The following is a 57,671-nucleotide window of genomic DNA, read 5'->3' as shown; positions in this document are numbered from 1 at the left end:
TATTTTGTATCGTATTTTCAATAATAATATTCTTCGGAAAAAGGTCACTATTCATACTGCCATTATGGGCAATATCAATAATTTCCATGAATATAATGAATGATTATATGAAATTCCCGTATAATTATTTTTTCAATAGCGTGAATCTATGTTTCATTATGGGCTTAGCAACAAGTCGTATTGCAAAGAAATTTAAACCGAATCTACCCATGCTATGGATAGCTTGTGGCGCCATTTCATATTGTGGATATATGATTTTTGGATCGGTTTTTCACCTTTCTGAATTTTATGAGAATTGTATCCTGGGTTTATCGGTATGCGTGCTTCTTCTCGGCCTGATCGAGCAAGAGCGCAGAAAACCGATTCGCTTCCATCCAGTTTTGCTTGCATTCGGCGCCGCGTCATTCAGCATATATCTGATACATCCGGTTGCGCTGAGCGTGATGACGAATTTGGCTTCTCGCTTGCCTCGCGCGATCATGCCGCCGGTGGAGGTGGTGATAGTGCTGCTCTCCATTGCGGCAGTTATTTTGGGGATGCTTTTCGAACGATATGTGGAGATTCCCGTTTCGCGTCTGGTACGGCCCAGGCTGGAAGCAATCCTTGAATGGCCGTTCAATCTCGTCATGCCCCGCAAGGCGTCGTCCGATCGAAAGATGGTATCGACAGGGCCTGGTGACGTGGAAAGCAAAGGGCAGATGGAGCATGGCCCGGCATAGGCTGGTCGAAAGTTCGACATGGATATGCTGCGGGGTTTCGGACGAAGCACCGATGTAAGGCGATGACAACGGGCGCCGAATCGATGGAGCAGGCTTGCGCGACAGCATTCCTGACCGAAGCTACGCTGGAAATGGTGTCGCGCTTACTCTCGCTTGATGGCCGCTCTCGCACTGTGGGATTGCGGTCGGCATCGCCCATGGTGGGACGGGGCGCCGGATCTCACGGGCTGCATGCCGTCCGCGATCCGCATGCCCATCCTTTTCAGGACGCTGGCGGCGCGAATTCCACCAAGCGAGGAATCGGATCGGACCGTCCGTCGGCATGATCCGGATGTCGGCGCTGCATGTCGCCAATTAGAGCATTTTTGAAACAGATAGTGCCATCTGTTTTGAAATACTCTGGGTCACGCCTTCGCTTCTGGCAAGCGGCGTGCCTTACGCGTTAAAGCCCCATAAAGATGCAAGGCCAGTTTCTTACCGCCAACTTCCAGCACTGGATAGGCGATCGATGCCAGAGACATGATCATGAGCATGTAGATCATAAATGTGGAACAATATGCCAGTTCCATACCGATCTTCGGTATCAATATCTTCCCTATTCTCGATGCAACCGGAATACAAAGGGCATGACAAAGATAAAGGGAGTAAGAAATCTTACCGAGATAATGCACCAGCTTTGTGCCAAACATAGCACGCGCAACCGGCGTATCCTGTGTCAGTCCCATGATCAGCATGGCGATTGCCACGAACTTCAAAAGATCGCTGGCATCCAATATCCAGAGCAAAGCCCCAATAGCCAAGGCCGACAACAGCAATCCGTCCAGAATGGCGGTCAACCGATCACGACAGGCACGGTCTATCTGGAAAAGGATAAAGCCAGTCAGAAAACCGCCAAAAGCCCGTATCAAGGGCCACACGCTACGTGAATCGATAATATCCAGCGCGCCGTTCACCCCGGCTCCAGAATTACCGGCCAATATCATGACCCCGATGGCGACAAATGCCATGAACCGGACATGCCGCTGGGCCGTGAATAAAAGTATCGGGAATATGAAATAGCAAGCCATTTCAGCACTTATCGACCAGGACGGGCCGACAATCGGATGTATCCCCAGACCCCATCCGGTGGCCATGAAAGCATTCGCAACGTAATCCGAAAAATCGAACAATCTCAAAGGATTGTCTCCGGATATATTCACAATCATTTTCGACAGGTAAATCGCCGAAAATCCTATATATGCCGGATAAATTCTCGCAATTCGTCTTATTATGAAGTCTATATAATCACCCTTATCGAGAGAATTAGAAAATCTATTATTATAGTTATAGGATAGAACAAATCCACTTAATATGAAAAATGCGTCGACTGATAAATATGCCCCAGTCAGATGAAATCCTGCAAACAATGACGACCCATCGATACCGCTGCCAAAATGGTAAATGGCAATTATAATGGCAGCCACCCCCCTGACACCGGTCAGACTTTTAACTTCTTTCAGATGTTGCCGCATTGAAAGCACGCCCCCGCACATATCAGATGATAATTATTTGTCGCACCGGTAACGTCACGAGCATGTATCGGTCATGTTATTAACCGCACGTATCATCGACATAGGACCAAAATATTCCTGCTGAAGACAGCGTCCTGCTTCTGCCAATGCCGTTCTCTTTTCGGGATTGTCGGCCAGATCAATTAATGCTGTGGCAAAATCCGGCATGCTGTCGGCGATCGCGGCATGAACGCCATCCTGAACGCCCAATCCTTCCGCGCCAAGGCTGGTTGAAAGAACGGGCCGTCCAAATGCCATCGCTTCCAATATCTTGATCCGCGTGCCGCTCCCGAAAAATATTGGTGCGATCACGATGTCGCAATCGGCGTAATAGGGCGTGACGGACGGAACATTGGCGTGAAGCTCCGCATCGGCGGCGCGCAGCTTCGCATGCAGGTCCGCTGACGGATTCATGCCGACAACTTTCAGCCTTGCTCCCGGCAAGGCATCGCGCACCGTTGGCCATGCCTGTGCCAGAAAAGTCGCCAGGCCGTGCGAATTCGGTCCGAAGGACAAATTGCCGACGAAAAGGATATTATACCCCGCCCCGCTGCGTTGGGGCAGCAAGGGCTTGTCCACGACATTGGGCACTTTCCAGATCGCGGCATCGGGGAATTTCGCCGTCAACAGTGCCTTGTCATCGTCGCTGCAAATCGCGATCCCGTCCCAGCGTTCGGCAATTTCACGCTCCTTGCGCAGGATCATGCGCAGTTGCAGGCGGTTGATGAGCCATTTGTCGATTTGCCCCCGTCGTTCCTCCGCGCGAAAGGAGCGACGTTGGAATTCCGACTGTATATCGTCAAAATCGACCAGACGGCGTCGACATGCGATCTCACCAGTGGCCAGCATGTCATCGGCGATGACTGCCGTCGGCATCCGCCCCGCAAAAACCGTATCGACATGGCGAACCGGCAGTTGGTCCGCAATCCGCGACAAAGTCTTGCGGCCGAAACGCGGCGTGAAGATGGACCGCATGCGCAACAGATCGACATAGCGCCCGACCCGTTTCGGCAAGGCCCGGACGATCTGCGAAGCAGCGCTCCATTCGGGAATGGGGATCAGCGTCACGCTCTTTGCCATCGCGCGCAGCGGCGCGAAATCCATCTTCCCGATCTTTTCGTCGGCCCCCGGATATAGCAGGACGAAATGCATGTTTCCGGTTCGGGCAATGGCCTCCGCCAGGAACCAGGCACGCTGCGACCCGCCATGCCCCTGCGCGTCGGGCGGGATCTGCATGAAGCATAATATATCGCGCACCGTCCCGCTCCGTACCGGTGGCGCCGCGTCCTGTCCGCTTATGCCGGCGTCACGCATGATCGGCCTTGACCTTTCGGATCAGAACCGACGCCCAGATCAGCCAGAAAACGCCATTGGGACCAGGCTCGGTAAATTGGGATTCGGTGACAGAACGGATCATCAGGAACAGAATAAGCGCCAATATCATCAGCGCATCGATATGCTTCTGGCGAAGCGACATCGCAAAGCTGCGCCAGAATGTGGAAAGAGTGATCCCCGCGACGAGAATAAGGCCCGCCAGACCCGTCTGAAGCCACAGATCGACCCAGCTGTTGTGGGCATAGGCAAAGTGATGGCCAGCCATCAGCCACAAGGGCAAATGTTCCGGATTCTCGATATTCCAATAGGCATAGCCCATGCCGCGAACCGGATGTTCCATGATCTTGAGCATCGCCGCAGCCCAGATGTCCGTTCGTCCGGTCAATGACAGATCGCGGCCGATCAGTGACGCTGCGATGTCCGGCATGAAATAGAGGATGAACGCGATCAGCGCCGCGACCAGCAACAGCAGCACGCCGATCATCACGCGCGCGGCAGCCGGTACATGTCGCAGCGACGATATGCCAAAGGCCAGCCCCAGCGCCAGGGTCATGCTGACGGCAGGCGTCGCGGATTCGGACATCACCACCATCAGCAGACAGGCGCCCAGTGTCGGCGCCGCCAGGTCAAAGGACACGGCGCGCCGGAAATAGGCGAAAGCCGTGATGAACACCCCGACGGCATAGAGAAATCCAGCCGCATTCTTATGGACGAAGCCCCCCCGCCACGCGCTTTCATAGCCATTGCCGATATGCCCGATGCCAAGGCTGGGCACCGCGACGCTGATCAGAATGGACGCAATGGCCGACATCAGGAAAGCGATGACCATGAGGCGCAAAATATGGGGAATGCGATAATATTGGGCATAAACGACGCCCAGCGCCACCGCGGGCAGCAGTCGAAGCACGCGCTGAAATGAAAATTGCGGGTCCAGCGACCATAGGGCGCTGACAAAGGCGGCGACGATATACAGATAGCCGGGCCAGCAATGCAGGACCGCCTGTTGTTTTGCATGGCGCACATACATCATCGCCACGGTCAGCGATGTAATCACCAGCATGAATGGCGTGATGGGGTAGTTTTTGATGCCACCCAATGTCCCGAAATAGGTTTCCGGCGGCGTGAAGGTGCCATAGACCTGCGTCGCCAGCAGGAAAATCGTCCACAGGTCCAGCGCCTGAATAGGCGATGTCTGCGCCCGATGCGGGGATCGTCCATGATTTTCCGCCGCCGGGGCGGGCTGCGACAGGGTCATGATATGACCCCTTCCATTGTTCGGCGCGCAAATGATAGCGCGGCGGCGGGGCGACGCGCCACGGACAGGGCATGGGAGCCTTCAGCCATGCTGCGCATCCCCGACCGGTCGCATGATCGCCGCATAGGCATCGGCGCATCGCGCGATGCTGAAGGCTTCGCTACGCGATCTGAGTTGCGCACGATCATGGTCTTGCGCCAGCATCCGGCCCATCGCCATCGCCATCGCCTCTATATCTCCCACATCGACCAACGTCCCGAACCGGCCGTCATCGAGTATTTCCGATGGCCCGAACGGACAGTTGGTCGATACTATCGGGGTTCCGCATGACAGCGCCTCCACCAGCACATTGCCGAACCCTTCGAATTGCGAAGACAGGACGAACAGCGCGGACCGCGAAAGCCAGCCGGCCGGATGTTCGACAAAGCCGGGCATGTCCACCGCATGCGCTATCCCCAATTTCCGCGCTTCGGCCTCCAGCGCGTTTCTTTCTGGACCATCCCCCAGGATGATCAGGCGCGCCACATCTCCACCGCCCATTCTGGCGAAGGCGCGCAGCAGCGTCGTGAAGTCCTTTTGCGCCACCATGCGCCCCATGGCGATGATGACGGGCCGTTCCTCGCCCAGCCATGGGTGCGGCGGATCTTGATCGATCGATTGCTGCCCGCCAGCGACCACGCCGTTGTAAATCACGTCGACACGGTCCGCCCGCCATTTCAACATGTCGACCAGTTCGCGCCCGACGCCACCGGATACCGCCACGATCTTATGGGCAAAGGGCAGAACGCCCTTATACATCCATGGCAAAAGCCTGTATTTGATGGAAGGCCGGTCGATCTGGCGCGAAAAGGCATTATGTTGCGTGGCGATCACGCGCGTCGATCCCCCGGCAATCCGGGCCGCCACGACCGCGCTGATGTTCATATGCTCCATATTGCTGATCAGATAGTCGGGCCGCGCCGTGCGGAGGTATCGGACAAGTTTCGAAAATGCCTTTAGCTGACGACTGGCGTCGAGCGCGACGATCTTGTCCTCCGGCACCTGATTGATCAAAGCACCGGCGCGGCGATCGAGCAGAAATTTCATGTCGAATCCGCGCTCTTCCAAAGCGACGTTGAGCAGAACGTGCAACCGTTCGGCGCCACCACCACTCAGATCTGGCAGATAAACGGCGACAGTCGGCCTTTCGCTCATCGAAAAGCCATCATTTCCGCTACTGATTTCCGGACGGCAATTTTCATTCGAACCCGACCCCCTGAAGCCCGATTGAATTATCTTGCTGCATCGCAACAATCAAGCTTTCGAGTAGCCCGCTAACCTTGTACACGTCACAAAATGAGAAGTCCGATATTTGGATGCGCTAGGTTGCAGGGGGATGAATGCGCAGTCTAAACCGTCTGAGTGGCTTGCGTGCGTTGATCGTCAAGGCAAAATCGCTCTATTTTACCAGATTGTGGGGAATGGATATTCACCCCAGCGTGAATTTTTCCTTGAGCGCGCATTTCGACCGTACCCATCCAAAAGGCATCCATGTCGGCGAAGAAAGCTATGTCGCGCTGGGCGCCGCCATTCTGGCGCACGACACGACTCGCCGCATGTACCGGCATACCAGAATTGGCAGACGCTGCTTCATCGGCGCGCGCAGCCTGATCCTGCCCGGCGTGGAAATCGGCGACGGATCGATCGTGGCGGCTGGCGCCGTGGTGACCAAGAATGTGCCGCCGGGCAGCATCGTCGCGGGGAACCCCGCGCAGATCATCCGATCGGGGATAAAGGTCGGCCCCTATGGCCGCCTCGAACCGGAGCCATAGGTCCGACCGGCACCGGACCATATCGGGCGCCGGTCCTGCGCGCAGCATGTGCCAAACCGCAGGGCGATCCACATGGCGGATCGGCGTCCATGCGAACATGACGGACTATCTGAAAATGGGGGGAAGGACAGTCCATGGCAGCATCGGATCGACCATATTGGGGCTATATTGCGGCCTCTGCACTGACGGCTCTGGTGCCGTTCGTTCAGATGACGGCGCTGGGCGGCAACAGCCAGTTGCTTCAGGCGATCATGGCGCCGCTCAATTTCGGCCTTTGCCTGATCCTGTTGCCGCTGATCCGACCGGACGGGGCATTCTGGCGCAAGGCGGCGTGGGTCATCGTCCTTCTCCTTGCGGCACTGGCCTGGGCGCTGCTGCCCGAACTGGCGGGTCCGGGTCGTTTGCCCGGCGAACCGGTACATATGCTGCCCGATCTCGGTTTGTCCAATATGCTGCGCTACCTCGCCGGGACGGCCGCATTGCTGGCCGGTGCGATGGTCGGGTACAGGCGCGGCGCCATCGGCCGGACGGTGCCCTGGTTCATCCTGTTCGGTGCGCTCAATCTGGCGATCGGGCTGATGGCGCGGGCCGACGACCCGGACCGGCTATGGGGTATGGACAAGACCATTCATCATGACCGTTTCACCGGCACATTGCTGAACGGCAATGCGGCGGCCGCCGTTTTCGGCCTGCTGGCGATACTGGCCGTGGGACAGGCGCTGGTGCTGTTCGGGGGGCCACGCTCCCGATCCGGCAACGCCCGCTCGATCGGCATGGCCCTGTCGATACTGGCGGCGATTTCCTGTCTGCTCGCCTGTGTCATCACGGCATCGCGATCGGCCCTTGTCCTTACGCTGGGCGCGATTTTCATCCTGCTGATCATGGCGCGTCTTTCGGCCAGGACATTGCGGATTCGCGGGCAATGGCTGGCCGTTCTGGCGATCGTGACGGCCGCGGGCGCGTGGATCGGCGGGACCATGGGTCTGATGGTGATGGAACGCTTCGCCCAAAGCGATGGCCAGGCTATCGACCGCGTGCCGATCTGGCAGCATTATTGGGATCTGGTTCAGGCCGCACCAGCATTCGGATATGGTCTGGGATCATTTACCGATGCCAATCTGGCGCATCTGTCCACCGTCAGGCAGGCCTATCAGTTCAGCTATATCCACGCGGCGCATAATCATGCATTGCAACTGTTGCTGGCAGCGGGCTGGCCGTTCCTGCTTCTGCACATCATCGCGATTGCGCTGATCATTGCCATGATAGTGCGAACCGGACGACGGGAATTCGATCCCCACGCCAGGGCCATCTGGCTGGGGCTGCTGATCGTCCTGACCTGTTCCATGGTCGACATTGCGCTGACGGTTCCTGCGATCGTCACGCTTTGCGCGCTGCTGCTCGGCCTCCTGTGGGGCCGGGCGATACGGCGCGGGGTGAGCGCAATGCGCAGCCCAAAAACGGACGGCTCCATCTTCCGACCTGATTGAGCATTCTAAAGTCATCTGGACCAGATGACGGCTTGCACGATGCGGACGGCGGATGAGACGCTGATAACCTTAAAGCACTCTGCGCTAAATCTTGCGCAGGATGCGTGCTCCAGTCATCTGTTATAGCATCGTTATTTGCACAAAACCGGTTCCCATTTTCGCGCACGATGCTTTAGCATGATCCGGTTCAATCCACTCGGATCGTGCCCTATGTAGACAGCTGGCCGCTGCGAACCAGATAGCCCCGCCGGCCGAGATAGGGGCGCCACGCGGCAGTCCCTTCCAGCAGCAGCTTGATATGCACATACATGGCCGCCGACTTCGTCGATTGCCAGATCGCCTCGTCGATGGCCCGTTGCCGCAGGATCGCGCTCGCTGCGGGCCAGGCGGCAACGACATAGCGGATACGCCAGTCCGACGACTGGTCCAGAAACGGCGCATGGTCATAGCTGCGCTCCAGCCACGCGCTGCTTTGTGGATTGACCCCGTCTTGGGTCAGGCCGACGATATAGGCCTGCACGATGTCGGACTGCGCCCAAAGCGGACGGGCGGACTGCGCCCGTTCGACCAGCCTGCGCGCCCGCACCAGCGTCGCTTCACGCTCCCTGCCCGTCTCGCCTGCCGCCGTTCGGGCAAGGAAAGCCGCCGACAACAGCTGCTCACGCGCGGTCATATCGTCGGGCGCCATGCTATATGGCAACAGGGCATCCCCGGCATGCGTCCGGCCCGCCAGCATTTGCAGGCTCGACAGGCGCTTGATCCGCCATTCGGTCGACAGGGACATGACGGCACAGGCCGTCAATCCTGCCGCGACCAGCATCGACATGCCCGTCAGCCACCAACCGCCCCGCGCCGATCGTCCGATCGGGACCAGCGATGATGAACGCAGCGCAGACATCCTAATTCTGGTAATATTTACTATAGGCGCGGGAGTAATACATCGCGCCAATGGCTTCCGACTTGGGGTCCACCATCGTGAATATCGCGCCGGACACCGGTGTGCGGTCCTGCTCCAGCGCCGCCAGCGCCGCCTTGACCGAAGCGGTCGGCGTGCTGCTCCAACGGATCAGCATCAATACCGAATCCGCCAGCGACGCCAGCAATCGCGCATCGGCAACACCCAATATGGGTGGCGTATCGATCAGCACGACATCATATTTGCCGTTCACCTGGGCCAGCAGATCGGCCATATTGTTACCGATCAGGTCTTCGGCCGAAAAGGTCGGCTGGGACACCGGTACAATATCCAGTCCCGGAACGGCATCGGCCCGAATGACGTCTTCGAACGTCGCGGTCCCGGACAGCAACTCCACCATGCCGGTATCGGTGCTGACTTTCAGCACCTGGCTCAGGCCCGCCTTGCGAATATCGCAATCGAGCAGCAGCACATGGTCTCCGCTCATCGCCATCATGCGCGCCATCGACAGCACCGATGCGGTCTTGCCTTCATTGGGCAAGGCGGACACCAGCGCGATGACGTGGGGCTTCTTGTTCCGCGCGGCGATCTTCATCGTGTTGCGCGCCACGCGGAAGGATTCGCCAAAGGGCGTGACAGGCTTCTCGATCAGCAGGTCTGCGGGACTGATCTGCTGCCCGTCCAGCTCCAGCGACGCCTTGTCCACGCGCGGGATCGACACGATGAAGGGTATCTTCAACTTGTTTTCGATTTCGTCGCGCGACCGGAATCCTCGCGCCATGATTTCCAGTATCGTCACCAGCGTGGCGGATGCCGTCAGGCCCAGCAGCAGGCCGAACGCCATGTAGAGCCGCTTGTTGGGCGAACTCGGAAATGCCGGGGGGAGCGCCAGTTCCACGATCTGGGCCTGCGTCTGGGTATTGCGGGACAATTGCCGCGACTGCTGCACATCGCGCGACAGGCGGTTATATTCTTCACGCTTGGCATCGGCCTGCTGCTGGATATTCTGCGCTACCACGCCCGCGCGGGTGTTGGTGGACTGCTGCCCTTTCAGCTGCCCCATCTGCGCCTGCAGCGTGGACGCCTTTGCCGCTTCGGCCGCTGCTTCGCTGGCCAGACCGCCCATTACGCGCCGCGCTTCCTGATCGATCTGATCGTCGACCTGTTTCAGCTGCTGGGTGACCTTGATCGTTTCGGGGTGCCGCGGTCCGTAACGGGCCTGAATTTCACCCATTTCACGCACCACTTCCGCGCGCTGCCGCCGCAGGTCGGTGACCACCCTGGAATCCAGAACAGCCGATACCGCGTCCAGCCCGCCCCGTTCCATCTGCTGGCGCGCGACGTCCAGCTTGGCCTGCGCCGCGGATGCGGACGACAGGGCCGTGGCCAGCTGGCCCGACAGCGATCCAACCTGCTGATCGATCACGGTGCTGGAATAGCTGCCGCCGGTGCCGCCACCGATAATCCCTGCCTCGGCCTTATACTGGGCCGCCTGAGCCTCCATCGCGGCCAGTTCCTTGCCGACCGTCGCCAGACGCCCTTCCAGAAATTCCGCCTGTTTGGATGCCGTTCCGCTGCGCGCGCCGACACTGAAGGACATATAGGCGGTCGCCAGACTATTGGCGATTTCCGCTGCCTTGTTCGCATTGGCCGATTTGAAATTGATGTCGACCACATAGGTCGATTTTTCGCGCGCAACACTGATGCCGCCCAGCAATTTCAGTGCCGTCCCCTCGATACGCTCTTCCATGGACAGCCCGTTGGCTGCGGGCACGCCGAATTCGGGATCGTTGACCAGCTTCAATGTCCGCGCCACCAGCAATGCCACTTCGCGGGACTGGATGACCGTGACTTCGGTATCGATCTGCCCTTGATCCGACATGGTCGATCGCGGCATGTCCACGCCGATCATCGCGTTCTGATTGGGGTCGATCTTGATCCGGGTCGTGGCCACATATTTGGGCGTCGCCATATAGACGGCAACCGTCATCATGGCGAAGAAGGATCCCGTGATCAGCAATATGATGAAAAGCCGCCGCTGAATGACGTTCATCAGCATGGCGATCGCGGCCCTGGCGCTGCCCTCCTCATCCTGTTTGATCTGCGCCAGGGCAGGCATCGTCGCGGCCTTTAGTTCGGACATTCAAGCTCCGGATATGTTCATGGGCGCCCGACGGCTAACCAGTTGATCTCTTATTATATTACAGCTGAAACGTAACGCCCGCGACACTGCGCACTTCGGAAAAGTCCGGGGTCGTCAAAGGTCCATCCCGGTCACGATCGCCATAGGACAGCTCGAAATTCAGCGAGACCCGACGATTCATCAGATAGCGCGCGCCGGCCGATGTCCGCAACACGGTGGCCTTGCTCGACACGCCGATATAGTCGTCGACCTCATAATCCGCCGTCGCCCGCAGCAAGAGATTGCGCAGCAGTTCATGGTCGATGCGAACCGATCCGCCGGTGTTGTAATAGCCGCTCGCCACACCCAGCGCGGAGTCTTCGATCAACCGGCGTCCGGTCAGCGTGATGGTGGTCAGCTGACTGGGAAAATATTCCACCTTTCCTTCGAAGGACAGCCCGCTTGAATCCTTGTAGATTGCGGCATCATAATCACGCTTCGTATAGCCAACGCCCAGGCTGCCGCGGATCAGCGCCGACACGTCGAAGGAAATGCCGCCTAAAAGCGTATAATCCTTGGACCCGCGATTGGGTCTGCCATTATTCAGCGTGAACGGATATTTCGTGTCGGTATAGCCGGTCTGAACGAATATCGACGCATCGGGGGAAATGGCATATTCGCCCCGACCGCTCGTCCGCCAGACCTGACGATTGCGACCACGCTGACTGACGACCACTCCGGCCAGCGTTTCGATATTCTTGAAATCATAATCGCTATAGTCGACCGCACCGATCAGGCGCGTCCTGCCACCGACATAATTGCCCCGCAGCAGGAATATGCTTTCCTGATAGCCCAGCGGCGTCCGGTAACCGGCAACGGCTTGCCCCGAAAACATCGGCTGGAACGATCGTCCGGTGCTGGCGGACATGTCGATGGACGACTGCGTGCCCACATCGACCCGCCCGACGGCATTGACGCTCCACGCATTCTGGTTGCGCGTCGTCGTGTCGATATAGCGTTCGAGGCTGGCGCGACCATTGAGCGAAAGGCTGTGACGCGCCCATTGTGATCGCAGCGTCAGGTCGGGATCGACATTGAAATAGCCGTCGCTTTTCTTGTCGCTGGTCGTCTGGAACACATTGTCCGTGGAACCGCCGCCGACCGTCACCTTCGGGAAAAGCCGGAAACCGCCCAGGGGCATGCCGATCGGGCGCAGTTCGGGCCGGTCCCGTTCGACCACGCTGACATTCTGTCCGCGGCTGAAAATGGGTGGGATCGCCGAATCCTGCAACAGTTTCTGAACCTGCGCCTGAACCGGCGCAACGCTCCCAAGATTGAGGACGACCATGACAGCGCCGGCCGCGACTTCGCCTATCTTCATGTAAATTCCACCCCCCGGCTTGGCCTGAATGATTATGCGAAGCGATCAGCCATAATTGGAATCGAACCCGTCCACCGAAATCTGAATGCCGCTCGTCCCGCCTGCGCCGAACAGGCTGCCGTCACCCGCGACCGCACCGGTGCCGGAGTTCAGCCGTTTCCGATTCTGTTGAAGGTTCGCGATCGCCAGCGACATGGGCGTGCCCGTACCGCTGCCCTGACCCAGTTGGGCCAGCGCCAGCAACTGATCCTCGATGGACAGGCCCGACTGGTCGAGGACATAGGCAATCGCCGCCTCGATTTCGGCCTGGGTTGCATTGGCCGGCAGGGCCGCAAGTGCCGCCTGAACCGATGCGACCAGCGCCGCGACAGGATCGACCTGCGGATCGGCGGCCGCGCCATTCACATCCTGTTCGTCTATCGCCGCCACCGCGCTTACGCCCACCGGCGCCACGGCAGCGGTCAGGGCCAGGCCCAGGACAATCGCCTTGTTCGAAACTTTCGAAACCATCACTACCCCCCTTTATGAGCGGCTGCCTGATGTCAGCCCCGTACGATCAGGAACATTCTTCAAACGGGATGAAATTCCGCAATATTCCGATCAGAAATACCGTTCACCGATCCTGATCGTATCGCCCGGCAGCACGGCGAGGTCGGCGGCCAGATCGACACGCTCTTCCTTGTCCTGCCCGGCATGTTTGATGAAAACCTTCCCTTTATTGGCGCGATAGGTAAAACCCTGCGCCGTGGCAACCGCATTCATCACGGTAAGCCCATTGGAAAAAGGATATTCGCCCGGCTTGGACACTTCACCCAAGATGAAGAAGGGGCGATAGCTCAATATATCTATGCTGATTCTGGGATCGCGCAAATAACCGTCGGCGTACAGCTTTTCTATATCGGCGATGACTTCACCGGTCGTCTTGCCCGCCACCGGAACGTCGCCGATCAGCGGCATGGATAGGTCGCCATTCGAATTGACCGTGAATTCGCCCGTCAGCGACTGTTCGTTGAATACGATCACCCGCACCTTGTCCGCGACGCCCAATCGATATGCTGCAACTGCGGACGGACTGGGTTGCGACGCAGCGACCGATTCGACGGCGCCGGCGGGCCCGGCATGCAGGAAAATAGCAGCAAAAATCAACATAATCGCGCGGAATGACGATGGCATGGCTGTCTGCTTTACCCAGTTAATTTGCGATGCAACATAACATGCTCGCAGGCAGCTTCCAACTGCCGCAAGCAATATTTGTAAACAAATGGTAAACGTCACAATCCGGGACGATAATTCGCAGATGCCGCCCGCGCCGATACGTCGTGCCGAAAGGCAAATTGTCCGAAAAGGATATATATCAGGTCCGTTGACATCTTTTGCGATCGGACCGTCGCGGGATGAGGACTGTCATCGATATGTTGAAAAATCCGGCGCATAATATATCTGCCATGTCCGGCCATGTCGCACGATCCGCATGCGACGAACAGATCAGGGCACGTCATTGAAGAACCCCGTCCGGCTGCTGATATTGCTGAGCGCGCCGACGATATTGTTCGTCGCCACCGCTTTCATCGGCTATCTGATACTGGATGGCGACACGTTCCGGGCCGGGACGGCCGCGCCCCACACCGCCGCAATGGCGGACAAGGCCCTGCCCCCTGTTCCCGCCCTGCCCAGCATGAAACTGATGGATCTTCCCCCGGTGGAAGCCAGAGCCGTCAATGCCCGCACCGCTTTCGTGCAGGATGGCATCCAGATCGCGCAGCCCTTCCTGTTTGCGGGCAATCCGACCGATCGCAATCGCGGCCAGACCTGCCTTGCCGCGGCGCTGCTCTATGAAGCGGGCGACGATCCGGTGGGGCAGGCGGCCGTCGCGCAGGTTGTCATCAACCGCCTTCGTCATCCGGCATTTCCCAAAAGTCTGTGCGGTGTCGTGCTTCAGGGGTGGGAGCGGTCGAGCGGCTGCCAGTTCACCTTCACATGCGATGGCGCGATGAAACGAAAACCATCGCCCGCCGCCTGGCTGCGGGCGAAGGCTGCGGCCGGGGCGGCCATGTCCGGCGCCGTTTTCGGGGGCGTTGGCCTTGCTACCCATTATCATACCGACTGGGTCGTCCCCTATTGGAGCGCGTCGCTGGACAAGATCGCGCAGGTCGGCACGCATCTCTTCTTCCGGTGGCCCGGCATATATGGCCGCCCCCCGGCCTTTCGCGGCGCCTATGAAGGGGGCGAGATCCTCAACCCCGCGATGCAGGCCCTGGCGGAGGCGGATCAACTGACCGCCGCCACGCAGGCGATCGACACCGGCACGGACATCATCCCCTTGCCCAAACGGATCGAATTGCCGGGGATCAGCGGCGCCGACCTTCAGGGCAGCAGCGTTCGTCAGGCCGACGCCGCGTCGGGCCAGTTCATCCTGCGCCTCGAACCCGGCGCCTTTCCCGGCAGCTATGCGGTGCTGGCCTACAAGATGTGCGAGGGCAAACCGGCCTGTGACATATGGGGCTGGACGGACCCCATGGCCATGCCGCGCGCCTTGCCGGTAACCCTTGCCGATCAGCGGACGGCGTCCTTCCATTTTCACAAGAGTGGCCAGTCCCCCACCGGGATCGCGCAGTGGAATTGCCGTGAATTCAAACGCGCGTCGGCCAGCCAGTGCCTGCCGGACACCATGCCCTGACATCGCCGGGGTGACTTTGCTAAAGTGATAGGGCTGGGGTGACAGGGCTCGGGTGGCAGGGCTGGGGTGACAGGGCGGTTCACCGCTTGCTTACCATTATCTGCTAAAGGCAGCCGGTATGAACATGGTCGACCCCAGCGCTCCGTCCGCCTGCCCCAGATCCGCCGTCAGCCATGGCGTCGGCATTGCGGGCCTTGTGGGCCTTGGCCTCTGGACGCTGGTCGCGCGCCATTATGGCATGAACGGGCCAAGCGCGGGGCTGACCGCGGTCATGGCATGCGGCCTGCCGATGGTGCTGTGGTCGCTGATCGTGGACAAGGTGCATCGCAACGCATCGACCGGCATAGACTGGACCGCGCCTGCCCGCCCCATCCGCAACGTGATCGACATCAGCATCGTGAAGATCGCCGGGCTGTGGGCGACATGGCTGGCCATCGCGCTCTTCTACTGCATCGCGCGCTGGTACTGGTCGGGCAATTACCGTTTTTCCATGGACCTGTTCATGGCCATCGCGCCATGGCTGCTGGCGCTGTCGGTGCCCTATGTCATCTGGATCGACCGGCGGCTGGTCGCACCGAAAGACGCCTCCTACAGTTTTGGCCAATGGGTGATCGGCGGCGTCGCGGGTCAGGCGGACATGGCACAGGTCGCCCATCATGCCCGCGCATGGGCGGTGAAGGGCTTCTTTCTCGCCTTCATGGTGTCGATCGTGCCGGGCAATTTCACCAGCGTGGTCGACTGGCGGATCGAGGATGCGATCGACAATCCCGTCGCCATGGCCGGATTCCTGATTGCGGTCATGTTCATGATCGACGTCTGTCTGGCGACCGTCGGCTATATGCTGACCTTCAAACCGCTCGATTCGCATATCCGCACCGCCAACCCCTATCTGGGCGGCTGGCTGGCGGCGCTGATCTGCTACCCGCCCTTCGTGCTGATGGGCGGCGGCGGACCGCTGGATTATCATGCGGGCGGCGCGGAATGGGATTACTGGACGCAGAACATGCCCGCGCTGCAATGGCTGCTGGGCGGCTGGCTGGTGCTGCTGACGGGCATCTATGCCTGGGCGACGGTGGCGTTCGGCCTGCGCTTCTCCAACCTCACCCATCGCGGCATATTGACCCACGGTCCCTATCGCTGGAGCCGCCACCCGGCCTATCTGTCGAAAAATCTCTTCTGGTGGTTTTCCGCGCTGCCGTTTCTGGCGGTCAGCGGGTCATTGGCCGACATGGTGCGCAACTGCGCGATGCTGGCGCTCACCAACGCGGTCTATTACTGGCGCGCCAAGACGGAGGAACAGCATCTGTCCGCCGATCCCGACTATCGTGCCTATAGCGAATGGATGGAGCATAATGCCCCCGTCCCGCGCTTCTTCGCCTGGATCAGCGGGAAGAAGCGCGGAACGACGGCGATGACGGCGCAACCGGCGGAATAAAATAGCATGCTCCGGCGAAAGCCGCAGTCCAGTCCCACCGTTGCGTTACGATCAGGGTTCCTGTCTAAAAGCTCTCTTCTTCGTAAACCCGACTGACGTCGCCCTGCCATTCGCCATGGTAACGTTCCAGCAGGCGTTCGGCATGGGTCTTGCCCGAAGCGACGACCTCTTCCAGCGCGGACAGATAACCGGTTTCATTGTCGCCCGCGCCGTTGAAGCGTTCCCGCGCCGCAAGGCCGCTGCGCGCGATATCCACGACCTGCCCGGCAATGTCGCGCAGCCTGCGCCCGCCACCGATCGGCGCGTCGAGGCCCAGCTTCGGCACGCTGTCGCGCAACGTCTGCCGTTCTTCCATGGTCCAGTCCTTGACCACATCCCACGCCGCATCCAGCGCGCCCTGATCATAGAGCAGGCCGACCCAGAGGGCTGGCAGCGCACAGATGCGGTTCCACGGTCCGCCATCGGCCCCGCGCATTTCCAGAAAGCTCTTCATCCGCACTTCGGGGAAGGCCGTGGACAGATGATCCTCCCAATCCTTCTCGGTCGGCTTTTCGCCCGGCAGGACGGACAGCTTCCCGTCGAGGAAGTCGCGGAAACTCAGGCCCGCCGCATCGATATATTTCCCGTCGCGATAGACGAAATACATCGGCACATCGAGCGCGTAGTCGGCATAGCGTTCATAGCCAAAACCATCCTCGAACACGAAGGGCAGCATGCCCGTGCGCTTGGGGTCGGTGTCCGACCAGATATGGCTGCGATAGGACAGGAAGCCGTTGGGCTTGCCTTGCGTAAAGGGCGAATTGGCGAACAGAGCCGTCGCCAGCGGCTGCAAGGCGAGCGAAACGCGGAATTTCTGCGCCATGTCCGCCTCGCTGCCATAGTCGAGGTTGGTCTGGATTGTGCAAGTGCGCAGCATCATGTCGAGGCCCATCGACCCCACGCGCGGCATGTGCCGCAACATGATGTCGTACCGCCCCTTGGGCATGATCGGCAATTCTTCGCGGGTCTTGTCCGGCCACATGCCAAGGCCAAGGAAGCCAAGGCCCAGCATGTCGCCGACATATTTCACCTGCTCCAGATGGCGGCCGGTTTCGGCGCAGGTCTGGTGCAGATTGTCGAGCGGCGCGCCGGACAGTTCCAGCTGCCCCGCCGGCTCCAGACTGATCGTGCCGTCGCTGCCCGACAGCGCGATGATATTCTCGCCCTCGAACACCGGGTTCCAGCCATAACGGGTCAGGCCGATCAGCAGCGTGTGGATGCCGCCCTTTTCCTCATAGGCGGGCGCATGCCGATCCTTGCGGCTATAGACGAATTTCTCATGCTCGGTGCCGATCCGCCAGCGATCCTTGGGCTTTTCGCCCTTGGAAAAGGCCGCGATCAACTGGTCGCGGTTTTCGATGACGGGATCATGATCCCCGGAGTCGGTTCTTGTGCTCATGCCCCGCCCTTAGTGCTTCCCCCATGCGCGTCAAACAAGAGCGCGCGGCCGACAGATAAGTTGCGCCTATGCGTCGCGCAATAACATAGCGAAATGAAACTTACGCCCAGTCGCCGTTTATCGTCATCCACGCGGCAGTGGCGGCGATGGCGGCCGTCTCCGCCCGCAGGATGCGCGGCCCCAGCGATACCGGCACCGCGCCCGGCGTGGCGCGGATCGCATCCCGCTCGGCCGGGTCGAACCCGCCCTCCGGCCCCACCAGAAAGGCGGCAGGCCCCGGATGGGTCCGCAACGTCGCCTCCAGCGGCGCGCCGCCCGTCTCATCGGCGAAGAACAGGTGCCGGTCGGGCGACCATCCTTTCAACAGCGCATCCAGCTTCACCATCTGCTCCAGTTCGGGCAGCGCGGTACGGCCGCACTGCTCCGCCGCCTCGACCAGATGCGCGTGCAGCCGATCAAGGTTCAGCTTGTCCACCACCGCCCGCCGGGTCAGCACCGGCTGCAATCGCGCCACGCCCAGTTCGCACGCCTTTTCCGCGATCAGGTCGATCCGCCCCTTCTTGATCGGCGCACAGCACAGCCAGAAATCGGGCACATGTTCGGGCGGCCTGGTCTGCTGCACGCATTCCAGCACCAGATCGCGCTTGCGCATATCGCGCACCCGCGCAGCCCATTCGCCCGACCGCCCGTCGAACAGCAGCACGATGTCGTCCACCTTCACGCGCATGACGCTCAACAGATAATGGGCCGGATTGCCGTCCACCGGCACGGCCACGCCTTGCCCCAACTGGGTTTCGACATGCAGGCGCGGAGCGCTTTGTGGGGGCCATGCGGGGGTAGCGGTCATTTCATCTCATGTCTTGCCGGTGACTTGTTCTTCCCTAAAGAGAAGCATGGCCCTTCGACAAGCATAAGGGCGAATGGAGTCGTCGTTGAATCAGACCATCGTCCCCGACAGCGAAGCGCGCGGCCTGCTCGCCCGCCTGCCGGATACGCCCCGCACCCTTGCGCAGCTGGCGCGATTCGACCGGCCGATCGGCTGGTGGCTGCTCTTCTGGCCCGGTGCATGGGCCGTGGCGCTGGCGGGCGGCGGCTTTGCCCGCTGGCCGCTGATCGGCTGGTTCCTGCTGGGCAGCATCGCCATGCGCGGCGCGGGTTGCGTGTTCAACGACATTGTCGACCGCGACCTCGACCGGAAGGTCGCCCGCACCGCCGCCCGCCCGCTGGCCAGCGGCGCCATGTCGGTGAAGGTCGCGTGGCTCTGGCTGCTCGCGCTGTGCCTCGTCGGCCTCATCGTCCTGCTGCAACTCAATCTTTATGCACAGATCGTCGCGCTGGGCAGCCTTGCGCTGGTCGCCGCCTATCCGTTCATGAAACGAATCACCGGCTGGCCGCAAATCTGGCTCGGCCTCGTCTTTTCCTGGGCCGCGCTCGTCGCATGGAGTGAAGTCGCGGGCGCGCTCACCCTGCCCGGCCTGCTGCTCTATGCCGGCACGATCTTCTGGGTGGTGGGATATGACACCATCTATGCGCTGCAGGATAGGGAGGATGACGCGCTGATCGGCATCGGGTCCAGCGCGCTGTCGATGGGCCGCCATGTGCGCGGCGGCGTCACCCTCTGCTATCTGCTCGCCCTGTCTCTCTGGACCGCCGCCATATGGCAGGTCCGCCCGCAACTTCTCGCGCTCGCAGCGCTTTTGCCGATGGCGGCGCACCTGTTGTGGCAGGTCGCAACGCTCAAGGAAGATGGAGTCGATCCCCTGCGTAAATTCCGTTCGAACCGCTTTTCGGGTTTCTTGATGTTCTGTGGCTGCCTCGTCGTGGGGAGTGCCTCGCTATGACGACCCCGCAACCTGGCGCCGATTGCTGGCGCATCGCCCGCGCGGAAAAGGCAAGCGTCATCGTCGACGCTGACAATTATTTCCGCCTCGCCCGCGACGCGATGATGAAGGCGAAACGCCGCATCATGCTGATCGGCTGGGATTTCGATCCCGCCATCAGCCTGATTCGGGAGGATGAGGCAAAGGATGGCGCACCGATCGTCATCGGCGATTTCATCACCTGGCTGGTGGAACAGAATCCGGACCTCGAAATCTTCCTGCTGCGCTGGGATGTCGGCGCGATGAAGTCGATGACGCGGCCGTCGCACCTTGTCACCACGCTGCGCTGGATGGCGCATCCGCGCATCACGGTGAAGCTGGATGGTCATCATCCCCCGGCCGCATCCCATCATCAGAAAATCGTGGTAATCGACGACTGCTTCGCCTTTTGCGGCGGCATCGACATGACCGGCGACCGGTGGGACACACGCCACCATCGCGACGAAGAACCGGGCCGCCATCATCCCGACGGCACGCCCTATGGCCCCTGGCATGATGCGACCACGGCGCTGGCAGGGCCAGTCGCGGCGGCGCTGGGCGAACATGCGCGCAACCGCTGGGTCGGTGCTTGCGGCGATCCGCTGGACCCGGTGGATGGCGTGCAGGATTGCTGGCCCGAAAAACTGCCCGTGATGTTCGAAGGCGTCGATGTCGCCATCGCCCGCACCGCGCCCAAGATGGACGATCAGGAAGAACTGACGGAAATCGAGCAGCTCTATTTGCATCAGATCGCGGCGGCAAAGCGCCACATCTATGCCGAAAGCCAATATTTCGCATCCCGCCGCATCGCCGAAGCGATCGCAAAGCGCCTTGCCGAAGCGGACGGTCCGGAAATCGTCATCGTCAATCCGGAACAGGCGGACGGATGGCTGGAACAGCAGGCGATGGATACCGCCCGCGCGCGCCTCTATGAAACACTCAGGAAGCGCGACACCCATGGGCGCTTCCGCATCTATCATCCCTACACCAATCGCGGCGTGCCGATTTACGTCCATGCCAAGATTTTGATCGTGGACGACCGGCTGATCCGCGTTGGTTCCTCCAACATGAACAACCGGTCGATGCGGCTCGACACCGAATGCGACGTCTGCATCGACACGGCGATCCCGTCCAATGACGGGCGGCAGAACATGGTCCTGAAAATCCGCACCGACCTGATCGCCGAACATCTCGATCTGCCGACGGAGCGGGTCGCGGCCGTCATCGCCGAACGCGGCCTGATCGCGGGGATAGAGGAAATGCGGCAAAAGGCAGGCCGGACGCTGCGCCCCTATGTGACGCCCGACCTCAACGACGTGCAGCAATGGATCGCCGACCATGAAGTGCTCGACCCCGAAGGCCCGGAGGAAATGTTCGAACCGGTCAGCGAACGCGGCCTCTTCCGCCGGATGAAGGGTTGGTTCGGGCGGGGGTGACCGCCTGCTGTCCTACCGAAAGGCGCGGGGCTATCATGACGCCGCGACTTTCCGATAGGATCATCCGGGCGTAACTTTATGTCCAATTCAGCAGGAAATGTGCGAAGTTAAGCGGAGGAGACACCACGCCACTTGCCCTGAACTTGTCGGAATTTTCTGGGGATAAGGACGGGCTTCGGCACGGCCGGCCCGAACGGATTTCAGGAAGCGCCGGTCACGCGCTATTCCGCCGCCAGCAATGCCTCGGCGCTTTGCAGGTTGACCGACACCAGTCGGCTGACGCCCCGCTCCACCATGGTCACGCCGAACAGCCGGTGCATCCGCGCCATGCTGACGGCATTATGGGTGACGATCAGGTACCGGGTGTTGGTCTGCGCCACCATCGCGTCCAGCAGGTCGCAGAAACGATCGACATTGGCATCGTCCAGCGGCGCATCGACTTCGTCCAGCACGCAAATCGGCGCCGGATTGGTCAGGAACAGGCCGAATATCAGCGCCACGGCGGTCAGCGCCTGCTCGCCACCCGACAACAGGGTCAGCGCCGCCAGCTTCTTGCCCGGCGGCTGCGCCATGATTTCCAGCCCCGCCTCCAGCGGATCGTCGCTGTCGATCAGCTCCAGATGCGCCTGCCCCCCGTTGAACAGGGTCGTGAACAGCCGCCGGAAATGCCCGTCCACAGCCTCGAACGCGGCCAGCAGCCTTTGCCGCCCCTCCCGATTGAGGCTGCCGATCGACCCGCGCAACTGGTTGATCGCCTGCGTCAGTTCCGCGCTTTCGGCCCGGCTCAACGCCTGCGTCGCCTCCAGTTCCTCCAGTTCCTGCGCCGCGACCAGATTGACCGGGCCGATCCGTTCCCGTTCACCATGGAAACGGTCATGCTCGGCCTGTTCGGTCTGCGCGATCCGGATGTCGGCACTGGCAAAACCCAGCTTTTCGGGCAGCACCGGCGGCGGGCATTCGAACCGCTCGCCCGACAGGCGGTTGGTTTCGATCCGCCGTTCGTCCGCCGCCTCCGCGCGGGCAACGGCCGTCGCCCGCGCCTCACGCACCCCTGCCAGCGCCTCACCCGCCTGCGCCGATCGCGCCTCTGCGACCCGCAGCGCGCTTTCCGCATCCTGCTCCGCCCGGCGCGCCTGATCGGCGGCGTCCGTCAGCGCCGCTCCCTGATCGCTCAGCCCCGCAATCGCCTGCGCCAGCGCATCGGGTTGTCCCTCAATCTGTTCGCGATCGGCCCCGATCTCCCCGGCGCGGGCGACCATCGCGGCAATGCGCTTCGCCGCTTCCCCGGCGCGCGACCGCCAGCCCTTGATTTCCGCATCCGCGGCCGCCTGCCGTTCCCGGTCGCTGGACAGCGCCCGGTCAGCCAGCGCCTGCTCAGCCTGCAACTGGCTGACGGCGGCCCGCGCCTTCTCGCTCGACTGGCTGAGCGCCGCGACCAGCGCCCGCGTCTCCGCGCCGTCCGGCACGGCTGCACGCGCGGCCTGCGCCTTTTCATGCTCGGCCTGCGCCCCATCCCGGTCGCGCTGCGCCAGCGTTCGTCGTTCCTCCACGCCCTCACGCCGCCCCGCCAGCCGTTCCAGCGCGATCGTCGCTTCATCCGCGGCTCTCAGCGCGGCGCGCAACCGCTGGTCCGCCTGCGACAGCGCCGTCCGCCCGGCCGCCAGCGTCTGCGCCGCCGCCTGCTCGCGCAATCTTGCCTCATCCTGTGCCGATGACGCCTGCGCAACCGCCGCTTCGGCATCGGGACGCACCGCTGCGATCGCCTCCAGCCGGTTGATCCGGATCAGCCGTTCCGCCGCCGCCGCGCCACCCTCGGCCGCGACATAGCCATCCCAGCGCCGCAACTGCCCGTCCAGCGTCACCAGCCGCTGCCCCACCGACAGCGCCTGCCCATCGTCCGTTTCCGCCACCGCGATCTGCGCCAGCCGTCGCGCCAGTTCGACAGGCGCGGTGACATGATCCGCCAGCGCGGTCGCACCGGCCGGCAGGGCCGGATCGCCCGGCAAAGCCTCCGCCCCGGCCCAGCGCCGCTTGCCATCCGCGCCGACGGGCGCTTCCAGATCGTCGCCCAGCGCCGCCGCCAGCGCCCGCTCATAACCCGGCGCAGCCTTCAGCCTGTCCAGGGCCCGCGCCCGGTTGCCGGTCCCGCTTTCCACCGCCCTGCGCAGCGCCAATGCTTCGCTGTCCAGCGCCGCAAGCCCCGCCCGCGCCGATGCCAGGGCGGCCTCGGCGCTCGCCCGTGCTTCGGCCGCTGCATGGCGATCCGCCTCGGCCGCTGCGATCGTCGCTTCGGCTGCATCGCGATCCGCCTGTCCCTGCGCCTGATCGGACAGCGCCTTTTCGCGCTGCGCCTCCAGCGGGGCTGCGTCGGGCAAGGCGGCCGCTTCCGCCGTCAATCGCGCGACATCCCTTTCCGCCCGCTCCAGATGGCTGCGCGCCGCCGCCAGTGCGGCCTCCGCCACGCGCAATTCCGCCTGCTCCGCCGCCTGCGTCGCCATCGCGCGGGCAAGGTCCAGTTCGGTGTCCCGCGCCGCATCTTCCGCCGCCGCGATCCGCGCCGCAAAGGCGGGACGCAGCTTCTCCGTTTCCATGACGCGCCCCTTGAGCGTCGCGATCTCCGCCGTCAGCCGCGTGATGGCATCGGCGGCATCATTGGCCAGCGTGCCTTCGCGCGCCCGGTCTTCCTCCAGCCGCGCGGCCTGCTGCGTCAGGTCGGACAGGCGACGCACGACCGATTCGCGTTCGGTGCGCAAAGCCGCCAGCCGATGCCCGGCTTCATTGGCGGCATCGCGCGCGCGCTGCGCGGCGGCGCGGCGATCCGCCAGCGCCGCCACCGCCGCCTGCGCATGGGCGGCGGCCGCCATCTGCGCTTCCTGTGCGGCGGACACGGCCGCTTCGGCCTGTTCCGCTTCGCCCCGCGCCGCCTCCGCGCTGGCATTGGCTTCGCGCCAGCGGGCGAACAGCACGCGCCCTTCCGCTACCCGGATCTGGTCGGACAGGCGGATATAGCGTTCCGCCGCCCGCGCCTGCTTGCGCAGGGCATTGGCCCGTGCATCCATGTCCAGCAGCACTTCGTCCAGCCGCGCCAGATTGGCTTCGGCCGCGCGCAATTTCTGCTCGGCATCCTTGCGCCGCACATGCAGCCCGGCGATCCCCGCCGCTTCCTCCAGCATGGCGCGCCGCTCCTGCGGCCGGGCGGCGATGACGGCGGCGATGCGCCCCTGACTGACGAGGGCGGGGCTATGCGCGCCGGTCGCGGCATCGGCAAACACCAGCGCGACATCCTTCGCCCGTACATCCCTGCCATTGGCTCTGTAGGCGCTGCCCGCGCCGCGCTCGATCCGGCGCGTGACTTCCAGCTCGCCGTCGGCGCCCACCTCCACCGCGTTGAACAGTTCCCCCTGTTCCTGCACGGTCAACAGCGACACTTCGGCAAAGTCGCGTTGCGGGCGGCTGGTCGTGCCCGCAAAGATCACATCCTCCATGCCGCCGCCGCGCATGGATTTGGCGCTGGATTCGCCCATCACCCACCGGATCGCTTCCAGCAGGTTGGATTTGCCGCAGCCATTGGGACCGACGATGCCGGTCAGGCCCGGTTCGATCCGCAGCTCCGTCGCATCGACGAAGCTCTTGAAGCCGGAAAGTTTGAGGCGCTTTATCTGCACGGCGTCGCGCCGGGGCAGCCTGCCGCCCCGGCCCTCATCTGCGTATGCGCGCGATCAAAGCCCCCTTGGCTCAATCAGATACCCGCTTCCCTGAGCTTGGGCTGAAGCAGCGACCAGCTTGCGACATTGTCGACCAGCACGCCGTTGATCAGGAAGCTGGGCGTACCGCTGATCTGATACTGGTTGTTAGCGGCCTCTACCCCTTTGGCCAGGCGTTCGGCCGATGCGGTGTCGGCCAGGCACTGTTTCGCCTGATCGGCGGAAATGCCGCGCTGCTGCGCAAATTCGACAAGGCCCGCGACCTGCGCGATGGCGCCGGGACGCTGCGCAGGCGGCAGCTTCTCTACGCCCTGAAATGCGGCGTCATTACCCTGCACCTTTTCGAACATCGCCGCCTGATTGGCGAAAAACTGTTCGGACAGGGGATAGAAAACATCCTTGCCGCCGCACCGGGCGAGCAGGGCGGTGGTGAGGTCGATGGGATCGCGCACATAGGTGCGGAATTCGAAGCTCATCTTGCCGGTGTCGACCAGCTTGCGGATTTCCTCCGATGCCTCGGTCGCGAAATCCTTGCAATGGCTGCACGTATAGGAACCATATTCGACCAGCTTCAGCTTCGCCGACGGATTGCCCATCAGATAATAGCCATCGGGCGTTTCCGCGACCGTTTCCGACCAGCTGGTCCCGGCGGGCGCGGGCACGGCGGCGATCGGTTCGCCGCTGGGCTTTGCGCCCTCTTCGCTTTTGCCACAGGCGGCAAGGGTCATGCTGAAGGCGATGGCGGCAACAAGGGGAAGGGCTTTCACGACGGGCAAGGCTCCGATGATGGCAATGCGATGATTGGGGGTTTAGATCAGCGGGCGGGCGCGGGCAATGCGGCCTTGAGTATGTCCCAGGTCGAACCCTTGACCAGCGTGCCGTTGACGGTGAAGCCGGGCGTACCGCCGATCTTCACCTTGTTCCACGCTTCGTCGGTCATGGCCAGAATCTGCTTCATCGACATGGGATTGGCGATGCAGGCGTCCAGCTGCGCATTGGTAAAGCCGCGCTTGTTCATCAGGGCGTAAAGGCCGGTCTTCTGGCCGATGTCCTTCATCGCGGCGTTCTGGTCCGTGGGCTTGTCGGTGCGGCTGTCATAGGCTTCCACCTGTTCGATCCAGGCGCTCTGGTTGGCGAACAGCGCTTCATGATTGCCCATGAAGCGGGCCGGTCCACCGCACCGCGCCAGCAGGGCGGATGTCAGGTCATATTTGTCGCGCACCGCGTTGCGCACTTCGACATTGACCGTCCCGCCCTTCACATAATCGTTTTTCAGCGGCGCGCTCGCCTCACCCACGAAATGGGCGCAATGGGAACAGGTGTAACTGACATATTCCACTACCTTCGTGGACGCGTTGGGATTGCCCATCGCATGGCCGCCGATCGGCGAAAGCACGACCCGGCTGACCCAGTTGGCGGCAGGAGCGGCCGCCAGAGCGGCGGGGACGGCGAGCACGGCGATCGGCAGGAACAGTTTCTTCATGGAGTGCGTCCGTAAATCTGCCCCGCTGAACCGGAGCCTAATGATGATGGCGTCGGTCGCGATTTCCGGCCATGCGGATCGATGATCCGGCCTGACATCGCCTGTCAGTTGATCTTCGGCAAACCGGCGCTGTTGGCAAGCCCCTGCGCCAGCGATTCCAGCACCGCGCGCAATTCCGGGTCGCCAATGTCACGCAGCGAATCGCCCAGTTCGACCGGGATCGGTTTCAGGTTGCGCGGCGGGGGGCGGCGTTCGGCCCTGACCGGCTTCACATCCCCCTGTCGCATCGCGACCTTCGACACCGCGCCATAGCCAAAGAAGCGGTTCACCCGTTCGACGATGTCGGGCAACATATGCTGGATCATCGGCGCATGGCCGCTCATCACCGTCAGCTGCAACGTGCCGCCGGCTTTCTGCCCGACCGGAAAGCGAATCGATTCGGGCACCGAGATTTCGGCATAATGGCTGCCGACGATTTCCGCCCAGCGGGTGACGATGCTGGACTGGACGAAGCCGAACTTGCGGAATGCGGCGCGGCCGATGTCGGGCATCAGGTCCGCGATGGCGCGGGGCGCGCCGACACGCGGACGTTCTGCCTGCTTTGCGACGCGATTCTTATATTTCGGGGTGGCCGGGCGTTCCGTCATGCCCCGCTTAATGGCATAGGGCCGCCATGCGCGTCGAGGGTAGAGACAGAAAAATCGCGAGCGACCTGCTTGCCCATTACGACATCCATGCCCGGCGACTGCCATGGCGTGCGCCACCGGGCAGCAATGCCGCCGATCCCTATCGCGTCTGGCTGTCCGAAGTGATGCTGCAACAGACGACGGTCGCGGCGGTCGGCCCCTATTTCGCCAAATTCACGCAAATATGGCCAACGGTTCAGGATCTGGCCGCCGCCCCCGACGCGGATCTGATGGCGGCATGGGCGGGGCTTGGCTATTATGCCCGCGCCCGCAACCTGCTGGCCTGCGCGCGCGCCGTGACGCATGATCATGGCGGCGTCTTTCCCAATACGGAGGACGCGCTGCGCGCCCTGCCCGGCGTGGGCGCCTATACTGCCGCCGCCGTCGCCGCCATCGCCTTTGGCCGCCGCGCCGTGGTGGTCGACGCCAATGTCGAACGCGTCGTAGCCCGGCTGTTCGCGATCGACACGCCCCTGCCCGCCGCCCGTCCCGCGATCCGCGCCGCCACCGATCGCATCACCCCCGATGCCAGAGCCGGGGATTTCGCGCAGGCGATGATGGATCTGGGCGCGACCATCTGCACGCCGCGCAATCCGGCATGCGGCATATGCCCGATACGGGAGGGTTGCGACGCGGTCCTGACCGCCGATCCCGCCGCTTTCCCCGTCAAGGCGCCCAAAAAGGCCCGCCCTCACCGCACCGGCCATACATGGTGGATGGAACGGGACGGCCATGTCTGGCTGATCCGGCGACCGGACAGGGGATTGCTGGGCGGCATGCGCGCGCTGCCCAGTTCCGACTGGAGCGACATGCCCGACGCCACACCCCCCCTGCCCCTGCGATGGACGCGGGTGGACGAACCGGTGCTCCATGTCTTCACCCATTTCTCTCTGGCGCTCGCCGTCCATCATGCCCATGTGGGACCCGACATGACGCCGCCCGGCATGGGCGAATGGTGGCCGATCGACCGGATCGAAGAGGCCGGATTGCCCACCCTGTTCGCCCGCGCGGCGGATGCGGCGCGGAAGGAAAGGAAAGCGGATGCACGGAACTGACCCGACCCGAAACCATGTGCCGGGCTTTGTCGGCAGCCATCTGGACCGTGTCGACCCTGTTCGCACCAACCCCGCGCTGCTGGCGGACGCCTTTGCCGGTCCCGCCGCGCGCCTGTTGATGCTCGATGGGCTGGAGCCGGTGGAGGTGGACGGGCATCTGCTGCTGCAACCGGTCGCCGCCGATGCTCTGGTTGAGGATCATGTGCTGCTGGGCGTCGATCCGGCCGGACAGTCGATCTTCGTACCGTTGCTGACCCGCGCGGACATCAACCTGTCCCCCACCCCGCGCAGCCGCGCCATCGCCGACCTTGTCCCCGCATCGGAAGTCGCGATGTACGGCGCGGCGCGCAGCCTGCTCCACTGGCATGCCCGCCATCCCTATTGCGCTGTCTGCGGTGATAAAACGCAGCCGGTGAAGGCGGGCTGGGCGCGCAGATGCGATGGCTGCGCTGCCGAACATTTCCCGCGCACCGACCCCGTCGTCATCATGCTGGCCGAACATGAAGGCCGCATATTGCTGGGTCGCCAGCATGGCTGGGCGCAGGGCCGCTATTCCGCGCTCGCCGGATTTGTCGAACCGGGCGAAACGATCGAGGAAGCCGTCGCCCGCGAACTGTTCGAGGAAGCGGGCATCCGCGTCCATTCGGTCCGCTATGTGATGAGCCAGCCCTGGCCCTTCCCCTCGTCGTTGATGATCGCCTGTATCGCGCAGGCGCAGGACGACGCGCTGACGCTGGACGCGACGGAAATCGAGGACGCCTTCTGGTGCGACGCGGATCAACTGCGCGCCGCCATGGCGGGCGATCCCGACGCCCCTTTCTCCGCCCCGCCGCAGCTGGCGGTTGCATGGCATCTGCTCGATCACTGGCTTGCCGCCGTCGCCCCCGCGCTTGTTCCCTCTGGCGCAAGCGCGTAAGGCCGCCTCATCCTTTCATGATTTCAGGGACGATTTTCCTTCCATGCTCAGCCTAGAAGAAGCCCAGTCACGCGCGCAGGATCTGGTCAGCGCCGCGCGCAAGGCCGGGGCCGACGCCGCCGACGCCATCTATGCCTGCAATGCGTCGACCAACGTGTCGGTGCGGCTTGGCGCGCTGGAGGATGTCGAACGGTCGGAAGGTGAGGAAATCGGCCTGCGCGTCTTCGTGGGTCAGCGTTCCGCGAGCATTTCCGCGTCGGACATGAACCCCGCGACGCTCGCCACGCTGGTCGATCGCTGCATCGCCATGGCCCGCGAAGCGCCCGAAGACCCCTATGCCGGCCTTGCCCCCGAAGACCGGCTGCTGAAAAAGCGCCCGCCCTCGCTCGACCTGACCGACGACGCCGAACCGGAACCCGCCGCGCTGCGCGAACGCGCCCTGATGGCGGAGGAAGCCGCGCGTGGCGTGCCGGGCATCACCAACAGCGAAGGCGGCGGCGCGGCGGTCGGCCGCAGTCAGGTAGCGCTCGCCACCAGCCATGGCTTTGCGGGGGCCTATGCGGGCACCAGCCATTCGACCTGGGCCAGCGTGCTGGCGGGCAGCGGCGCGGACATGCAGCGCGACCATGCCAGCCACAGCGTGCGCCATCTGGAGGATCTGGACAATGCCGAAGCGATCGGCGTGCGCGCGGGCCAGCGCGCCGTCGCCCGCCTGAACCCGGTCAAGGTCGAAAGCGGCGTCATGCCGGTCATTTTCGATCCCCGCATCGGCTCCAGCCTGCTTGGCCATCTGATCGGCGGCATGGTCGGCCCGGCGATCGCCCGCCGGTCCAGCTTTCTGCTCGAATCGCTGGGCGAAGCGCTGTTCGACGCGAACGTCACCATCATCGACGACCCGCTGCTGCCACGTGGCATGCGATCGCGCCCCTTCGATGGCGAAGGCCTGCCGGTGGAACGGCGCGCGCTGATCGACGCGGGCGTGCTGACGGGCTGGCTGATGGACAGCGCATCGGCACGTCAGCTGGGCCTTGAACCCACCGGCCATGCCAGCCGGGGCGGCAGCGGCGCGCCCGGCGCCAGCATCACCAACGTCCATATGGAAGCGGGCACCATTTCACCCGGCGACCTGATGGCGGATGTGAAGCGCGGCATCTACATCACCGAACTGATCGGCATGGGCGTGAACGGCGTTACCGGCGATTACAGCCGGGGCGCGGCGGGCTTCCTGATCGAAAATGGCGCGGTCGCCCATGCCGTGTCGGAAATCACCATCGCCAGCAATCTGAAGGACATGTTCCGATCGCTGGTCCCGGCCAGCGACCTGCATTTCCGCTATGCCATGAATGTGCCGACGCTGCGCATCGACGGGATGACCGTTGCCGGGGGATGACGCCCTGTATCAGGCGACCCTGTCCGCCGTGGCGGATGCGGCCGACCATGCGCTGACCCTGTGGGCCGGTGGCGACACGCGCGTGCGCCAGTGGGAAAAGGTGCCGGGCCATCCGGTGTGCGAGGCCGATCTGTCGGTCGATGCGCTGCTGCGCGAAAGGCTGGCGGCAATAGATCCGCAGGCGGGCTGGCTGTCGGAAGAAACCGCCGATACGGTGCACCGCCTGGATGCGACCCGCGTATGGGTGGTCGACCCGATTGACGGGACGCGCGATTATCTGCGCGGGCGACCGGGATGGTCGGTGTCGGTCGCGCTGGTGGAAAATGGCGCGGTCATGCTGGCCATATTGGCGGCGCCAGCCCGTAACGAACTATGGGTCGCACGGCGGGGCGAGGGCGCGACCCGCAACGGCCTGCCCTTGCGCGCCGGATCGCGCGACACCCTGCCCGGCGCGCGCGTTCCCGCCGACCAGTTGCCGCGCGCCGACCGCGATCTGGTGGCCGTGGACAAGCCCAACAGCATCGCGCTGCGCATGGCAATGGTCGCCGCGGACGAAGCCGATCTGGTCGCCACGGTCCGCTGGGGCAATGAATGGGACGTCGCAGCCGCCGCGCTGATCGTGCAGGAAGCGGGCGGCATCGTCACCGATGCGCTGGGCGAACCGCTGGGCTTCAACCGGCCGCAACCCACGGCCTTCGGCCTGCTTTGCGCAGCGCCGGGTATCCACGCAGCCGCCGTCGAACGACTGGCCCCGCGCGCACGGGACATAGTGGGCCAGCCCGAAAGCTGAACCGCCTTGCGGCCGTTTCCGGCGACAGAAATCACCGTTACCTGCCGCTGGCGACAGCAGTATCGGGGTCGCCTTTACGGCGATAATCTATACAAATATCTAGGAAAACTGGAGCGGGCGAAGGGATTCGAACCCTCGACCCCAACCTTGGCAAGGTTGTGCTCTACCCCTGAGCTACGCCCGCTCTGGCGGCCGGAGAGTGTGTCCCTCTCGGCGGGTGGCGGGGAACTAGCAGCGCTTTTCCATATCGGCAAGGGGAGAATTGCAGAAAAATGAAATTCTCTTCAAAATCCCCGAAAATTAAGGGTTTTCCGTGCCTTACATCTGACGATCGCGCACGCCGCTTCACGAAAAGGCGATCGGTGGCATCCGAATCAGGCGCAAACCACCCTCGGTGAAAGCGGTGACTTGGCGACGGCGCGCCATCTGGCTAGACTGGCGGGGACATGTTTCTGTCCGTCGCGGGATCATTTGTCGCCGCGCTTCGTAATGACCCGATATGCCTTTTATCATGAGGACCAGCCATGCAGTCCGACCCGTTGACCCGTCGTCGCCTCTTGCAGGGTAGCGGCGCTCTGGCCGCCGCCGCCCCGATCATGGCGTCCGCGCAAAGCGCCGCCGCCGCGCCAAGGCCGCAACCCCATGGAGGACATGCAATGATGCCAGTCGAACTGACGGTCAACGACCGCGAGGTTCATCTGCAACTCGACCCGCGCACCAGCCTGCTGGATATGCTGCGCGAACATCTACATCTGACCGGCACCAAGAAGGGCTGCGACCATGGTCAGTGCGGCGCCTGCACGGTGATCGTGGACGGCCGCCGCATCAACAGCTGCCTGACGCTGGCGGTGATGCATGATGGTCAGAAGATCACCACAATCGAAGGCCTTGGCACGCCCGATCAGCTGCACCCGATGCAGAAGGCGTTCATCTTGCATGACGGCTATCAGTGCGGCTATTGCACGCCGGGGCAGATTTGTTCGGCCGTCGCCGTGCTGGACGAGATTGAGGCAGGGATACCCAGCCACGTTACCGACGATCTGGACGATGTGGCGATCAGCGACACCGAATTGCGTGAACGGATGAGCGGCAACATCTGCCGCTGCGCCGCCTATCCCAACATCATCGCCGCGATGCGCGACGTTTCGGGACAATCCGGGGCAAAGGGAGAAAAGGCATGAAGCCCTTCACCTATGAACGCGCGACCAGCGTGGCGGCGGCGGCAAAGGCGGCGGGATCGGTGCAGGGTGCGCGCTTCATTGCGGGCGGCACCAATCTGCTGGACCTGATGAAGCTCCAGATCGAAACGCCACCGCATCTGATCGACGTCAATCACCTCGGCCTCGACCGGATCGAGAAGACGGACGAAGGCGGGCTGCGCATCGGCGCACTGGTCCGCAATACCGATCTGGCGGCGGACAAGGTCGTCCGCCGCGACTATGCCGTGCTCAGCCGCGCGCTGCTGGCCGGGGCGTCGGGGCAGCTCCGCAACAAGGCGACGACCGGCGGCAACCTGCTGCAACGCACGCGATGCCCCTATTTCTACGACACACGCATGCCGTGCAACAAGCGCAAGGCAGGCAGCGGTTGCGGCGCGATGCAGGGGATCAACCGCAGCCTCGCGATATTGGGCGTCAGCGACGCCTGCATCGCCCAGCATCCCAGCGACATGGCGGTCGCCATGCGCCTGCTGGATGCGCAGGTCGACACGATGGGCGCGGACGGCGTCGCCCGGTCGATCCCGATCGCGGATTTCCACCTGTTGCCGGGCGATACGCCACAGCGGGAAACGGCGCTGAAAGCCGGGGAAATCATCACGTCCGTCACGCTGCCAAAGCCAATCGGCGGCACCCATGTCTATCGCAAGGTCCGCGACCGCGCCTCCTATGCGTTTGCGCTGGTGTCGGTAGCGGCCGTGTTCGGCAGGGACGGGACGGCCCGCTTCGCATTCGGCGGCATCGGCGCGAAACCATGGCGCACCGACATGGCGGACGCCGCTGCGAAACAGGGCGCGAAGGCAGTTGCGGAAGCCGCGCTGAACGGCGCGCGGACCACCCATCACAACGATTTCAAGAAGCTGCTGGTCGAACGGACGCTGACGTCGCTCTATCGGCAGCGGGAGGCACGGGCATGAAGTTCGATACGCCAGCGGGCATCAACCCGATCGACCGGGGCCGGGTCGTCGGCATTCCGCACGATCGCATCGACGGCGCGGCAAAAGTGACCGGCAGCGCGCCCTATGCCTATGAACGGCACGACGCCGCACCCAATGCCGCCTATGGCTGGATCGTCGGATCGGCCATAGCCAAGGGCCGCATCACCGCCATCGACACGCGCGCGGCCGAAGCGGCGCCGGGCGTTCTGGGCATCGTCACCCATGCCAATGCGGGCAAGCTGGGCAAGGGCAGCATGAACACCGCCCCCCTGCTGGGCGGCCCACAGGTCGACCATTATGATCAGGCGGTCGCTCTGGTCGTTGCCGATACGCTGGAAAATGCGCGCGATGCGGCCAAGCTGCTGCGCATCGATTATGCGGCGGAGGACGGCAAGTTCGATCTGGCGGCGGACAGCATCCGGGGCGTGGTGCCGCCCGACGGCTTTGCCGGACCGGCCGACACCGCGGTGGGCGATTTCGACGGCGGCTTCGCCCGCGCGGCGGTGAAGATCGACCAGCGTTACACCACGCCCGATCACAGCCATGCGATGATGGAACCGCACGCCACGACCGCCGCCTGGAACGGCGATAAACTGACCCTGTGGACATCCAACCAGATGGTCGCCTGGGGCGTGGGCGAAGTCGCGAAAACGCTGGGCATTCCCAAGGCCAATGTGCGCCTCGTCTCGCCCTATGTCGGCGGCGGCTTCGGGTCCAAGCTGTTCCTGCGCGCCGACGCGCTGCTGGCGGCGCTGGGGGCGAAGCAGGTAGGCCGCCCGGTCAAGGTCGCCCTTGCCCGGCACCAGATTCCCAACAACACGACCCATCGCCCCGCCACCATCCAGCGCATCCGCATCGGCGCGGACAAGGATGGCGTGATCGACGCGATCGGCCATGAAGTCTGGTCGGGCGACCTGCCCGGCGGCGCGGCGGAAACGGCGGCGGCGCAGACCCGCCTCCTTTATCGCGGCGCGAACCGGATGACCGCGCACCGGCTGGTGACGCTGAACCTGCCCGAAGGCAACGCCATGCGCGCGCCGGGCGAAGCGGTGGGCCTGCTGGCGCTGGAAGTCGCGATGGACGAACTGGCGGAGGCCTGCGGCATCGACCCGGTCGAACTGCGAATCCGCAACGATGTGCAATATGATCCCGAAGCGGGGCCGCAACGCCCCTATTCCAGCCGCAAGCTGGTGGAATGCCTGCGCGCGGGCGCGGATCATTTCGGCTGGGCAAAGCGCAATGCGAAGCCGGGGCAGGTGCGCGACGGGCGCTGGCTGGTCGGCATGGGCATGGCCACCGCCTTCCGCAACAATCTGGTCGGCAAATCGGGCGCGCGCATCGGCATCGACGCGCAGGGCCGGGTCATCGTCGAAACCGACATGACCGACATCGGCACCGGTTCCTACACCATCATCGGCCAGACGGCGGCGGAAATGATGGGCGTGCCGCTGGAGGCCGTAACGGTGCGCCTTGGCGACAGCCGTTTCCCGGTATCGGCCGGGTCCGGCGGCCAGTGGGGCGCGAACAGCTCAACCGCCGGGGTCTATGCCGCCGCCATGGCGCTGCGCGCGAAACTGGCCGGACAGGCGGGCTATCCCGCAGATCAGGCACAGTTTGAGGACGGGCTGATCAAACTCGACAATCAATCGCAGACGCTGGCTTCGCTCGCCGGGCGCGACGGCATCTGGGCCGAAGACAGCATGGAATATGGCGACCTTGACAAACGCTATGTCCAGGCGACCTTCGGCGCGCATTTCTGTGAGGTCGGGGTCGATGTCGATACGGCCGAAGTCCGCATCCGCCGCATGGGTGGCGCCTTTGCGGCCGGGCGCATCCTCAACCCCAAATCGGCGCGCAGCCAGGTGATCGGCGCGATGACCATGGGCGCGGGATCGGCGTTGATGGAGGCGCTGGACGTCGATACCCGGTTCGGCTTCTTCGTCAATCACGACATGGCCGAATATCTGGTCCCGGTCCATGCCGACATCCCACAACAGGATGTGCTGTTTGTCGACGAACTGGACGACAAAAGCTCTCCCATGAAGGCCAAGGGCGTGGGCGAACTGGGCATATGCGGCGCGGGCGCGGCGGTGGCCAACGCCATCTACAACGCCACCGGCATCCGCCTGCGCGACTATCCGCTGACCATCGACAAGCTGCTGAAAGCGCAGGCAGCCTAGTTCTCGGCGCGCCGCCCGGCGCATGGGGCATGGCGGCGCCATCCCGACCCAAGGTATAATGGAGCGCCGCCACCCGCCCCCCTAGCCTTCCGCAAAAGAAGGACAGGGGAGAGGCGGGAATGCGGATTTGGGCGACGCTGCTGGCGGGCAGCGCCATGGCGCTGGCACAGAGCGCGGTATGGGGCGCGGCATGGGCGCAGGCGCCCGATGCGACCGATCCCCTTCGCCAGCCCATCATCGTCACCGCGCCGGGTGGTGCGGTCGATGTCGATGACGCGCTGACGCTGACCGCAGCCGACATCACACGGAACGGCGGCCCCGATTTCCTCGGCGCGCTGACCCGCAATTTCGCGGGCGTCACCCTTCAGGATGCACAGAACAACCCGTGGCAGCCCAATCTGGTCTATCGCGGCTTCACCGCCTCCCCGCTTCAGGGCCAGTCGCAGGGCATCGCCGTCTATCTGGACGGCGCGCGCTTCAACCAGCCCTTTGGCGACACGGTGCAGTTCGACCTGTTGCCGCAGGCCGCGATCCGCAGCGTCAACCTGCTGGACAAGAGCGCGGTCTATGGTCTCAATGCGCTGGGCGGCGCGCTGACGCTGGACACCAAAACCGGCCTCAGCGACCCCGGCCTGGAAGCCAGCCTGTCGCACGGCCGGTTCGGCATGACGCAGGCCAGCGTGGCGGGCGGCGCGGCATGGCGCAACTGGAGCGCATTCGGCGCCTTCCAATATATACACGACGGTGGCTGGCGCGATCATTCGCCCTCCACCCTCTATAATGGCTATGCCGATGTCGGTTTCGACACAGCGACCGGCGGCCTGCATCTGAAGGTCATCGGCGCCGATACCGACCTGACCGGCAACGGCGTGTCGCCTGTCGACCTGCTCGCCGCCGATCGGCGCGCCGTCTTCACATGGCCCGACAACAGCGCCAGCCGCTATGGCCGGGTCAGCCTGCACCCCTGGGTCGCGCTGTCCGACACGACCCGGATCGAAGGCACGCTCTATGCCCAGAAACTGACCCTGCGCACCGTCAATGGCGACGCGGCCGACATTGAAGGGTGCGAGGATGACGATGATGCAGGCTTCGTCTGCCTCGAAACGGTGGGGGCCGACGATGATGAGGAACAGGCCGTCCTGACCGACGCAGACGGCAACCTCATCGCCGATCAGCTGGGCGGCGAAGGCTATGGCGTATTGAACCGTGGCCGCACCCGCACACGCGCCATGGGGGCGCTGGTGCAGCTGGTCGATCGCCGCACGCTGGGCGCGGGTGACAATATCTTCGCGCTGGGCTTCAGCTACGACAGCAGCCGTACGCGTTTCGATACATCGACCGAACTCGGCGCGCTGACCGACGATCGCAGCGTCGATGGCCTTGGCCCCATCATCGTACAGGATGATGGGGCGATCGCGCCGGTGGGCCTTGTCGCCCATACCGATTATTGGGGCGTCTTCGTGCAGGACCGCCTGCCCATCACATCGCGCCTGTCGGCCGAAATGGCGCTGCGCTACAATCATGCGCGCATCCTGATGCAGGATCAGATCGGCACCGCCCTCAACGGCAGGCATCGTTTCAACCGGGTCAATCCCGGTATAGAGTTCGACTATGCCCTGTCCGACGCGTTCAGCCTGCGCGCGGGCTATGCGCAGAGCAATCGCGTGCCCACACCGGCTGAACTGTCCTGCGCCGATGAAAATGCACCATGCAGCCTCACCAATTTCTTCATCGCCGATCCGCCGTTGAAGCAGGTCGTCGCCAAAAGCTGGGAAGCGGGCGCAAAGGGTCGGGTGGAAACGGGCGGTATCGCCATCGAATGGCTTTTGTCCGCCTATCGCACCGACAATCGCAACGACATCCAGTATGTGGCATCGGAAATCCGGGGCCGCGCCTATTTCCGCAATATCGGCATGACCCGGCGGCAGGGGGTGGAAGCGACGCTGCGCGCCAGCCGGGGCGGGTTCACCGCCGGCCTCAGCTACGCCTTTACCGACGCCACCTATCGCGCGCCGCTCAGCCTTTCCAGCCCGGCCAACCCTTCCGCCGACGATGATGGCCTGATCGCCGTCGAACGCGGCGACCATCTGCCCGGCATCCCCCGCCACAGCGCGACCCTGAGCCTCGATTATGCCGGAAAAGGCTGGTCGGTCGGCGGCGACATGCTGGCGCGCGCCAGCCAATATCTGGTCGGCGACGAAGGCAATGATGAAGCGAAGCTGGGCCGCTATGCCGTGGTGAACCTGCGCGCCAGCATCGACCTGTTTCGCGGCGTCAGCCTGTTCGGCACGCTCGCCAATGCGTTCGATCGCCGTTACGGCACATTCGGCACGTTCAGCGAAGTGGGTGAGATCGAACTGGACGAAGCCCCCGGCGCTTCCAACCCCCGCGCTTATGGCCCCGGCGCGCCGCGTCGCTGGCAAATGGGCATAAAGGGGCGTTTTTGAATTTCTTGCAAATATTTGATTTTAAACGATAAAATTAACAATAGCGACCGGATGGCATAATCCCGATGGCAAAAGTCGTGATTTAACAGCGACTTGAAACGTGCAAAAAAGTCATGATTGTCAACTTCGCTGTCGCGTTACAGCGAAGTCGTCGTCATCGCTCCGCCCCGTCCACCCGCGGCAACAGCTTCGTTTCCAGCCCCGGATACAGATGCGACACGCTGCGCTGCAATTCATAACGCGCCGCCGCCATGCTGGCGAAACGGTCGGGAATGGCGATTTCGCCCGCTTCCACCATGTCCAGCCCGCCCTGAACGGCAGCGGTCAGCGCCTGCTCCAGCCAGTCGATCCAGTCGCGCGTCTGATCGATCGCCGCCGTGCCGCCGGGGTCGAACGGGCCATGCCCCGGCACCGCGCCCTTGTGCGGCAAGGACTCCAACCGGTTCAGGCTGTCCCGCCACGCCGCCAGATCGGCCGTCGGCGTACTGGGCGCGCGGTCGTGGAACAGCAGGTCGCCCCCCAGCAGCAGGCCGGTCTGCGCGTCGATCAGGGCCAGATCCGCCCCGCTATGCCCCGACAGGGCGATCAGGCGCAGCGTCCGCCCGCCGAAATCTTCCGCATCCTGCCTTATGGCCTTGGCCGGCAGCATCAGGTCCGTGCCGCGCATCCAGTCGCCCAGCAGACGATACATGCCATCGGCATAGCCCTGCCCCTCCGCCCGCAGCGCATCGATCGTGCCGGGCAGCGCCGCGACGATGGCCGGGTCGAACGCCGCCAGTCCCATGCCATGATCGGGATGCAGATGGCTGACATAGACCCGGATGACGGGTTTACCGGTCAGCTGTTCCGCCACCTGCCGCAATGCGCGGGCATAGCGGATCGATGGCCCGCATTCCCAAAACACGGTGCCCGCAGGGGTCGCGATGATCGCGATATTGGCAATCGCCCCGCCATTGTCCGCCGCGATCGGGGCATCCGCGCCGCGAACCAGCCAGATGCCATCGCCGATCGCTTCCGGCGCGATCGCATAATCCGCGGCCACGGCCGGATGGACCGCCAACGCCGCCATGCCGGCCATCAGGCACCGCCGCGACAGGATCATCGTCCACCCGGCATCGGCGACTGTCGCGCCATGTTCAGCGTCGCGCGATAATCGCGACCGTTGCTGTCCCGCGCCTCGACCTGAAACCCCTGACCGGCTTTGCCGTCGACCATCAGCGTGATGGCCGGATCTTCGGCCACGGCCGCCCATATCTCCATGTCGCCCAGCACCTGCTCCCCCGCCTTCACCACCAGCGATTCCAGATGATAGGTGGCGATATTGTCGACCAGGCCGGTGTCCATCGGATGGCGAAAACCCAGCCTTATGCGACTGACGCCATCCCGCATCGGCCAGGCTTCCCCCCTGATTTCGCCCAGATGGTCGGCCCAGTCGCCCCTGACCCGGCTGACCGGCGGCGCGGAACAGCCGCCCCCCGCCGCATCGACCCAGCCGCCCGATACCAGCCACTGGCCGTCGGCCAGCTGCACCGCCCCCCGCACCGGCGTACGCTGGTCCAACTTGATGCGGGTCGCCACATAGGGCGCGGCATGGACCGGGCGATAATCGATGGCGATCGGAATGGGGTTGAGGTCGACCAATATCACCATGCGCCGGACGTCGGGGATGGCCCGCGCGTCGACCGCCACCGGGAAGGCGCGCTGATTTTCGGCGATCATGGGGAAATCGACCTTCACGCGCGGATCGAAGCGCACCGGATCGTCGCCGAACAGGGTGCGGGCATGGGCATCCCACATCGGCGACCCCAATGGATCGGGGGGTGCCGCCGCCCCGGCATCAGCCGCGACCAGAGCCAGAACCGGCACAAGTGCGATGGCAACCCAAAGGCCCGTCTGCCTTTGCATATCCTTCTCCCTTGGGACGGGGTCTATTCTCCTGCGCGGTCGGTTACCATTGGCCCTTGGGTCGCCACCTTAGAAGGAACGACATGCGCCTGATCCTGATCGCCCTGTTGCTGGCTGCGTCCCCCGCCACCGCGCAGGATGCGCTGTTCGATGGCGACGGGTATCGCATCGCCCATTATCGCGCGCCGGTGCATCAGCCGCCGGATGGCGTGGGCCGCATCGCGCCGGACGCCGCCGCACAACTGCGTCCCGGCCGCGACGCTCTGTTCATCGATGTGCTCCCGGCCGAAGGCGGCCATCGACAGAGCGATGGCAGGTGGAAGCTCGCCACACCTCATGATTCCATCCCCGACGCCCACTGGTTTCCCGAAGCCGGACGCGGCGTCCCGCCCCCCGGCATCGGCGAATGGTTCCTTGACGGCATCGCCGGCCTGACGGGCGGCAGGCGTGACCGGATGCTGATCCTGTTCTGCAAGGTCGATTGCTGGATGGGCTGGAATGCGGCGAAACGGCTGCGCGCACACGGCTATCGCAATGTCTGGTGGCTGGCCGAGGGGGTGGAAGGCTGGACCGACCGCAACCGCCCGCTGTCCCCCGTCCGTCCCGAAGGCGGGGTCGCCCCATAGGACCAAAGGTCAATTGTGCGCAAAGCCCCGTCGGCCGCACTCTTCCCTACGATCCGGCATGCAAAGCCGTTCGATTCCATGGAGAGTGACTTGACTGATCTGCGCATAACGGCCTGCCTTCTGACCGCCGCAGCCGCCCTCACCCTATCGCTGCCCGCCGCCGCGAAGGACATCGTCGTCCACATGAAGAATCAGGGCGCGGACGGGGCCATGGTGTTCGAACCCGGCTATGTGAAGGCCGCGCCCGGTGACACGATCCGTTTCAAGCCGACCGATGCCAGCCATAATGCCGAAACCATGGCCAATATGCTGCCCGCCGGCGCCACGCCGATGAAGGGCGGCATGAACAAGGAAGCGGTGCTGACCGTCAGCAAACCGGGCCTGTATGGCATCAAATGCATGCCCCATTATTCGATGGGCATGGTCGCGCTGGTGCAGGTGGGCGCCGTGACGCCCGCCGACGTCGCCACCGCCAAGGCCGTGAAACTGCCCCCCTTCGCCGCAAAGCGCATGACCGCCGCGCTGGCAAAGGTGAAATAATTCATTCTGACATATCATATCGGGAGTAGGACGATGTTGCAGCAGGCAATGGCGCGTTTCGCGGGCACGAAGCTGATCCGCGATCAGTATGACAATTATATCGGCGGCCAGTGGGTCGCCCCCGCTCAGGGCGAATATTTCGACAATATCTCGCCCGTCACCGGACAGGTCGTGTGCAAGGTGGCGCGCGGCACCGCGGGCGACATCGAACTGGCGCTGGACGCCGCGCACAAGGCGAAGGACGGCTGGGCGCGGACGTCGCCCACGGAACGATCGAACATTCTTCTGAAGATGGCCGACCGGATGGAGGCCAATCTGGACCTGATCGCCATGGCCGAAACGATCGACAACGGAAAGCCGATCCGCGAAACCACCCATGCCGACATTCCGCTGGCCATCGACCATTTCCGTTATTTCGCGGGCTGCGTCCGCGCGCAGGAAGGGTCGATCAGCGAAATCGACCATGACACGATCGCCTATCATTTCCATGAACCGCTGGGCGTCGTGGGACAGATCATCCCCTGGAACTTCCCCATCCTGATGGCGGTATGGAAACTGGCGCCCGCGCTGGCGGCGGGGAACTGCGTCGTCTTGAAACCCGCCGAACAGACGCCCATGTCCATATTGGTGCTGATGGAAATCATCGGCGATCTGCTGCCCGCAGGCGTGCTGAACGTGGTCAACGGCTTCGGCGTGGAAGCGGGCAAGCCGCTCGCCAGCAACAAGCGGATTTCCAAGATCGCCTTCACCGGCGAAACCACCACCGGCCGCCTGATCATGCAATATGCGTCGGAAAATCTGATCCCGGTCACGCTGGAACTGGGCGGCAAATCGCCCAACATCTTCTTTGAAGACGTCATGGATGCCGATGACGATTATTTCGACAAATGCCTTGAAGGGTTTGCGATGTTCGCGCTCAATCAGGGGGAAATCTGCACCTGTCCCAGCCGCGCGCTCATTCAGGAATCGATCTACGAAAAGTTCATCGAACGCGCCATCGCGCGGGTGAAGGCGATCAGGCAGGGCAGTCCGCTGGACCCGTCGACGATGATCGGTGCGCAGGCGTCGAACGACCAGCTGGAAAAAATCCTGTCCTATATCGAAATCGGCCTGAATGAAGGCGCCGAATTGCTGACCGGGGGCGAACGCGCGACGCTGGATGGCGAGTTGGGTGAAGGTTATTATGTGGCCCCGACCGTGCTGAAGGGGCATAACAAGATGCGGATCTTTCAGGAGGAAATCTTTGGCCCGGTCCTGTCGGTCACGACCTTCAAGGACGAAGCCGACGCGCTCGCCATCGCCAATGACACGCTTTACGGCCTAGGCGCGGGCGTGTGGACCCGCGATGGCAGCCGTGCCTATCGCATGGGTCGCGGCATTCAGGCGGGCCGGGTATGGACCAACTGCTATCATGCCTATCCGGCCCATGCGGCCTTTGGCGGTTACAAACAGTCCGGCATCGGCCGCGAAACGCACAAGATGATGCTGGACCATTATCAGCAGACCAAGAATCTGCTGGTCAGTTACAGCCCTAAGGCGCTGGGCTTTTTCTAAAAGCGGGTAACGGCTCAGTCGAAGGCGATCTCCCTCTCCACCACAGCCTTCGACGGCGGCGGGCACCCTTCCCCGGTGCCCGCCGCACCGTCATTTTGGACGGACGACGACGACATAACCCTATAAATCAGGAGGACAGGATGACGGCACTTCCCCCACGCATATTGGCCACGCAGGACGCCGAAGCGCTGATGCAGAAGCTGACGGCCCGGCATGGTCCGCTGATGTTCCACCAGTCCGGCGGCTGCTGCGACGGGTCGGCCCCGATGTGCTTTCCCCGCGGCGAGTTCAAGGTCGGCGGGCAGGACATATTGATGGGCCATATCGGGGACGACATACCGGTGTGGATCGGTGCGGCGCAGTTCGAATATTGGCGCCATACGCAGGTGACGATCGACGTCGTGCCGGGACGGGGAGCGGGCATGTCGCTGGAAAGCCCCGAAGGCGTGCGCTTCATCGTGCGGTCCCGCATATTCGACGATGATGAAAATGCCCTGCTGGAAGCGGCGGGCGATCCGCCAACAGGCGATGCCCTTGTCGGCCAGACGGCATAAATCCCCGGATGACAACATGACGCAGAACGGTGCATAATCCCTAAAAAAGGGGACCATTGAACGGGGCCGTGGGGGGAGAGAGACATGACCATGCTGGCATCGGAAATCGGCTTTGCGTCGAGCCATTCGCACGACCCGGCACAGGCGATGGCGGATGTCGCGCGACAATTGGGCGACGTGCCGCTGGCGGGCATGCTGCTATTCTGCTCCCACCGCTTCGATCGCGATGCACTGGCGCGCGCCGTCAACCGCCACAGCGAACATGTCGTCGCGATCGGCTGCACCAGTTCGGGCGAACTGACCGACGCGGGTTATGACGAAGACAGTTTGAGCGTCATCGGTTTTCCGGCCGACGCCTTTCACCTGACGTCCCATATTTTCGATGACATCGACGCGTTCGACCCGGTGTCCGCGCGGGAGGATATTCGTGCGCTGGCCGCCATCGCCGAACGCGACAGCCGCCATCTGGGATCATCGGTCAATCATGTCGCGCTGTTTCTGGTCGACGGCCTGTCCCATCGCGAAGAATTGCTGACCATGACGATGCAGGATGCACTGGGCGACATTCCGCTGATCGGCGGATCGTCCGGCGATGGCCTGGCTTTCCGCGAAACCGCCATTTTCGAAGGCGGGCGCTTTCATCGTCGGGCCGCCGTCATCGCGATTCTGTCCACCCCGCGCCCGATCCATGTGTTCAAGGCGCAGCATTATCGCCCCGGCGCGGCCAAGATGGTCGTGACCGGCGCCATTCCGCAGGACCGCATCGTCACCGAAATCAACGCGGAGCCGGCGGCGGCCGAATATCTGCGGCTGGCAGGCCATGCGGGGGAAGAACTCAGCCTTGCCTTCTATGCTGCCCATCCGCCCATGGTGCGGGCGGGCGGCGACTATCATGTCCGGTCGATCCAGAGCGCCAACGCCGACGGCAGCCTGACATTCTATTGCGCGATCGACGAAGGCATCGTGCTGACCGTGGGTGAACCCATCGATCGCATTGCGGGAATGGAGGCGATGTTCAGCGACATCGCAGCCCATGTGGGATCGGTCGATCGCATCATAGCGTTCGATTGCGTGTTGAACCGGATCGATGCGGAACAACGACAGATGACCCGCGCCGTATCCGAACTCTATGGTCGACACCGCGTGATCGGTTTCAACACCTATGGCGAACAATATCACGCGCTGCACGTCAACCAGACCTTCAGCGGTGTTGCGATCGGGCGATGACCAGGGTCGCCGCCCCGCCTGTCGACGCCGAACTGGCGCAACTGCGGGAAGAAAACCGTAAATTGCGCAAGATTAACGCCGCGCTGATTGATCGGGTCGAACGGTCGAGCGACATGGCCGGAAGCGCATTTTCCATGTTCGAAACGGCCATCACGCTGGAAGCCATGGTGCGGGAACGGACGACGGAACTGGAGGACGCGCTGGGTCGGCTGGCGACCGCCAATGCCGATCTGGCGCAGGCTCATGCCAGCGCCGATGCTGCGCAGGTGCGGCTGCGCGATGCAATCGCGTCCATCAACGAAGGTTTCGTCCTGTTCGATGCGGAGGATCGGCTGGTCCTGTTCAACGACGCTTATCTGGGGTTCTGGCCGGAAATCGCCGATCAGGTGCGCGAAGGATTATTGTTCGAGGATGTCGCCCGGCTGGCGGCGGCGCATCGGCGCCCGTTAGGCGCGGCGCTGGCCCCTGATCGCTGGGTTTCGGACCGGCTGGCGCGGCACAGCGTCGCGGATGGCGGCCACGTTCAGGCGCTGGCCGATGGTCGCTGGATACAGATCAACGAACTGCGCACCAGCGAAGGCGGGATCGTCGGCATCTACACCGACATTACGGAGGTAAAGGCGGAAGACGCGCGCAACCGGGCGCTGGAACTGGCCGAACGCAATCTGACCCTGCAATCCACGCTCGACAATCTGTCGGAAGGCGTGTGCCTGTTTGATGCGCAGGGACGGATCGCCGCCTGGAATGACGCCCTGCAACATCTGCTGGGCCTGCCCGACGACTGGATACAGGACGGGGCCGATCATGCCGCCCTGCTCCACTGGTGCCGCGACCGCATGGCCATGGACGACCGGGGCTGCCTCGACTGGCGCGGCGACCGGCCGGGCGATCCCGTCCAGGCTCTGGTTGCGGCGGGGCATCGCCATTTCGAACTGCGCAGCACGACGCTGGACCGGGGCGGTCAGGTCATCGGCTTTACCGAAGTGACCGACATGTTGCGCGCGCAGGCGACGTTGCAGGAAACCGCCGAAACGCTGGAACGGCGGGTGGCCGATCGCACCACCGAATTGCGCGCCGAAGTTGCCGAGCGCCGCGAGATCGAAAGCCAGTTGCGCGATGCAAAGACGGCCGCGGAAAAAGCCAATCTGTCCAAGACCAGCTTTCTGGCGGCGGCGAGCCACGATCTGCTCCAGCCGCTCAATGCTGCACGCCTGTTCGTTGCGGCGCTGGGGGACCGGCGGCTGGCGCTGCCGACACGCGCGCTGGTCAACCAGACATCGACCGCGCTCGATTCGGTGGAGGATCTGCTGGAGGCGCTGCTGGAAATCAGCCGTCTGGACGCGGGGGCGATCCAGCCGGAGATCAGCGATTTCAGGCTGGATATGCTGCTTGGCACATTGCGGGTCGAATTTGCTCCGCTGGCGCGGGCATCGGGCCTGACGCTAGACATGGCCAGCGATGCCCTGTGGGTGCGGTCGGACATTCGTCTGGTTCGCCGCATTCTCCAGAATTTCCTGTCCAATGCGTTGCGCTATACGCAGCAGGGATCGGTGCGGGTCGATTGCGCAGCCGACGCGCAGACCATCCGCGTCAGCGTGACCGACACCGGACCGGGCATCGCCGCAGACAAGCAGGCGCTGGTGTTCGAAGAGTTTCGCCGATTCGATACCCGCGCGGGTGGCAAGGGGTTGGGCCTTGCCATCGTCAAAAGGGCGAGCGACATGCTCGGCCATCGCCTGACGCTGGAATCGACGCCGGGTCGCGGATCGACCTTTGCCATCGAATTGCCAGCCGGTGAAGCCGCGGCCAGCCCGGACAAGGGGCCAGACAGCGTGACGCGCGACCGAAGCATGCGCGGGCTGAACATATTGGTGATCGACAATGAACGCGCGATCCAGACGGGCATGCGGACATTGCTGGGCGGCTGGGGCTGCAGCGTGCTGACGGCGGGCGGATATGAAGATGCCATCGCCCTGTTCGAACCCGGCGGCGCGCCGGACATCGTGCTGATCGACTATCATCTGAACGATGGCGAAACCGGGGATGTCACGCTCGATCGCCTGCGCGCGCATTTTGCGCTGCCCGTTCCGGCCGTGATGATTTCGGCGGATCGGGGCAAGGAACTGAAAGCGCGGCTGGATGCGGGTGGTACGCCGTTGCTCAACAAGCCGGTGAAGCCCGCACAATTGCGCGCATTGTTGCGGACGATGCTGAAATAGGACCGCCGCCCGGAAAGGTGGCGGTTCGCGTCAGTCGGAACCGAAATGCACCCGGTTCGCCTTGATCACGGCCTGCGTCCGGCTGAGCACGCCCAGCTTCTGCAATATCGCCGACACATGCGCCTTGATCGTGGTCATCGACACGCCCAGATCATGCGCGATCTGCTTGTTCAGCCGACCGTTGACCAGATGGCCGAGCACGGTCTTCTGCTGCGGGGTCAGGCTGTCGATCCGGCGGACGATGTCATCTTCCTCAGCGGATGGCGCCGATCCTTCGCCCATGGTTTCGGGCAGGTAGATTTCCCCTGAAACCACGCGATGCAGCGCCTCCACAATGGCGCTGCGCTTCAGCGATTTGGGGATGAAGCCCGCGGCTCCGGCGGCCAGCGCTTCCTGCACGATGGCCCGGTCGAACGCGCCCGATACCATGACGACCGGCAGGATCGGGAACCGATCGCGCAGCAGCTTCAGGCCATCCAACCGACGTACGTCCGGAATGTTGAGGTCAAGCAGGATCAAGTCGAAATTATCCTGCTTTTCCAGCGTCGCGACGGCTTCTTCCAGACTGGCCGCCTCGAAAATTTCGATATTGTCGAAACTGATCGCGATCACGCTGCGCAAACCGTCGCGCACAAGGGGATGATCGTCGATGATCAGCACCCGTTCCATGATCGCTTCCCCGCCCATATAATGCCCCATATCATGCCCCTGCCCACGATGTTCGGTCAAGCCATGGGACGCGGAGAGGCGCAATGCGCCGGGCGGGAAAGCCGGGGCCGATTGCGCATGATGTCCGCGTCCCATGACGATCATTTCAGTCATCCTTTGCTGGTCGCATCGCCGACCCATCCGCTATCCGACCTTCGACGGAGACCGATCGGGGATGCGCAGGTTCATTTGGCGAGTTTGAACACCCAGAGCGCGCCGCCCTGATTGATGTCCTTGAACGATTTGGCAACTTCGCCGCCCCACAGCGGCACCGCCCCGCCCCAGCCGGACATCACCGCCACATATTGTTCGCCATCCTGTTCCCAGGTGACGGGGCTGCCCACTACGCCGGAACCGGTCTGGAATTTCCAAAGCTCCTGCCCGGTCTTGGCATCGAAGGCCTTGAGATAACCTTCGGGCGTGCCGGTAAAGACGAGATTGCCGCCGGTGGTCAGGACGCCGCCCCACAAAGGCGCCTTGTTCTTATATTCCCACACGATCTTTCCGGTCTTGGGGTCCATGGCGCGCAGCGCGCCGATATGATCATCCGCAATCGGTTTGATGGTGAAGCCCGCGCCCAGATAGGCCGCGCCCTTTTTATAGGCGATCGGTTCGTTCCAGATGTCCATGCCCCAGTCGTTCGATGGAATGTAGAACAGGCCCGTGTCCTGGCTATAGGCCATGGGCATCCAGTTTTTGCCACCCAGGAAACTGGGCGATGCGAAGACCGGCTTGCCCTTGCCTTCGCCGGGCGCGGGGGGACGACCTTCGGCAATATAATTGGGCCTGCCATTTTTGTTGAAACCATTGGCCCATGTCGTCTGCATGACGAACTTGTGCGCGCCTAGGAACTTTCCGTTGGTGCGGTCGAGAATGAAGAAATACCCATTTCGATCGGCCTTCGCGCCCAGCTTCATCGGCTTGCCGTTGATAGTCGCGTCGAAGGGAATGAATTCATTCACCCCGTCGAAATCCCAGCCGTCATGCGGCGTGGTCTGGAAATGCCATTTGATGACGCCGGTGTCCGGATCGATCGCCAGCGTGGAACTGGTGTAGAGATTGTCGCCGGGACGCAGATGGCTGTTCCACGGCGCTGGATTGCCGGTGCCAAAGAAGAGCAGATTGGTTTCCGGGTCGTACGTGCCGCCCAGCCATGTGGCGCCGCCGCCGCTTTTCCACAGGTCGCCCGGCCATGTCGCGTTCGTCTTGCCGGTAATGCCGTTATCCTTGCCCTTGAGCGTGCCCATATGGCCTTCGATCACCGGGCGGTGCCAGACGAGTTCGCCGGTATTGACGTCGCGCGCCTCCACCGCGCCGACGACGCCGAATTCGCCGCCGGAATTGCCGGTGATGACCATGCCCTTGACGATCAGGGGTGCGGCGGTCGCGCTATAGCCTTCCTTGTAGTCGGCGATCTGCTTGTTCCAGATCACCTTGCCGGTATTGCGGTTGAGCGCGACAAGCCGCGCATCGAGCGTCGCGAAAATGATCTTGTCGCCATAGATGGCCGCACCGCGATTGACGACGTCGCAACAGGGCATGATGCCGTCGGGCAGACGGGCGTCATATTGCCATTTTTCCTCACCCGTGCGGGCGTCGAACGCGAAGACGCGCGAATAGCTGCCCGTGACATAGATGGTGCCGTCATAGACGATCGGCTGTGCTTCCTGCCCGCGCTGTTTTTCACCGCCCAGCGACGCGGCGAATGCCGGCACCAGTTTGGACACATTGCTGCTGTCGATCGCCTTAAGCGCGCTGAAACGATGCGCCTGCGGTCCCATGCCATAGGTCAGCACATCCCCCGTCGACGCCGCGTCGTTCATCAGATCAGCATCATTCGGCCCCTGCGGCCCTTGCGCGATCAGCGGCGCAGCAGCGACCGCCAGCGACAGTGCGGCAACGCCCGACAGCGCCCGCATCATCGGTCCTTTCATAACCATCCTCCCTAATGAAACGGACATTCCACGCCCGTTTGCGTGCAGACTATGCCACCCCGACAAAGCGGCAATTGGACCTTGGGTCGCCCGTCACCCGGCCGCTTTGGCCGGGGTCCATGCGACCCCGTAGCGCCCGAACAGCGCCTTCATTTCGCCACTGGTCCCCATGGCGGCGACAATCTCTTCCACCGCATCGCCCAGCGTGCGGCTGTTTTCCTTGACTGCCATGCCGATGTCCCAGCCGGACGAGGCGAAAGCGGGCAATGGCCCCTGCCGCAGCGCCAGCGTCCGGCCACCGGATCGATGCGCGCCTTCCTCTATCTGCGCGCGGCTGGCGAGGACGGCGTCCGCCTGCCCTGCCATGGTCGCGGCCACCGCGTCCGATCCGCTGGGATAATGGGTGACGTCCTTCGCCAGCACGCCGCCGAAGCTGCCGATCAGGTAAAAATCGGGGATGCTGTCCAGTTCGACTGCCAGCCTGCGTCCCCGCCATTCGGTCGGCATCGCCTCGACCGCCATGCCATCGCCACCCGCCAGCCCAAAGCTTTCGCGATAATAGGGCGCAACGATCGCGACCTGATCGTTGCGCGCGGCAAAAGTCCGGTCGAACGGCACATGGAGCATGATGTCACCCGGCGTGAAGCCCAGCAGCCCGCCTTTCCACACGCCGTTGCGCAGATCGTCGTCCGCACTTTCATCCGCCACCAGTTGCGCGACATCGGCGCGCACTTCCAGTTTCGCCGCGATGGCATGCGCCAGATCGGCATCAAGGCCGATCAGCTTGCCGCCCTCTTCCCAGGACCATGGTCGGTTATTCTGATAGACGACCACCCGGATCGTGCCGAGCGCCTTGACCTTTGCCAGTGGCGCGGCGTTCAGGCCATGGGGCATCAGCCCCAGAGCCAGCGCCGCCCCCGCCCCGCCGATCAGCCCCCGCCGCGAGAGCATGGCGATCAGCCTTCGTGCTTGGTTTCGAGCCAGGCGCGGATCGCCCAGCCGGCTTTCTGGCCCAGCACATCGCCGAACGGCGGCATATAGACCTTGCCGTCATGGCTGGAGCCGTGGCGGAACCGTTCGGCAAACCACTGGTCACCGGTTTCGCCCTGTTCCAGATAGCGCAGATCCGGCGCGATGCCGCCGCTTTCCGCGTCCAGCCCGTGGCAGCGCGCACAATTCTGGCCATAGGCGGACTGGCCGATCTCGATCGCCTTGGCGTTGCCGCTATAGGGATTTTTTTCCAGCCATTCTTCGCCAATGTCCGGCAATGCGGACGTATCCACTGCCTGCGGCACGACATCGCCATGCGCCATCAGTGCGCTCGTCGCCGTCATGCCCAGCGTTGCCATGGCGACCAGCAGCGCGACCCTACCCATGTTTTTCATTTCTATCCTCACCCGGTCGTTTTTCCCCTGATGCGTCCAAGTGTAGGCAAGCGCGCACCGCGCCCCCATTGGCCATTGGTACAATCCCGTCGCCCGGCGGCTGCGGATAGACCGTTGGAACGAGAAAACGGGATGGAGAGGACAGGGCCTTATGAAGCGCATCATCATTGCCGGGCTGATGTTGATGCCTGCCGGTGCGCGGGCCGAAACCCTCTATGTCTCCAACGAACGGGGCAACAGCGTCAGCGTGATCGACACCGCATCCGGTACGGTGACGGCGACGTGGAATGTCGGCGGACGACCGCGCGGCATCACCCTGTCGAAGGATGGCCGCCATATCTATTTGTGCGCCAGTCTGGACCATGCGGTGCAGATGATCGACCGGGCGACGGGAAAGGTGGTCGCGGAACTGCCATCGGGGCAAGACCCGGAACAGTTTTTCCTGTCGCGCGACGGCCAGAGCCTGTTCGTCGCCAATGAAGACGACGCCGCCCTGACCGCCATCGACCTTGCCAGCCGAACGGTCGCCTGGCAGGTCGATGTCGGCGGCGAACCCGAAGGCGTCGCGCAAAGCCCCGACAGCCAGTGGGTCGTCGTAACGTCCGAAGAGGACAATGTCGTCAACTGGATCGATATGGCGAGCCGGACGATGGTCGCCGAAACCCCCGTCGACCTGCGCCCGCGTCATGTCGAATTCACCGCTGACGGAAAGCAGCTGTGGGTCGCCGCCGAAGTGGGCGGCACGGTCCAGATCATCGACGTCGCCAGCCGATCCGTCAGCGATACGCTGCACTTTGCCATTCCCGGTATTCCCGATCATCGCATCCTGCCCTGCGGCATTCGCTTCACGCCGGACGGAAAGACGGCGGTGATCGCTTTGGGGCGGGCCGATCATGTCGCGCTGGTCGATGTCGCGACGCGCAAGGTGCGTGCCTATGTGCCCGTGGGCAAGCGCGTGTGGCATGTCGCGATCAGCGCGGATGGCGCCCATGCCTATGCCGCCAATGGTCTTTCGGACAATATATCGGTGATCGACTTGGCCAATGGCGCGGTGACCCGCACGATCGCGGTCGGCGCAGCGCCGTGGGGCGTGGTCGCCGCCCCCTGATCACATCCCTGTGCAAAAGGCCTGTCCGAAAGGCCTGTCCGAAAGGACGAGAACCTAAGTCCAATTTCTCCCCCCCCCTTTTCCGCAGCAATCTGCGTCCCAGCCGGGCAGAAGCCGGTGCATAAAGGGAGGATGACATGAAGGGGACGTTGCGCCTGATGAGCGCGGCTGGAGCGTTGATGCTCGCCGCCACGACAGCGCCAGCCATGGCAGGCACCACCGCCGACCTGCTGAAGCGACTGCATGAAAAAGGCATCCTGACCGACGACGAATATCAGGAATTGCTGAAGGGGCAGGCAACCGAAACGCCGCAGGCCCCCGCAGCGGCGGCCCCGGCGCCTGCCGTCACGCCCGATGCGTCGGGCGGCGCGGGCTATGTCCGCATGACGGACAGCGGCGTCGGCCTGCAGATCGGCGATGTGACCCTCAAATTTTCCGGGTCGGTCAACGGCTTCTACGTCCATGACAATGGCGATACGCCCGGTCCCGGCAAAGCCGTCACGGGCGGCGTGGCAACCGTAGGGGGCAACAGTTCGGCGGTACGCAACGGCCTGCTCCCCGGCTTCCTGAAGGTGGAGGCGTCCACCAGTCTGGACGGATGGGATGTCGGCGCGCATTTCGGCATGTATCCGGGCATCAATTCGGTCGATTATTCGGCAGGCGGCGGCGCCAATGGCGCGGGCAATCCCCGCGCGCTGCAAACCGCGGGCATCGATTTCCGCCAGACTTATCTGACCTTCGGCCGCGCCGGTTTTGGCGAGGTGAAGATTGGCCGCGACATCGGCCTGTTCGCGTCCGAAGCGATCCTGAATGACATCACGCTGCTGTCATCGGGCACGCCGGCGGGCAATGTCGCCCCGTCCAATACGACGCTGGGCCGGATCGGCACCGGCTATATCTACACCGATTTCCAGCCGCAGATCACCTATACGACGCCCAGCTTCAGCGGCTTCACCGCCAGCGTCGGCATATTCGAGCCGCTGTCGTCACTCACCGGTCCCGCCGAATCGAACAAGCAGCCCGGTTTCCAGGCCAAGTTCGTCTATGACGGTAAGCTGGGCGACGTCGGCACGCGCATCTGGGTATCGGGGATTTCGCAGAAGCATGATGTCATCGCCGGGCCGGACTATACCGGATGGGGATGGGATGCGGGCGCGAAGGTCAGCCTTGGCCCCGTCACCGTCGTTGGCACCTATTATGACGCATCGGGCCTTGGCACCACCGCGCTCAACCTGTTCGATACCGACGGCTTGGGCAACAAGCGCGACAGCCACGGCTTCTACCTTCAGGGACTGGCGACGTTCGGCAAGATTTCCTTTGGCGGCAGCTATGGGCAAAGCAATCTCGATTACGCCAATAGCGCCGACGCGCTGGCCAATCCGACGCTGGTGGACAAGAACAGCAGTTGGGTCGGACAGGTCCGTTATGGCCTCAACAGCTGGGTGACGTTGCTGGGCGAATATATCAACACCCGGTCGCAGGCGCATAACGGCAACAAGGCGACGTCGGACGCGATCGCAGCGGGCGCCATTCTGTTTTTCTGACCGAAGGAACAATGTCACGGGGCGGGGGCCGCATCCTAGAAAGGGTGCGGCCCCTTTCCGTTTGCAAAGCCTATGAAAAATGCGGACAGGGTCAAAGAGAGGATCGCCATGAAGTCCATGATTCTGCCTGCCATATTATTCTGTGCGCCGACCGTTGCGCTGGCTCAGACGCCTGACGAAATGCCCACGGATTCGCAAATCATCGTAACCGGCGCGGGACTGGCCCTGCCGCCGGGCACCCCGGCCTATGGATCGGTGGTGATCGATCGACAGAGGCTGCTCGACAACGCGCCGGGACGCATCGAGAATATATTGGGCGACGTCGCCGGGTTCCAGCAGTTCCGCCGGTCGGACAGCCGGTCATCCAATCCGTCCAATCAGGGCGCGACATTGCGCGCGCTGGGCGGTAATGCATCCAGCCGCACGCTGATCCTGCTGGACGGGGTACCGGTGGCTGATCCCTTTTTCGGCTATATCCCGTTCAGCGCACTGGCGCCTGAACGGCTGTCCGTGGTGCGGGTGACGCGCGGCGGCGGCATCGGCGCCTTTGGTTCGGGCGCGGTGGCGGGCACGATCGAACTGGCGAGCGCCACCCGCGACCAGCTGCCCGATTTTACCGCCAGCGCCTTTTACGGCAGCCGGGACGCCACGGAAGTGTCGGCAGGCCTGACGCAGGATCTGGGCGGCGGCTATGTTTCGCTGTCGGGCCGCTGGGACCGGGGCGATGGTTTCCACACCACGCCGAAGGATCAGCGTGTCGCCGCCACCGTGCCGGCCGCCTATGACGGCTGGTCCACCAATCTGCGCGCGGTCGCGCCGCTTTCCGCGACGTCGGAACTGCAATTCCGCGCGACGCTGTTCGAGGATAACCGCACGCTGCGTTTTGCAGGCGCCGACAACATGAGCCAGGGGCAGGACGCCAGCATCCGCTATATCAACCGCGGCGCGTGGCAGGTGGATGCCATCGCCTATATTCAGGCGCGCAATTTCGCCAATATCGTCATGTCTTCGACGACGTTCCGCAAATCGCTGGACCAGCGCAACACGCCGTCCACCGGGATTGGCGGCAAGATAGAGATACGGCCGCCCGTCGGCGACGCGCATATGTTGCGGCTGGGGGTCGATACGCGATTTGCCACCGGCGACATGTATGAAGACGCCTATAATGCCAATATCGCCGCCAATCCGCGCACATTCCTGCGCCATGCCGGGGGCGATCAATGGACGACGGGCTTTTTCGCGGAAGATGACTGGACGCTGGGCAAGCTGATCCTGACCGGTGGCGCGCGGGCCGATCGCTGGTCCATCCGCAACGGATTCTACGATCAGGTCAATGCCGCGACCGGTGCGGCGACGGGCAATGATTTTGCCGACCGGTCGGACTGGGAATTGTCCGGGCGGATCGGCACGCTTTATCAGGCGAGCGGCGCGATCGCGCTGCGGGCATCGGCCTATAGCGGGTTCCGCCTGCCTACGCTCAATGAACTATACCGCCCCTTCGTCGTCTTTCCGATCACGACGCAGGCCAATGCCGCGCTGAACCCGGAAAAGCTGAGGGGTGCAGAAGCGGGCATCGACCTGACCCCGGCCGAAGGGATCACATTATCAGCCACCGCATTTTACAACCGGCTGGACGATGCCATCGCCAACGTCACCGTCGGCACCAACATCCGCCAGCGCCAGAATGTCGACCGGATCGTCGCAAAGGGGGTCGAACTGACCGCTTCGGCGGCGCTGGGCGTCATGCGGCTGTCTGCATCCTATGCCTATAGCCACAGCAGCGTCCGCGCGCCCGGCGACGCGTTCGACGGCTTGCGCCCGGCACAAAGCCCGCGCCACGCCGCCAGCACGACTGTCGCCTACAGCCCGGCGCAGGGACCGACGCTGTCGACCACGCTGCGTTATGTGGGCAAGCAATATGAGGATGACCTGCAAAGCGACGTTCTGCGCGATGCGCTGACCGTGGATGCCGTCGCCCGGTTGCCCATCGGCCATGGCGTCAGCCTGGTGGCGCGGGGCGAAAATCTGTTCGATGAAATGGTCGTCACCCGCAATGCCGGGGGATCGATGGATCTGGGCACGCCGCGTACATTGTGGATCGGCGTCAGCTTCGGGGGATAATGGCGATTCGGGCGATGGTGATTGCAACGGCGCTGTTGCTGACCAACCTGATCGCCTTCGCCGCGTTTGGCATCGACAAGCGGCGCGCCCGATCGGGGATGCGCCGCCTGTCCGAACGCACGCTGCTGTCCTGGGCGCTGGCGGGCGGAACCGCAGGCGCTTTTCTGGGCCGTCATATTTTCCGCCACAAGACGCGCAAACAGCCTTTTTCGACGCTGCTATGGCTGATCACCATGATGCAGGGGCTGGCCATCGCCATGTGGGCGACGTTCTGATTGTCAATTGTCCGGGGAGAAATGGTGCTGCCGGGGAGGATTGAACTCCCGACCTCAGCCTTACCAAGATAAGCGCCAACACTCGCCAGCGTACGCCAAAGAACGATATAGTACTGTTAAATAAGTATTTAATGCCTCGGTTGTTTCGCTTCTCTTCCCTAGTATACCCCACCGCTTTCTCAGATTTGCTGACATTTTGCTGACAAAATCGGTACGGTGCGCTATTGTCAGCAAGATCGAGGAGAAACCTATGTCTAAGCTCACCAAAACCAAGGTGGATAGTTTACCTTCCCGAGACTGGCCAAAAGTATCTTTGGGATGCCGAGCTGCGCGGGTTCGGCGTAAGGGCTCTTCCATCTGGCCTTAAAGCGTTCGTACTACAGTATCGGGATGCTGACGGTCAGAGCCGAAGAATCGTTCTTGGTCGGTACGGCGTACTCACTGTCGAGCAAGCTCGCTCCGAGGCGCGAATTAAGCTTGGCGAGATCGCAAAAGGCGGCGACCCCGTGGTGGAGAGAGGAAATGCGCGCTCCGCTCCAACGGTTGGCGAGATCTGGGATTGGTATCTACAAGAAGCTGAAAATGGCAGACTACTCGGGAGTCGTCGTCGTCCGATAAAAGCATCAACGCTCCGCATGGATCGAAGCCGGATAGAAAGACATACTGAACCGCCCGGGTTTGCCGGAGGCTCCAACTTCTGAGTAAGTGGAGCCGATATGAACAAAACGACGAACAAGTTTGCACCTGAGGTTCGCGCACGGGCGGTGCGCATGGTGCTGGATCACGAAGCTGAACATCCTTCCCGCTGCAATGATTTCCATCGCCGAGAAGATCGGGTGCTCGGCGCACACATTGAATGAGTGGGTAAAGAAGGCCGAGGTGGACAGTGGCAAGCGTACTGGCGTGCCCACCGAGATGGCGGACCGCCTGAAGGCGCTGGAACGCGAGAACCGCGAACTGCGCCAAGCCAACGAGATACTGCGTAAGGCGAGCGCATATTTTGTCCAGGCGGAAATCGACCGCCCGTTCGAACGATGACGGCTTTCATAGACGAGCATCGGGCGGAATATGGGGTCGAGCCGATTTGCGGGGTTGCCGATTGCCCCATCCACCTACCATGAGCGTGTCGCACAGCGGCGGTATCCGGGGCGGCTGTCAGATCGTGCCCGGCGCGATCAGGATTTGAAGCCCGAGGTCATGCGCGTCTTTGCCGAGAATTTCGGCGTTTACGGTGTGCGCAAGGTCTGGCGGCAGATGAACCGCGAGGGCTTTGCTGTGGCCCGATGCACCATCGAGCGGCTGATGCGCGATCTGGGTTTGCAGGGGGTAATCCGTGGCAAGCCTGTGCGAACCACGATCAGCAACAAGGCTGCGCCTTGCCCGCTCGATCACGTCAACCGGCAGTTCCATGCTCCGGCGCCCAACATGTTTTGGGTGTCGGACTTCACCTATGTCGCGACGTGGGCGGGTTTTGTCCATGTCGCCTTCGTGATCGACCTCTACGCCCGCTATATCGTGGGCTGGCGCGTCAGCAGGACTGCCCACGCCAGCTTCGTGCTGGACGCACTGGAGCAGACTATCCACGAACGACGCCCTGTCCATCGGGTGGTCTCATCCATCACAGCGACCGCGGATCGCAATACGTGTCGATGCCACCATCATCGGGTCCGCCAGTGAGGGTGATGACGATGCGCGCTGGGTAAAGCACAAGGGCAAGCGGGCTATGCACGGCTTCAAGGCCCAC

Annotated in this window: 48 protein-coding genes, 1 tRNA gene, 1 pseudogene and 1 other annotated feature (1 of these 51 running past the window's edge); of the genes and pseudogenes, 28 read left to right on the top strand and 22 right to left on the bottom strand. The window is 63.0% G+C overall.

Going from position 1 to position 57,671, the window contains the following annotated elements:
• Positions 1 to 719 carry the 3' portion of an acyltransferase family protein gene (locus tag ACOJSJ_RS04775; protein WP_420143845.1) on the top strand. Its footprint begins 484 nt before the window's first position, so only the last 719 of its 1,203 coding nucleotides appear in the window; its start codon lies off the left edge, out of view; it ends in the stop codon at positions 717 to 719.
• Positions 720 to 1,123: 404 nt separating this feature from the next.
• On the opposite strand, the gene ACOJSJ_RS04770 is transcribed toward ACOJSJ_RS04775, so the two are convergent.
• Positions 1,124 to 2,230 carry an acyltransferase family protein gene (locus ACOJSJ_RS04770; protein WP_420143844.1) on the bottom strand — a complete coding sequence of 369 codons (1,107 nt, stop codon included), beginning with the start codon at positions 2,228 to 2,230 and terminating at the stop codon, positions 1,124 to 1,126.
• A gap of 54 nt (positions 2,231 to 2,284) precedes the next feature.
• Positions 2,285 to 2,974: a glycosyltransferase family 4 protein gene (locus tag ACOJSJ_RS04765; protein WP_420143843.1), complete on the bottom strand. Its 690-nt coding sequence runs from the start codon at positions 2,972 to 2,974 to the stop codon at positions 2,285 to 2,287.
• 6 nt (positions 2,975 to 2,980) lie between these two features.
• Here ACOJSJ_RS04765 and ACOJSJ_RS04760 point away from each other — a divergent pair, with 6 nt between their 5' ends.
• A complete protein-coding gene (locus ACOJSJ_RS04760; RefSeq protein ID WP_420143842.1) occupies positions 2,981 to 3,406 on the top strand; it encodes a hypothetical protein in 426 nt (141 codons plus the stop codon).
• Between the two features lie 169 nt (positions 3,407 to 3,575).
• Here ACOJSJ_RS04760 and ACOJSJ_RS04755 read toward each other — a convergent pair whose 3' ends face one another.
• Both ACOJSJ_RS04755 and ACOJSJ_RS04750 read right to left on the bottom strand, forming a co-directional pair.
• Positions 3,576 to 4,859 carry an O-antigen ligase family protein gene (locus tag ACOJSJ_RS04755; protein WP_420143841.1) on the bottom strand — a complete coding sequence of 428 codons (1,284 nt, stop codon included), beginning with the start codon at positions 4,857 to 4,859 and terminating at the stop codon, positions 3,576 to 3,578.
• An 81-nt stretch (positions 4,860 to 4,940) separates the two neighbouring features.
• Positions 4,941 to 6,053, bottom strand: a complete 1,113-nt coding sequence (locus ACOJSJ_RS04750; protein ID WP_420143840.1) for a glycosyltransferase — start codon at positions 6,051 to 6,053, stop codon at positions 4,941 to 4,943.
• Positions 6,054 to 6,238: 185 nt separating this feature from the next.
• On the opposite strand from ACOJSJ_RS04750, the gene ACOJSJ_RS04745 reads away from it, so the two are divergent.
• Complete coding sequence (locus ACOJSJ_RS04745; RefSeq protein WP_420143839.1) at positions 6,239 to 6,670, top strand: acyltransferase; 432 nt, start codon at positions 6,239 to 6,241, stop codon at positions 6,668 to 6,670.
• A gap of 134 nt (positions 6,671 to 6,804) precedes the next feature.
• A complete protein-coding gene (locus ACOJSJ_RS04740) occupies positions 6,805 to 8,157 on the top strand; it encodes an O-antigen ligase family protein (protein ID WP_420143838.1) in 1,353 nt (450 codons plus the stop codon).
• Between the two features lie 208 nt (positions 8,158 to 8,365).
• On the opposite strand, the gene ACOJSJ_RS04735 is transcribed toward ACOJSJ_RS04740, so the two are convergent.
• From ACOJSJ_RS04735 to ACOJSJ_RS04715, 5 genes are all read right to left on the bottom strand, one after another.
• Positions 8,366 to 9,055, bottom strand: coding sequence for a hypothetical protein (locus ACOJSJ_RS04735; RefSeq protein ID WP_420143837.1), 690 nt, complete (start codon positions 9,053 to 9,055; stop codon positions 8,366 to 8,368).
• Between the two features lies 1 nt (position 9,056).
• Positions 9,057 to 11,216, bottom strand: a complete 2,160-nt coding sequence (locus ACOJSJ_RS04730) for a GumC family protein (protein ID WP_420143836.1) — start codon at positions 11,214 to 11,216, stop codon at positions 9,057 to 9,059.
• 58 nt (positions 11,217 to 11,274) lie between these two features.
• Positions 11,275 to 12,576, bottom strand: coding sequence for an outer membrane beta-barrel protein (locus tag ACOJSJ_RS04725; RefSeq protein WP_420143835.1), 1,302 nt, complete (start codon positions 12,574 to 12,576; stop codon positions 11,275 to 11,277).
• A gap of 45 nt (positions 12,577 to 12,621) precedes the next feature.
• Positions 12,622 to 13,086 (bottom strand): hypothetical protein, encoded by a 465-nt coding sequence (locus tag ACOJSJ_RS04720; RefSeq protein ID WP_420143834.1) that lies wholly within the window; start codon positions 13,084 to 13,086, stop codon positions 12,622 to 12,624.
• 90 nt (positions 13,087 to 13,176) lie between these two features.
• On the bottom strand, positions 13,177 to 13,851 hold the full coding sequence (locus ACOJSJ_RS04715) for a polysaccharide biosynthesis/export family protein (RefSeq protein ID WP_420143833.1): 675 nt from the start codon (positions 13,849 to 13,851) through the stop codon (positions 13,177 to 13,179).
• A gap of 223 nt (positions 13,852 to 14,074) precedes the next feature.
• Between ACOJSJ_RS04715 and ACOJSJ_RS04710 the strand changes: the two genes are divergently transcribed.
• Together ACOJSJ_RS04710 and ACOJSJ_RS04705 are read left to right on the top strand one after the other, a co-directional pair.
• Positions 14,075 to 15,253, top strand: a complete 1,179-nt coding sequence (locus ACOJSJ_RS04710) for a cell wall hydrolase (protein ID WP_420143832.1) — start codon at positions 14,075 to 14,077, stop codon at positions 15,251 to 15,253.
• A 124-nt stretch (positions 15,254 to 15,377) separates the two neighbouring features.
• On the top strand, positions 15,378 to 16,688 hold the full coding sequence (locus tag ACOJSJ_RS04705; RefSeq protein ID WP_420143896.1) for a methyltransferase family protein: 1,311 nt from the start codon (positions 15,378 to 15,380) through the stop codon (positions 16,686 to 16,688).
• A gap of 64 nt (positions 16,689 to 16,752) precedes the next feature.
• On the opposite strand, the gene ACOJSJ_RS04700 is transcribed toward ACOJSJ_RS04705, so the two are convergent.
• Together ACOJSJ_RS04700 and ACOJSJ_RS04695 are read right to left on the bottom strand one after the other, a co-directional pair.
• Positions 16,753 to 18,126, bottom strand: coding sequence for a glutamate--cysteine ligase (locus ACOJSJ_RS04700; protein ID WP_420143831.1), 1,374 nt, complete (start codon positions 18,124 to 18,126; stop codon positions 16,753 to 16,755).
• A 100-nt stretch (positions 18,127 to 18,226) separates the two neighbouring features.
• Positions 18,227 to 18,973 (bottom strand): 16S rRNA (uracil(1498)-N(3))-methyltransferase, encoded by a 747-nt coding sequence (locus tag ACOJSJ_RS04695; RefSeq protein ID WP_420143830.1) that lies wholly within the window; start codon positions 18,971 to 18,973, stop codon positions 18,227 to 18,229.
• An 85-nt stretch (positions 18,974 to 19,058) separates the two neighbouring features.
• Here ACOJSJ_RS04695 and ubiA point away from each other — a divergent pair, with 85 nt between their 5' ends.
• Together ubiA and ACOJSJ_RS04685 are read left to right on the top strand one after the other, a co-directional pair.
• Positions 19,059 to 19,967 (top strand): 4-hydroxybenzoate octaprenyltransferase, encoded by a 909-nt coding sequence (gene ubiA, locus ACOJSJ_RS04690; protein WP_420143829.1) that lies wholly within the window; start codon positions 19,059 to 19,061, stop codon positions 19,965 to 19,967.
• Positions 19,964 to 21,421 (top strand): phospholipase D-like domain-containing protein, encoded by a 1,458-nt coding sequence (locus tag ACOJSJ_RS04685; RefSeq protein WP_420143828.1) that lies wholly within the window; start codon positions 19,964 to 19,966, stop codon positions 21,419 to 21,421. Before ubiA ends, ACOJSJ_RS04685 begins: the two co-directional genes overlap by 4 nt.
• 221 nt (positions 21,422 to 21,642) lie before the next feature.
• Here the strand turns inward: ACOJSJ_RS04685 and smc are convergent, their stop codons facing one another.
• From smc to ACOJSJ_RS04665, 4 genes are all read right to left on the bottom strand, one after another.
• Positions 21,643 to 25,086, bottom strand: a complete 3,444-nt coding sequence (gene smc / locus ACOJSJ_RS04680) for a chromosome segregation protein SMC (RefSeq protein WP_420143827.1) — start codon at positions 25,084 to 25,086, stop codon at positions 21,643 to 21,645.
• 74 nt (positions 25,087 to 25,160) lie between these two features.
• A complete protein-coding gene (locus tag ACOJSJ_RS04675; RefSeq protein ID WP_420143826.1) occupies positions 25,161 to 25,892 on the bottom strand; it encodes a thioredoxin domain-containing protein in 732 nt (243 codons plus the stop codon).
• Between the two features lie 47 nt (positions 25,893 to 25,939).
• Positions 25,940 to 26,608: a DsbA family protein gene (locus ACOJSJ_RS04670; protein ID WP_420143825.1), complete on the bottom strand. Its 669-nt coding sequence runs from the start codon at positions 26,606 to 26,608 to the stop codon at positions 25,940 to 25,942.
• A 104-nt stretch (positions 26,609 to 26,712) separates the two neighbouring features.
• Positions 26,713 to 27,255: a DUF721 domain-containing protein gene (locus ACOJSJ_RS04665; RefSeq protein WP_420143824.1), complete on the bottom strand. Its 543-nt coding sequence runs from the start codon at positions 27,253 to 27,255 to the stop codon at positions 26,713 to 26,715.
• Between the two features lie 26 nt (positions 27,256 to 27,281).
• Here ACOJSJ_RS04665 and ACOJSJ_RS04660 point away from each other — a divergent pair, with 26 nt between their 5' ends.
• Genes ACOJSJ_RS04660 through ACOJSJ_RS04645 form a run of 4 tightly spaced genes read left to right on the top strand, consistent with a single transcriptional unit; the run spans position 27,282 to position 31,445 of the window.
• Complete coding sequence (locus ACOJSJ_RS04660) at positions 27,282 to 28,349, top strand: A/G-specific adenine glycosylase (RefSeq protein ID WP_420143823.1); 1,068 nt, start codon at positions 27,282 to 27,284, stop codon at positions 28,347 to 28,349.
• Positions 28,336 to 29,265: an NAD(+) diphosphatase gene (nudC, locus tag ACOJSJ_RS04655; RefSeq protein WP_420143822.1), complete on the top strand. Its 930-nt coding sequence runs from the start codon at positions 28,336 to 28,338 to the stop codon at positions 29,263 to 29,265. Before ACOJSJ_RS04660 ends, nudC begins: the two co-directional genes overlap by 14 nt.
• Before the next feature lie 43 nt (positions 29,266 to 29,308).
• A complete protein-coding gene (locus ACOJSJ_RS04650; RefSeq protein ID WP_420143821.1) occupies positions 29,309 to 30,655 on the top strand; it encodes a TldD/PmbA family protein in 1,347 nt (448 codons plus the stop codon).
• Positions 30,642 to 31,445: an inositol monophosphatase family protein gene (locus ACOJSJ_RS04645; RefSeq protein WP_420143820.1), complete on the top strand. Its 804-nt coding sequence runs from the start codon at positions 30,642 to 30,644 to the stop codon at positions 31,443 to 31,445. Before ACOJSJ_RS04650 ends, ACOJSJ_RS04645 begins: the two co-directional genes overlap by 14 nt.
• A 109-nt stretch (positions 31,446 to 31,554) precedes the next feature.
• Here the strand turns inward: ACOJSJ_RS04645 and ACOJSJ_RS04640 are convergent.
• Positions 31,555 to 31,629 (bottom strand) — tRNA-Gly (locus tag ACOJSJ_RS04640).
• 340 nt (positions 31,630 to 31,969) lie between these two features.
• Between ACOJSJ_RS04640 and paoA the strand changes: the two genes are divergently transcribed.
• From paoA to ACOJSJ_RS04620, 4 genes are all read left to right on the top strand, one after another.
• Positions 31,970 to 32,626, top strand: coding sequence for an aldehyde dehydrogenase iron-sulfur subunit PaoA (gene paoA / locus ACOJSJ_RS04635; RefSeq protein ID WP_420143819.1), 657 nt, complete (start codon positions 31,970 to 31,972; stop codon positions 32,624 to 32,626).
• Positions 32,623 to 33,579 (top strand): FAD binding domain-containing protein, encoded by a 957-nt coding sequence (locus tag ACOJSJ_RS04630; RefSeq protein ID WP_420143818.1) that lies wholly within the window; start codon positions 32,623 to 32,625, stop codon positions 33,577 to 33,579. Before paoA ends, ACOJSJ_RS04630 begins: the two co-directional genes overlap by 4 nt.
• Complete coding sequence (gene paoC / locus ACOJSJ_RS04625; protein ID WP_420143817.1) at positions 33,576 to 35,780, top strand: aldehyde oxidoreductase molybdenum-binding subunit PaoC; 2,205 nt, start codon at positions 33,576 to 33,578, stop codon at positions 35,778 to 35,780. The genes ACOJSJ_RS04630 and paoC overlap by 4 nt, the downstream gene beginning before the upstream one ends.
• Before the next feature lie 119 nt (positions 35,781 to 35,899).
• Positions 35,900 to 38,227, top strand: coding sequence for a TonB-dependent receptor (locus ACOJSJ_RS04620; RefSeq protein ID WP_420143816.1), 2,328 nt, complete (start codon positions 35,900 to 35,902; stop codon positions 38,225 to 38,227).
• 154 nt (positions 38,228 to 38,381) lie between these two features.
• On the opposite strand, the gene ACOJSJ_RS04615 is transcribed toward ACOJSJ_RS04620, so the two are convergent.
• Entirely contained in the window at positions 38,382 to 39,329 is a 948-nt protein-coding gene (locus ACOJSJ_RS04615) for a quinoprotein relay system zinc metallohydrolase 1 (protein WP_420143815.1), read from the bottom strand.
• Positions 39,326 to 40,132, bottom strand: a complete 807-nt coding sequence (locus ACOJSJ_RS04610) for a quinoprotein dehydrogenase-associated SoxYZ-like carrier (protein ID WP_420143814.1) — start codon at positions 40,130 to 40,132, stop codon at positions 39,326 to 39,328. The genes ACOJSJ_RS04615 and ACOJSJ_RS04610 overlap by 4 nt, the downstream gene beginning before the upstream one ends.
• 83 nt (positions 40,133 to 40,215) lie before the next feature.
• Here ACOJSJ_RS04610 and ACOJSJ_RS04605 point away from each other — a divergent pair, with 83 nt between their 5' ends.
• The 6 genes from ACOJSJ_RS04605 to ACOJSJ_RS04580 all read left to right on the top strand — a co-directional run bounded on the left by ACOJSJ_RS04605 (position 40,216) and on the right by ACOJSJ_RS04580 (position 46,852).
• On the top strand, positions 40,216 to 40,758 hold the full coding sequence (locus ACOJSJ_RS04605) for a rhodanese-like domain-containing protein (protein WP_420143813.1): 543 nt from the start codon (positions 40,216 to 40,218) through the stop codon (positions 40,756 to 40,758).
• A gap of 90 nt (positions 40,759 to 40,848) precedes the next feature.
• On the top strand, positions 40,849 to 41,298 hold the full coding sequence (locus ACOJSJ_RS04600) for a pseudoazurin (RefSeq protein WP_420143812.1): 450 nt from the start codon (positions 40,849 to 40,851) through the stop codon (positions 41,296 to 41,298).
• A gap of 33 nt (positions 41,299 to 41,331) precedes the next feature.
• Complete coding sequence (gene adh, locus ACOJSJ_RS04595; protein WP_420143811.1) at positions 41,332 to 42,852, top strand: aldehyde dehydrogenase; 1,521 nt, start codon at positions 41,332 to 41,334, stop codon at positions 42,850 to 42,852.
• A 140-nt stretch (positions 42,853 to 42,992) separates the two neighbouring features.
• The gene (locus ACOJSJ_RS04590; protein WP_420143810.1) at positions 42,993 to 43,406 is read left to right on the top strand and encodes a DUF779 domain-containing protein; all 414 of its coding nucleotides are present in this window, start codon (positions 42,993 to 42,995) and stop codon (positions 43,404 to 43,406) included.
• An 84-nt stretch (positions 43,407 to 43,490) separates the two neighbouring features.
• Complete coding sequence (locus ACOJSJ_RS04585; protein WP_420143809.1) at positions 43,491 to 44,633, top strand: FIST N-terminal domain-containing protein; 1,143 nt, start codon at positions 43,491 to 43,493, stop codon at positions 44,631 to 44,633.
• Positions 44,630 to 46,852 carry a NahK/ErcS family hybrid sensor histidine kinase/response regulator gene (locus ACOJSJ_RS04580; protein ID WP_420143808.1) on the top strand — a complete coding sequence of 741 codons (2,223 nt, stop codon included), beginning with the start codon at positions 44,630 to 44,632 and terminating at the stop codon, positions 46,850 to 46,852. The genes ACOJSJ_RS04585 and ACOJSJ_RS04580 overlap by 4 nt, the downstream gene beginning before the upstream one ends.
• 30 nt (positions 46,853 to 46,882) lie before the next feature.
• Here the strand turns inward: ACOJSJ_RS04580 and ACOJSJ_RS04575 are convergent, their stop codons facing one another.
• From ACOJSJ_RS04575 to pedF, 4 genes are all read right to left on the bottom strand, one after another.
• Positions 46,883 to 47,665 carry a response regulator gene (locus ACOJSJ_RS04575; protein ID WP_420143895.1) on the bottom strand — a complete coding sequence of 261 codons (783 nt, stop codon included), beginning with the start codon at positions 47,663 to 47,665 and terminating at the stop codon, positions 46,883 to 46,885.
• Positions 47,666 to 47,745: 80 nt separating this feature from the next.
• A complete protein-coding gene (locus tag ACOJSJ_RS04570) occupies positions 47,746 to 49,494 on the bottom strand; it encodes a methanol/ethanol family PQQ-dependent dehydrogenase (protein ID WP_420143807.1) in 1,749 nt (582 codons plus the stop codon).
• Positions 49,495 to 49,587: 93 nt separating this feature from the next.
• The gene (locus ACOJSJ_RS04565; RefSeq protein WP_420143806.1) at positions 49,588 to 50,445 is read right to left on the bottom strand and encodes a substrate-binding periplasmic protein; all 858 of its coding nucleotides are present in this window, start codon (positions 50,443 to 50,445) and stop codon (positions 49,588 to 49,590) included.
• Between the two features lie 5 nt (positions 50,446 to 50,450).
• Complete coding sequence (pedF, locus tag ACOJSJ_RS04560) at positions 50,451 to 50,870, bottom strand: cytochrome c-550 PedF (RefSeq protein WP_420143805.1); 420 nt, start codon at positions 50,868 to 50,870, stop codon at positions 50,451 to 50,453.
• Positions 50,871 to 51,030: 160 nt separating this feature from the next.
• Between pedF and ACOJSJ_RS04555 the strand changes: the two genes are divergently transcribed.
• From ACOJSJ_RS04555 to ACOJSJ_RS04530, 6 genes and pseudogenes are all read left to right on the top strand, one after another.
• Positions 51,031 to 51,987, top strand: a complete 957-nt coding sequence (locus ACOJSJ_RS04555) for a PQQ-dependent catabolism-associated beta-propeller protein (protein ID WP_420143804.1) — start codon at positions 51,031 to 51,033, stop codon at positions 51,985 to 51,987.
• 137 nt (positions 51,988 to 52,124) lie between these two features.
• A complete protein-coding gene (locus ACOJSJ_RS04550) occupies positions 52,125 to 53,531 on the top strand; it encodes a porin (protein WP_420143803.1) in 1,407 nt (468 codons plus the stop codon).
• 108 nt (positions 53,532 to 53,639) lie between these two features.
• Entirely contained in the window at positions 53,640 to 55,652 is a 2,013-nt protein-coding gene (locus tag ACOJSJ_RS04545) for a TonB-dependent receptor (protein WP_420143802.1), read from the top strand.
• Between the two features lie 14 nt (positions 55,653 to 55,666).
• A complete protein-coding gene (locus ACOJSJ_RS04540; protein ID WP_420143801.1) occupies positions 55,667 to 55,927 on the top strand; it encodes a DUF1294 domain-containing protein in 261 nt (86 codons plus the stop codon).
• Between the two features lie 224 nt (positions 55,928 to 56,151).
• Positions 56,152 to 56,628 (top strand): Arm DNA-binding domain-containing protein, encoded by a 477-nt coding sequence (locus ACOJSJ_RS04535; RefSeq protein WP_420143800.1) that lies wholly within the window; start codon positions 56,152 to 56,154, stop codon positions 56,626 to 56,628.
• A 15-nt stretch (positions 56,629 to 56,643) separates the two neighbouring features.
• Positions 56,644 to 57,579, top strand: a pseudogene (locus ACOJSJ_RS04530) (IS3 family transposase); the annotation flags it as partial.
• Positions 56,920 to 57,034, top strand: a sequence feature (AL1L pseudoknot). (Overlaps the previous pseudogene by 115 nt.)
• Positions 57,580 to 57,671: the final 92 nt, after the last annotated feature.

It is taken from the genome of Sphingobium sp., assembly GCF_048594625.1.
In the GTDB taxonomy this organism is placed as follows: domain Bacteria; phylum Pseudomonadota; class Alphaproteobacteria; order Sphingomonadales; family Sphingomonadaceae; genus Sphingobium.
This window is presented reverse-complemented; position numbering and strand designations above follow the sequence as displayed.

Excerpts from the sequence above, each read along its gene's own strand:
- ACOJSJ_RS04770 (WP_420143844.1), bottom strand. The coding sequence starts at position 2,230 with ATGCGGCAACATCTGAAAGAAGTTAAAAGTCTGACCGGTGTCAGGGGG.
- ACOJSJ_RS04765 (WP_420143843.1), bottom strand. The coding sequence starts at position 2,974 with ATGATCCTGCGCAAGGAGCGTGAAATTGCCGAACGCTGGGACGGGATC.
- ACOJSJ_RS04755 (WP_420143841.1), bottom strand. The coding sequence starts at position 4,859 with ATGACCCTGTCGCAGCCCGCCCCGGCGGCGGAAAATCATGGACGATCC.
- ACOJSJ_RS04750 (WP_420143840.1), bottom strand. The coding sequence starts at position 6,053 with ATGAGCGAAAGGCCGACTGTCGCCGTTTATCTGCCAGATCTGAGTGGT.
- ACOJSJ_RS04745 (WP_420143839.1), top strand. The coding sequence starts at position 6,239 with ATGCGCAGTCTAAACCGTCTGAGTGGCTTGCGTGCGTTGATCGTCAAG.
- ACOJSJ_RS04740 (WP_420143838.1), top strand. The coding sequence starts at position 6,805 with ATGGCAGCATCGGATCGACCATATTGGGGCTATATTGCGGCCTCTGCA.
- ACOJSJ_RS04735 (WP_420143837.1), bottom strand. The coding sequence starts at position 9,055 with ATGTCTGCGCTGCGTTCATCATCGCTGGTCCCGATCGGACGATCGGCG.
- ACOJSJ_RS04730 (WP_420143836.1), bottom strand. The coding sequence starts at position 11,216 with ATGTCCGAACTAAAGGCCGCGACGATGCCTGCCCTGGCGCAGATCAAA.
- ACOJSJ_RS04725 (WP_420143835.1), bottom strand. The coding sequence starts at position 12,576 with ATGAAGATAGGCGAAGTCGCGGCCGGCGCTGTCATGGTCGTCCTCAAT.
- ACOJSJ_RS04720 (WP_420143834.1), bottom strand. The coding sequence starts at position 13,086 with ATGGTTTCGAAAGTTTCGAACAAGGCGATTGTCCTGGGCCTGGCCCTG.
- ACOJSJ_RS04705 (WP_420143896.1), top strand. The coding sequence starts at position 15,378 with ATGGTCGACCCCAGCGCTCCGTCCGCCTGCCCCAGATCCGCCGTCAGC.
- ACOJSJ_RS04700 (WP_420143831.1), bottom strand. The coding sequence starts at position 18,126 with ATGAGCACAAGAACCGACTCCGGGGATCATGATCCCGTCATCGAAAAC.
- ACOJSJ_RS04695 (WP_420143830.1), bottom strand. The coding sequence starts at position 18,973 with ATGACCGCTACCCCCGCATGGCCCCCACAAAGCGCTCCGCGCCTGCAT.
- ACOJSJ_RS04685 (WP_420143828.1), top strand. The coding sequence starts at position 19,964 with ATGACGACCCCGCAACCTGGCGCCGATTGCTGGCGCATCGCCCGCGCG.
- ACOJSJ_RS04670 (WP_420143825.1), bottom strand. The coding sequence starts at position 26,608 with ATGAAGAAACTGTTCCTGCCGATCGCCGTGCTCGCCGTCCCCGCCGCT.
- ACOJSJ_RS04665 (WP_420143824.1), bottom strand. The coding sequence starts at position 27,255 with ATGACGGAACGCCCGGCCACCCCGAAATATAAGAATCGCGTCGCAAAG.
- ACOJSJ_RS04660 (WP_420143823.1), top strand. The coding sequence starts at position 27,282 with ATGCGCGTCGAGGGTAGAGACAGAAAAATCGCGAGCGACCTGCTTGCC.
- nudC (WP_420143822.1), top strand. The coding sequence starts at position 28,336 with ATGCACGGAACTGACCCGACCCGAAACCATGTGCCGGGCTTTGTCGGC.
- ACOJSJ_RS04650 (WP_420143821.1), top strand. The coding sequence starts at position 29,309 with ATGCTCAGCCTAGAAGAAGCCCAGTCACGCGCGCAGGATCTGGTCAGC.
- paoA (WP_420143819.1), top strand. The coding sequence starts at position 31,970 with ATGCAGTCCGACCCGTTGACCCGTCGTCGCCTCTTGCAGGGTAGCGGC.
- ACOJSJ_RS04630 (WP_420143818.1), top strand. The coding sequence starts at position 32,623 with ATGAAGCCCTTCACCTATGAACGCGCGACCAGCGTGGCGGCGGCGGCA.
- paoC (WP_420143817.1), top strand. The coding sequence starts at position 33,576 with ATGAAGTTCGATACGCCAGCGGGCATCAACCCGATCGACCGGGGCCGG.
- ACOJSJ_RS04620 (WP_420143816.1), top strand. The coding sequence starts at position 35,900 with ATGCGGATTTGGGCGACGCTGCTGGCGGGCAGCGCCATGGCGCTGGCA.
- ACOJSJ_RS04615 (WP_420143815.1), bottom strand. The coding sequence starts at position 39,329 with ATGATCCTGTCGCGGCGGTGCCTGATGGCCGGCATGGCGGCGTTGGCG.
- ACOJSJ_RS04610 (WP_420143814.1), bottom strand. The coding sequence starts at position 40,132 with ATGCAAAGGCAGACGGGCCTTTGGGTTGCCATCGCACTTGTGCCGGTT.
- ACOJSJ_RS04605 (WP_420143813.1), top strand. The coding sequence starts at position 40,216 with ATGCGCCTGATCCTGATCGCCCTGTTGCTGGCTGCGTCCCCCGCCACC.
- adh (WP_420143811.1), top strand. The coding sequence starts at position 41,332 with ATGTTGCAGCAGGCAATGGCGCGTTTCGCGGGCACGAAGCTGATCCGC.
- ACOJSJ_RS04590 (WP_420143810.1), top strand. The coding sequence starts at position 42,993 with ATGACGGCACTTCCCCCACGCATATTGGCCACGCAGGACGCCGAAGCG.
- ACOJSJ_RS04585 (WP_420143809.1), top strand. The coding sequence starts at position 43,491 with ATGACCATGCTGGCATCGGAAATCGGCTTTGCGTCGAGCCATTCGCAC.
- ACOJSJ_RS04580 (WP_420143808.1), top strand. The coding sequence starts at position 44,630 with ATGACCAGGGTCGCCGCCCCGCCTGTCGACGCCGAACTGGCGCAACTG.
- ACOJSJ_RS04575 (WP_420143895.1), bottom strand. The coding sequence starts at position 47,665 with ATGATCGTCATGGGACGCGGACATCATGCGCAATCGGCCCCGGCTTTC.
- ACOJSJ_RS04570 (WP_420143807.1), bottom strand. The coding sequence starts at position 49,494 with ATGAAAGGACCGATGATGCGGGCGCTGTCGGGCGTTGCCGCACTGTCG.
- ACOJSJ_RS04565 (WP_420143806.1), bottom strand. The coding sequence starts at position 50,445 with ATGCTCTCGCGGCGGGGGCTGATCGGCGGGGCGGGGGCGGCGCTGGCT.
- pedF (WP_420143805.1), bottom strand. The coding sequence starts at position 50,870 with ATGGGTAGGGTCGCGCTGCTGGTCGCCATGGCAACGCTGGGCATGACG.
- ACOJSJ_RS04555 (WP_420143804.1), top strand. The coding sequence starts at position 51,031 with ATGAAGCGCATCATCATTGCCGGGCTGATGTTGATGCCTGCCGGTGCG.
- ACOJSJ_RS04550 (WP_420143803.1), top strand. The coding sequence starts at position 52,125 with ATGAAGGGGACGTTGCGCCTGATGAGCGCGGCTGGAGCGTTGATGCTC.
- ACOJSJ_RS04545 (WP_420143802.1), top strand. The coding sequence starts at position 53,640 with ATGAAGTCCATGATTCTGCCTGCCATATTATTCTGTGCGCCGACCGTT.
- ACOJSJ_RS04540 (WP_420143801.1), top strand. The coding sequence starts at position 55,667 with ATGGTGATTGCAACGGCGCTGTTGCTGACCAACCTGATCGCCTTCGCC.